The organism is Salinicola sp. LHM (genome assembly GCF_034479735.1).
GTDB classification, from domain to species: Bacteria; Pseudomonadota; Gammaproteobacteria; order Pseudomonadales; family Halomonadaceae; genus Salinicola; species Salinicola salarius.
This window is the reverse complement of record NZ_CP140261.1, coordinates 2,238,733-2,295,625: the sequence shown is the minus strand read 5'-3', so window position 1 is coordinate 2,295,625 and position 56,893 is coordinate 2,238,733. Positions and strand designations below refer to the sequence as shown.

Below are 56,893 nucleotides of genomic sequence, written 5' to 3'. Positions count from 1 at the left end.
CCTGGGGCAGAAGATTTCCATCACCTCGCGACGTCCGCAAACGACACGCCACCAGGTTATGGGCATCAAGACAGTAGATGAAGCGCAATTCATCTACGTCGATACGCCCGGTATCCATCTGCAGACCCGCGATCGCAACAAGGCGATCAATCGCTTCATGAACCAGGCTGCGTCACAGGCGCTCCGCGATGTCGATTGCGTCGTGTTTCTGGTCGATCGCACGCGCTGGACGGAAGAGGATCAGGTCGTTCTCGACAAGCTCACCCACGTCGAGGCGCCGGTGATTCTGGCGGTCAACAAGGTCGACTGGCTCGAGGACAAGACGACGTTGCTGCCGTGGCTGGAGTCACTTTCCGCCAGGCGTGAATTTGCCGCGATCCTGCCGATCTCCGCCAAGCACGGAACCAACGTGCCGGAACTCGAAGGCGAAGTCGGCAAGCGCCTGCCCGAAGGCGTGCACTACTTCCCTGACGATCAGATCACCGACAAGAGCCAGCGCTTCCTGGCTGCCGAGCTGGTCCGCGAAAAGGTCATGCGCCAGTTGGGCGACGAGCTTCCCTACCAGATGACCGTCGAGATCGAGGAGTTTCGCGACGAAGGCAAGGTCATCCATATCAGCGCATTGATGCTGGTCGAGCGCCAGGGCCAGAAGAAGATCCTGATCGGCGACAAGGGAGAGCGGATCAAGAAGATCGGCATCGAGGCGCGCCAGGAGATGGAGCGAGCCTTCGACAGCAAGGTCATGCTCAACCTGTGGGTCAAGGTCAAACGCGGCTGGTCGGACGACGATCGAGCGCTCAAGAGCCTGGGCTACGACCTCGATTGAGCGGCATGCAACCTCAGCCGGCCTATCTGCTGCACAAGCGGGCTTATCGGGAAACCAGCGCGCTGGTCGATGTCATTACGCTGGAACATGGTCACGTGCGGGCGGTGGCACAAGGCGTGCAGCGCGCGGGGAGCAAATCCCGGGCCAAGCTGCAGCCATTCGCGCCCCTGCACCTGACCTGGGTCGGGGATGGCGATCTCAAGCGCCTGCGCATGATGGAAACCACGCAGAGCGCAGTGCTGCTGGCCGGCGAGGGGCTGCTTTGCGGGCTGTATGCCAACGAGCTGCTGACGCGAGCGCTGCCGGTGGGGCTGCCCGCGGCGGACGTGTTCGCCATCTATGCCTGGGCGATCGAGCGGCTGACGCGGCCGGCCGAGCGCGCGACCAGCCTCAGGCGTCTCGAGATCACGCTGCTGGAAACACTGGACGCCGAGCCGGTATTTCTCGACCTCGAGGATCGGCCGCTCGATCCCGCCACGCATTATACCTACCTGCCCGATAATCGCCGATTCATGCCGATCGCGGCCCAGCAGCCCGGCTGGGATGGTCGCAGCCTCAAGCTGCTGGCACGGGGTGACTGGGACGTGCCGGGGCTGGCGGGCTTGAGCAAGGCACTGACCCGTGCCGCCCTGGCGCCGCTGATCGGCAATCAGCCACTGCGTTCCCGGGAGCTGATGCAGCGCCTCAATCAGCGCCGCCGTCAGGGCAGTGATACCTGATACGGCGACGCCGAATTCGCAATCCCGCCGCGACGACGTTTTTACCACGGCTTATTACATCAAGGAGTTCGAGTCCATGATCGCCACTCGTATTCAACTGGGGGTCAATATCGACCATGTCGCGACGCTGCGTCAGGCGCGCGGCACTCGCTATCCCGACCCGGTCCAGGCCGCGCTGCTGGCCGAGGAGGCCGGTGCCGACGGCATTACCCTGCATCTGCGCGAAGATCGGCGCCATATCCAGGAGCGTGACGTCGAGCTGATCGCCGCCGTGCTCAACACGCGCATGAACCTGGAAATGGCGGTCATCGAGGAGATGGTCGCCCTGGCCGAGCGGTTGCAACCCGCCGACGTCTGCCTGGTGCCGGAAAAGCGGGAAGAGTTGACCACTGAAGGCGGGCTTGATGTCGTGGGCGGTCGCGATGCCATCGCCAGCGCCTGTCGTCGGCTCGAGGCGGCAGGGTGTCGGGTTTCGCTGTTCATCGATCCCGAGCCGGCACAGATTCAGGCGGCGTTCGAGGTCGGCGCCCCGGTCGTCGAGCTGCACACCGGTGGCTATGCGGAAGCCAGCGGCGAGGCGCAGCGCCTCGAATACGAACGACTGACCGCGGCGGCGGAATTCGCCGACGAACTGGGCCTGGTGGTGAACGCTGGGCACGGCCTGCACTATCACAACGTCGAGGCGATTGCGGCGATTCCCGGCATCCACGAGCTCAACATTGGCCATGCGATCATAGCGCGAGCGCTGTTCGTCGGGCTCAAGGAGGCCGTGGCGGAAATGAAACGGCTGATGGTGGCCGGCCAGGAGTCGGGGCTCGTCGCCCAGATCGAATCCTTCGAGCATGACCACGACCACGACCACGCATAAGCGGGTCAATGAATGTTCGTGGCCGTCTGGTCGTCGGCCCAGATGACCAGACGGTCGCAAGCGGTCATCACTTCACGAAATGCTTCGCCACACGCGTCCAGCGGATGTCGGCGAGCGCGGCCCTCCAATGTCTCGCAAGCCGCGGCCAGCTGGAGCGCGCCACAGTAGCAGCAACCGCCGCCGAGCTGGTGGGCAATTTCGGCAAGCTGCTCGGTATCGCGGTGCTGCCATGCCGCGTTCAGTTCGCGTCGATATCTGGGCAAGTCTGCCATCAGCAATGCCAGCATTTCTTCGGCGAGCACCTCGCGATCGCCATTGATCCGGCGGGCCTGGGCCTTGTCGACGACCGGCAGGTCGCCTGCGTGCAAGGGGGGCGGCGTTCGGGGGACATCTGTATCTGACGCCGAGAGCATCTGTTGCGAGGGCGAGGGCGAGGGCGAGGGCGGGCGCAGGGGCATCGTCAGGTACCGCGCCAGCACGCTTCTCAGCAGACTTTCTTCCAGCGGCTTGATCAGTATCTCGTCGATATCGTCCGTCGATCGGCCTCGTTGGTGCGCGTTCGGTTCGGCGGTCATGGCGATGACGGGTTTGCGTTTCCATTCCCGATTCAGTCGTCGCAGGCGGTCTATTGCTTCGAAGCCGCTGGCATCGGGCAGGTGCAGATCCACCAGAACCAGATCGATGGTCCGCTTCGAGGCAATGGCAACGGCTTCGGCGGCGCTGCTCGCCACCACGACTTCCGCGCCGATGATGGGAAGCACCGCGTCGAGGTAGTGCTGCGACACCTCGTCATCGTCGATGACGAGCACTCGAGGGCGCGGGGGGAAATCCCGCTGACGATGCTCGGCGAGCATCCTGGCCAGGGCTCGCCCCAGACTGTATCGGGAGATCGGCAACCGGAGGATGGTGCTTCCTTCCGGCAGACGCCAGGTTATCGGCCGCGTCGGGGCGAGGTTGGCCACCAGCAGACAAGGGCGACGCATGGCGTCGAAGCGCTGTTGCCAGAGTCGGTGGCACTCGGGATCGAGGGCCTTTTCATCGATGCCGATGATCGACAACTGACACGTGTCACCCGTCGCGCTCAAGGAATCCGCTTCGCTCAGCGATGTCGGGCGCGCACGCCATCGCTTGAGCGCATAGTCGAGCAGATACGCCAGCCGGGCGTGTGGTTGCCATATCGCGATTTCCGCGCCTTCCAGATCGAATTCCGCAGGTCGAACGTAGGGTTCGCAAGCCTCTAGCCCGATGCTGGCGATGATCGTATTGCCCTTGCCCGAACGGGCCCCCAGGGCCAGCGACCCGTTCATCTCCGCTGCCAGGCGCTGGCAGATAGCAATACCCACACCGGTTTTGGCATCGACTGCTTCGGCTCGTCCTCGTTCGAGCGCTTGCTGCAGGCGCTGACGATTTGATGGATCGCGGCTGCCGCCATCGCTGACACTCAAGCGCAAGCGGACCGCGCTACCTTCGCGGCTCTCCAGGACGACGCGAATGACGATATCGCCTTCCTCGCCGTACTTGATGGCGTTGTTGATCAGATTGGTCAGCAGCTGGCGGATGCCGATGTCGGCACCAACGAGGCGAGGGGGAACGTCATCGTAGACGATAGCCAGCAGGGTCATGCGCTTCGCTTGCGCCAACGGTGTCTGCAGACACAGGATCTCCCAGAGTACCTCGGCGATATCAAAGACGTGATCCGTCCGGCTGCGATTGTCCCCCAACACATGGTCGACGGTATCGAGCAGCCCGGTGGAAGCCAGATGAATGTGGCGGAGCCATTCCCGCTGCTGCGTATCGAGAGGGCTGTTCTCCAGCAGGCGACAGAACCCCAGCACCCCGGACAGCGGCGCGCGTAGCTCATGACTCACGTAGGTCAGATCACTGTCCGGGCTCACTTCCGGTGCGTGAGTCAATGATGACGTCGGGAAAAGCGACGCTTTGGCGCTGGGCGCTGTCCGGTCACGCGTCGTACGGTCAAGAGGTGATCGCCGCCAGACCAACGTCAACGGAATCAATAGCAGCAGTGACAGCAGCGGCAGCCAGAGGTTAAAAGGGCGGTCAGGGATGGAGTTGGCGCGTAGAGGATCGAGACTCAGATCCAGCCAGTAGCGGTGCGGCGACTGTGGGAGAACGAAGGTCTCCAGCGGTTGTATCCATCTCCGAACCCCATCGTGGTTCCAGGTGCGCAATGCCGATGAAAGCGTCTCCAGTGCCGCCGGAGGAGGGGCCGTCCCCGTGAAATCCCGGACTTTGCCGCTTTCATCTCGGAGGGTGGCGTTGACGATAGCCGGGTCGCTGGTCAGGCGGGCCAGCAGCTCATGCACCCGAGCCATGTCCTCGTTCTGCGCGGCCTCGGCCAGCGACGGCGTGAAGACACGATTGATGCTTTGCAGTCGCCGAGACAGCATCTGATCGTTGGCACGGCGCCATTCCCAGGCGTGCCACCCGGCCAAGCCGAGCAGCAGCGAAGAAAATAGTAGGAAAAAAATGACCAGCCAGCGTGAAATCATTAAACCCTGCAGCTATTGCGTTTCCATCAAGTTTATCGGCGAAGGCCCGAAAAACCATAGCCCTGCCAGTGATTCGAACCTGCCGTGCCATGAGGCGATGCCATAAAAAGGATCGCCCATCATTGAATCAGGGCGCGAGACCGGCACACGAGTCGTTGCCGTGTCCTGGATGATCGCTGTCATGTCCCCCGCTGGCTTCGATATACTATTACCATTCCATTTACCGTTCTCGGCCGGCCGTTTTCTTCGTCGGTCTGGCCTTGAACCGTACAAGCTCTGGCTCCAGGAACTTTTCTATGGCATTTCCCACGCTCGCGCAAACCGTTGGCAATACGCCATTGGTGAGACTCGCCCGCATCAATGCCGGGCGCGACAATACGATTCTGGCCAAGCTGGAAGGTAACAATCCGGCAGGCTCGGTCAAGGATCGTCCGGCGCTGTCCATGCTTCGCGAAGCGGAAGCCCGAGGCGATATTTCGCCGGGAGATACGTTGATCGAAGCGACATCCGGCAATACCGGCATTGCGCTCGCCATGGCCGCCGCGGTGATGGGATATCGCATGATCCTGATCATGCCGGACAACGCCTCCAGCGAGCGCAAGCAGGCCATGGCGGCCTACGGCGCCAAGCTGATCGGCGTCAGCAAGGAAGCCGGCATGGAAGGGGCGCGGGATCTGGCCGACGAGATGATCGCCCGGGGCGAAGGCAAACCGCTCAACCAGTTTGCCAATCCCGACAATCCGCTGGCCCACTACCGTACTACCGGCCCCGAACTGTGGGAGCAGACCGCAGGGCGCATCACCCATTTCGTCAGCGCCATGGGAACCACCGGCACCATCATGGGGACCTCGCGCTATCTCAAGGAACGCAATCCGTCGATCCAGATCGTCGGCCTGCAGCCGGCAGACGGCGCGAGCATTGCCGGCATCCGGCGCTGGCCCGAGGCGTATCTGCCCGACATCTTCGAACCGCAGCGGGTCGACAGCGTGCTGGACATCGGCCAGCAGGAAGCCGAGGAGCACATGCGCCGCCTGGCACGGGAAGAGGGGATTCTCGCTGGTGTCTCCTCCGGCGGAGCGCTGGCGGGGGCGCTGAGGGTCGCCGAGCAGGTCGACAATGCCGTGATCGTGTTCATCGTCTGCGACCGTGGCGATCGCTATCTCTCCACCGGCCTCTACGCGCCGGACGCCTGATCATGGCGATGCTGGGAAAAAGACGATCGCCGTCCGTGCGGCGTGAACGCCAGCCGTCGCGGCATGCGCCGGCAGCGAAAGCCGACGACGGCTCGCTGACCATCGAGCGACTGGCGCATGACGGGCGCGGCGTGGCGCGAAACGCCGAAGGCAAGACGGTGTTCGTCGATGCCGCGTTGCCGGGAGAGCGGGTCGATATCGCGATTCATCGTCAGCGCAAGCGCTATGACGAGGCTCATGTCCGTGAGCGCTTCAACGCGGCTGAACAGCGTGTGGAACCGCCCTGTGTCTACGCGGCGCGCTGCGGCGGCTGCGATCTTCAGCACTTGAGCGTCGCGGGCCAGCGCGAGCACAAGCGCCAGGCGCTGGTCGATCTGCTCAAGCGCCAAGCCATCGATTCGCCGGAAGCCATCGCGATGCTGGCTGGCAACGATGCCGGTTATCGTCGTCGCGCCAGGCTGGGCGTCAAGTGCGATGCGCAAGGTCAGGTGCATCTCGGGTTCCGCGCGCGAGGCAGCGAGCAACTGGTCGACATCGACAGCTGCCATGTGCTGGCGCCGCCGCTGGCGGCCCTGCTGCCGCGCCTGCGCGCACAGCTGGAGTCTCTCGAGGCGCCGCGTCATGTCGGGCACCTCGAACTGTTGCTGACCGATGCCGACGTGGTCACCGTGGTGGTGCGGCAGTTGCGCGACGTACCCGGAGACGAGCAGCGTTGGCGAGCGTTCGCCGCCCGCGACGGCTTCGCCTGCGCGCTGCGCCGAGGCCGCGAGTCGACCAGCCTGGTCTGGCTTGGCGACCGCCCGGAGCTGGTCACGACGGTCGACGGCGGTGGTTGCCGGCCGGTGTCGCTTTCGCTGGCGCCGGGGGATTTCCTGCAGGTCAACGCCGAGATCAACCAGCGCCTGGTCGACACGCTGCGAGATTGGCTTGCACCTCGTGGCGAGGAACGGCTGCTCGACCTGTTCGCCGGCATCGGCAACTTCTCGCTGGCGCTGGCCGATGACGTTGCCAGCGTCACGGCTGTCGAAGGTAGCAATGAGATGGTCGAACGGCTGCGAGACAATGCCAGCCGCAACGGCCTGAACGTCTCGGCATTGCAGGCCGATCTCAGCGCGCCGGGCGCGACGATCGATGCCCTGATTGCCGAGCACGACACGGTATTGCTGGATCCGCCGCGAGACGGCGCCGATGCCGTTTGCCGACGGCTGGCGAAAAGCGACGTGGCGCGGGTGGCGTATATCTCCTGCGATCCCGCGTCGCTGGCGCGAGACGCGGCGCATCTGCTGGCGGGCGGCTATTCGCTGTCGCGTCTGGCAATGGCCGACATGTTTCCGCATACCGCCCATCTGGAGTCGCTCGCGTTGTTCGAGCGGCCACGGCGGCGGGTTGGCGGTCTCGAAAGTCCGATTTCGGGAGGCAAGCACTAGCATGGTGAAAGTGCGAGAGAGCGAACCGCTGGTCGATGGCAGCGTCGATCTGGATTTGTGGCTGAAACGACTGCAGCAGGATGTCGAGCTGCGAGCGCCCGAGCGTATACGCCAGGCCTGCGACCTGGCTCTCCGGGCCAGCGAGCGGGATGCCCAGGGCGTGTCCGAAGCGCTCTCTGATCAGACGCTGCTCACTGGCCTGGAAATGGCCGACATTCTCAGCCAGCTCAAGCTGGACCAACCCACGCTGGAAGCCGCGATCCTGTATCGCAGTGTCCGCCGCGGCTTGTTGAGTCTCGATAGTGTCTCCAAGCAGATGGGGGGCGAAGTCGCCAAGCTTATCGAAGGTGTGCTCAGCATGGCTGCGATCAGCCAGCTGCAGGCCCCCAAGCACGGTCTGTCGCAGCACAACCAGCAGGACAACTTGCGCAAGATGCTGGTGACCATGGTCGACGACGTCCGCGTGGCGCTGATCAAGATCGCCGAACGCACCTGCATGCTGCGCCAGGTCAAGGATGCATCGCGTGAGAAGCGGCTACGCGTGGCGCGCGAAGTATTCGATATCTATGCGCCGCTGGCCCATCGGCTGGGCATCGGCCAGATCAAGTGGGAACTGGAGGATCTGGCTTTCCGCTACCTGCACGAAACCGAATACAAATCGATCGCCAAGCAGTTGGCGGAGAAACGGCTGGATCGAGACCGTTATATCCAGGAGGTCGTGCATACTCTGGAAACGCTGCTCGAACGTCAGGGAATACTGCGATATCACCTGGACGGTCGCGCCAAGCATATCTATTCGATCTGGCGCAAGATGCAGCGCAAGCGTATCGATTTCTCCCAGGTCTACGACGTACGCGCAGTCCGCATTCTGGTGCCGGAAATCGCTGACTGCTATACCACCCTCGGTATCGTGCATTCGCGCTGGCACCATGTGCCCAACGAGTTCGACGACTATATCGCCAATCCCAAGAAGAACGGCTACCAGTCGCTGCATACCGCGGTCATCGGCCCCGAGAACAAGGTGCTCGAGATCCAGGTGCGTACCTTCGCCATGCACGAGGAGGCGGAGCTCGGCGTCTGCGCGCACTGGCGCTACAAGGGGATGGACACCAACGCCAAGAGCCGGAGCTACGAAGAGAAGATCGCGTGGCTGCGCCAGGTGCTCGAGTGGCAGGAGGAGGTCGGCGACGTCGGCGATTTCCGCGAAGGGCTGGCGAGCGATGTGGCGCCGGACCGGATCTACGTGTTCACTCCGGACGGCCACGTCATCGACATGCCGCAGGTCGCCACGCCGATCGATTTCGCCTACCGCGTCCATACCGAAATCGGCCACCGCTGCCGCGGGGCCAAGGTGGATGGCCGAATCGTCCCGCTGACCTACCTGCTCAAGACCGGCCAGCAGGTCGAGATCCTGACCGCGACCAAGAGTGCGCCGAGCCGCGACTGGATCAACCCCAACCTGGGCTATGTCCGCACCTCGCGCGCGCGCTCCAAGATCCAGGCCTGGTTCAAGCTGCAGGCGCGGGAGCAGAACCTCGACGAGGGCAAGGCGATCTTCGACCGCGAGTTCCGCCGGCTCGATATCGATGGCGTCGATCTCGAACGCCTGGCAGGGGCGGTCAACTACACCTCGGTGGATGACATGTACGCCGCGATCGGCGCCGGCGATCTTCGCATCGGCCAGGTGCTGCATCAGGCACAGCAGTTGTTCGGCGAGAGCGACGACCAGGAGCAGCTCGACCGCCTGCTGACCAAGCCCAGGCGGCACCAGGGCAAGGAGCCCAGCGACGGCATCACCGTACTCGGCGTCGGCAATCTCAAGACGGCCATGGCCAATTGCTGCCACCCGGTGCCGGGGGACCAGATCATCGGCTACATCACCCAGGGTCGCGGTGTCACCGTTCACCGCCAGGACTGCGCCAACGTGCTGCAGCTGCGCAGCGAGGAGCCACGGCGGATCGTCGATGTCGAATGGGGGCAGAAAGTGCGCGCCCAGTATCCGGTGGATATCGAGATCGAGGCGTGGGATCGCTCCGGGCTGCTGCGCGATGTCACCCACGTGCTCTCCAGCGATCGCGTCAACGTGACCTCGGTCAACACGGTGACGGACAAGCTGGACAACATCGCGCGGATGCGGATCACCCTGGAAATCGAAGGGCTGGAGGCACTGGAGCGCATCTTCTCGCGCATCCAGCAGTTGCCCAACGTGATCGACGTCAAACGGCTGCGCCAAGGCCATGCTCAGGGACAGGCATCGCAATGAAGGATGAGGACACGACACTATCGCCCGAGGCTGGCCGACAGGATTCTCGGCGGCATACGCTCGATGACCTGCTGACCCTGATGGCCGTGTTGAGAGACCCCCGGCACGGCTGCCCGTGGGATATCAAGCAGGAGTGGGACACCATCGTCCCGCATACGCTCGAGGAAGCCTACGAGGTCGCCGATGCCATCGAGCGGCGGGCTTTCGACGAACTCCCCGGCGAGCTGGGCGATCTGCTGTTCCAGGTCGTCTACTACAGCCAGTTCGGTAGTGAAGAAGGGCGCTTCGACTTCGACGATGTCGTCCATACTCTGGTGGCGAAGATGCTGCGCCGCCATCCGCACGTCTTCCCCGACGGCACGCTGGAGTCCCGGCGAGGCGATGACGAGATCGCCGAGAGCCGGGTGAAGGCGCGCTGGGAAGCGCTCAAGGCCGAGGAGCGCGAAGTTCGCCATACTTCGAATCGAGGCAGAGCCTCGGCGCTGGACGACGTTCCGACCGCCTTGCCGGCTCTGAGCCGTGCCGCCAAGCTGAGCAAACGTGCGGCAGGCCAGGGCTTCGACTGGCCGGATGAGCGTGGGGTCATTGACAAGATCCGCGAGGAGCTCTCCGAGGTCGAAGCGGCGCTGGCCGAAGACGATCGAGCCCACGCCCAGGAAGAGGTCGGCGACCTGCTGTTCGCCGTGGTCAACCTGGCGCGCCGTCTGGGGTGTGACCCGGAGCAGCAGCTGCGCCGTACCAATGGCAAGTTCGAGCGCCGCTTTCGTCATGTCGAGCGGGCGCTGGCGGAAGACGGCTTGTTCATCGAGCATGCCTCGCTGGAAGAGATGGAGCGCCACTGGCAGGCGGCGAAGCAGGACGAAAACGCCTGAATCCTTCATTGATGTTGTAAATTTACGACTAATGTCGTTTTCCTGCCGGTCGACTCCGTCCCGCAGATCGTTATGCTGAACCCTAAAGGGCTTTTGACGATATCGGTCTGTCCGGGCAGGGTCGCCACGCGGTGTCCCTGCGCCACCATCTTGGGAGGGATGCCATGAACTCGGAAACGGAAACGTCGCTGCATGAGTCGTTGCGGGACAATGTCAGGCTGCTGGGCGATAGTCTCGGCCGCACTATTGCCAAGGATCTCGGCAGTGAGTTCGTGGACCGCATCGAACGTATCCGCGCCCTGGCCAAGAAAGGGCGGCAGAGCGCGGAGGAGGCGGACCGCCGCGAGCTGATCGACTACCTTCGCGCGCTCCCCGAGCAGGAACTGCTGCCGGTCACCCGCGCGTTCAACCAGTTTCTCAACTTCTCCAATATCGCCGAACAGCACTATCGGGCGCGCTTTCGGCGGGTCGAGGACTACAAGCCCGGCACCCAGCCCGATCTTGGCGAGCTGCTCCATCGGGCGGCGTCGTCGGGACATTCCCCGCGCCAGTTGGTCGATGCCATCGCCGACATGCGAATCGACCTGGTATTGACGGCGCACCCCACCGAAGTCATTCGCCGCACCCTGATCCAGAAATACGACGCCATCGATCACTGCCTGCAGATCATCGAGACCAGCGCCGACCATCCGGAAGTGCTGCAGCGCGCGCACGGCCGCCTGGAAGAACTGATCGCCCAGTCCTGGCACACCGACGAGATCCGGCATGAACGTCCCACGCCCGTCGACGAGGCGAAATGGGGATTTGCGGTGATCGAGAATTCGCTGTGGGAAGCGGTGCCGACGTTCCACCGCGACCTGGACACGCTGCTGATGGAGACCGCCGGCGAGCGCCTGCCGCTGGAAGCTTCGCCTATCCGCTTCGCCTCGTGGATGGGCGGCGACCGGGACGGCAATCCCAATGTCACGGCCAGCGTGACCGAAGAAGTCCTGCTGCTGGGCCGCTGGATGGCGGCCGATCTCTACCTGCGCGATCTCGAACAGCTCAAGGCCGAGCTGTCGATGTGGAAGGCCAGCGATGCGCTGCGGGCCGAGATCGGGGACGATCCCGAGCGCGATTCTCGACAAGCAGCAGAACCTTATCGCGCCCTGCTCAAGCGGCTATCGACCCGGCTGGAGGCAACCCGGGCCTGGTCGCGCGCGCGACTCGACGGTGAACCGCCCGGCGACGCGCCGATCATCGAAACGCGTGAACAGCTCTTCGCGCCGTTGCTGACCTGCTACCGCTCGCTGTGCGACGTGGGGCTGGAAACCATCGCCAACGGCGTGCTGCTCGACACACTGCGACGGGTGGCGGTCTTCGGCGTCAACCTGGCCAAGCTCGACGTACGCCAGGATGGCGCCCGCCACGGGCAGGTGTTCGAGGAGCTGACCCAATATCTTGGCATCGGCCACTATCAGGACTGGGACGAACCGGCTCGGCAGGCGTTTCTGCTCGAGGAACTGGCCTCGCCGCGACCGCTGATTCCCTCGCGCTGGGCGTGCTCGGCCGAGACGCGGGAAGTGCTCGCTACCTTCGGTGTCATCGGCCGCGAACATCGTCAGGCGCTGGGCACCTACGTCATTTCCATGGCGCAGCAACCTTCCGACGTGCTGGCGGTGGCGCTGCTGATGAAGGAAGCCGGCAACGGCGTGCGCCTGCCCATCGCGCCGCTGTTCGAGACGCTGGACGATCTGGATCGAGCCGGCGACGTGATCGAACGCCTGCTGGCGCTGCCGGGCTATCGCGAGGTCGCCGGCGATCACCAGGAAGTGATGATCGGCTACTCGGATTCGGCCAAGGATGCCGGCCAGCTGGCCGCTGCCTGGGCCCAGTATCGGGCCCAGGAGCGGCTGGTCGAGGTGTGTCGTGAAGGCGACGTGTCGTTGACCCTCTTCCACGGCCGTGGCGGCACCGTCGGTCGTGGCGGCGGTCCGGCCCATGCCGCGATCCTGTCGCAGCCGCCCGGCTCGGTGAACGGCAGCCTGCGGGTGACCGAGCAGGGCGAGATGATCCGCTTCAAGTTCGGCCAGCCCGATATCGCCCTGCGCTCGATGGAAATCTACGTCTGCGCGGTGCTGGAAGCGACGTTGCTGCCGCCGCCCGCGCCGCAGCCGGTCTGGCGCGAGGAGATGGACCGCCTGGCCGGCATCGCCCACCGCGCCTACGTTGGCGTCGTGCGCGAGGACCCTGATTTCGTGTCTTATTTCCGGGCGGTAACGCCGGAAGGCGCGCTGGGCCGGCTGCCGCTGGGTTCGCGTCCCGCCAAGCGGCGTCAGGAGGGCGGTATCGAAACGCTGCGTGCCATTCCCTGGATTTTCGCCTGGACGCAGACCCGCCTGATGTTGCCGGCCTGGCTGGGGAGCGGCGAAGCATTCTCGCAGCGGCTGGAAGAAGATGGCGGGCTCGACAGGCTGCGCGAGATGCGCGAGCAGTGGCCGTTCTTCGGCACTTACCTGGACATGCTCGAGATGCTGCTGGCCAAGTCGGATCCGCTCATCGCCGCCTACTACGAAAACCGCCTGGTCGACGATCCCGCCCTGACGCGCCTGGGCGAGTCGCTGCGTCAGCGCCTGGTGGATCTGGAGGCCGTGCTGCTGCGAATACTCGATCAGCGCCAGTTGCTCGAGAATACGCCGCTGATCCATCAGGCCATCGAGGTGCGCAATCCCTACATCGACCCGCTGCATGGCCTTCAGGCCGAACTGCTGCAACGCAACCGCGATGCGGACGGCGACATTACCCCGGAGCTCACGCGGGCGCTGATGGTCACGATGGCGGGCATCGCCGCTGGCCTTCGTAACACCGGCTAGCCACCGAGCTTTGCCAATCCTGCTATAAGGAATCCTGCTATAAGGAATCCTGCTATAAGGATAGTGACTGCGAGACGCGATCGAGGGCGTACCGACGGCTGGTCGGTCGTCCTCCGTCATCCGGGCGCGGTCGCCGTCGGTTCGGTCACGGGGAGTGCGGCATGGAGTTCAAGGATTACTATGCGGTGCTGGGGGTCGAGCGGGATGCCACCCAGGATGAGATCAAGCGGGCCTATCGCAAGCTGGCGCGAAAGTATCATCCGGACGTCAGCAAGGAAGCCGACGCCGATGCCCGCTTCAAGGAGCTGGGCGAGGCGTACGAGGTGCTGAAGGATCCGGAAAAGCGTCTCGCCTATGATCAGGTGGGTCGAGGCCAGCGGGCCGGGCAGGATTTCCGGCCGCCGCCAGACTGGGATACCGGATTCGAGTTCAGAGGCGGTGGCTACACGCAGGAAGGCTATGCTCGGGAAGACAGTGCGGCTTTCAGCGATTTCTTCGAGTCCCTGTTCGGCCAGCGCCGGGGTTATGGCTCGACGGGCTTTGGTTCGACGGGTTTTGATTCGACGGGTTTTGATTCGACGGGCTTTGGTTCGGACGGCTTCGCGCATGGCGAGTCCGACGGTGCCCGGTATCGTACCCGCGGCGCGAATGTGCGCGGCGAGGATCATCACGCCAAGGTCTCGATTGCACTCGAGGATGCCTATCGCGGTGCGACGCGGACGCTGACGCTCCAGAGCGGCGAAATCGACGAGCAGGGCAGGCTGCGGTCCCGTCATCGCACCTTGAAAGTGCGCATTCCCAAGGGTGTGAAGCAGGGCCAGCGGATCCGATTGAGCGGGCAGGGCGAGCCGGGCCTTGGCGGCGGGCCGGCCGGCGATCTCTACCTGGAGATCGAATTCGAGCCGCATCGGCGCTATCAGGTGGAAGGGCGCGACGTCACGGTGAAGCTCCCCGTTGCGCCCTGGGAGGCGGCATTGGGCGCCACGGTTACGGTCCCGATGCCCGAAGGCTCCGTGGAGATGAAGATTCCACCGGACTCCCAGAGCGGGCGGCGCCTGCGACTCAAGGGTCGCGGTATACCCGGTCAGCCGCCGGGGGATTGCTACGTGACCCTGGAGGTCGTCCTGCCTTCGGCGAAGCGTGACGACGTCAAGGCAGCCTATCGCCAGCTGGCGGCGGTGGCAGGTTTCAACCCCAGAGCGGACGCGGAGAACGGATCATGACCATCCACGACCTCACTGAAATGCCGGTCGACAATCTCGACGAAACCCCCGTTCTGACGCTGGGCGAATTATGCCGAGCCTGCACGGTCCACGCGGAGTGGGTCATCGAGCTGGTCGACGAAGGCATCATCGAGCCCAGCGGGCGTCGGCGCGAGCAGTGGCGTTTCTATGGCGCTAGCCTGCACCGCGTGAAGGTCGTAAAGCGACTGCAACGGGATCTCGGTGTCAATCTGGCCGGGGCGGCGCTGGCGCTCGAACTGATGGATGAGGTGGCAAGATTGCGTCAGAAAGTCGGTGAAAACTAGGGGCGGTTTTTCGATATCGTTGCCGCGTCATGAAACGGCTTTGCAGCTGAATAGCCTGAATATCGGCCGGGAGAGTCGCCAAATAGCTCCCGGTCATGGGCCATGTTGGTAAGTTTACGACTATAGTCTTGTCGCAGAAAAACCACTCTCGTCATCAAAATGAGCATGCTACGCTTGTTTTGACTTCCCGCTTTTCTGCGATTCCCCCATGCCAATCACGATAATGGAAACGCGGGCGCTATCGATCGATATCGACCCGCTGATTCTCGATGCCGCCCGTAGCTTAATCGATTCATCAAAGCGTCGAATCCTCGGCCTGGTCGGCGCCCCGGGTTCCGGCAAGAGCACGCTGTCGGAGGCACTGCTCGCTGCGCTGGGGGATCAGGCGCAAGTCGTGCCGATGGATGGCTTCCATCTTTCCAATCGCCAACTGGACGCATTGGGGCGTGCCCAGAGGAAGGGTGCGCCGGACACCTTCGATGCGTTCGGCTACCGCGATCTGCTGCATCGTCTTCGCGCTAGTTATCGCAATCGCGAAACCGTGTATGCCCCCGGCTTCTATCGGGAAATCGAGGAACCCATCGCCGCCAGTATCGCGGTCACGCCGGGATCGCCTCTGATCATTACCGAAGGCAACTATCTGCTGCTCGAGGAGGAACCCTGGCCTCGAGTGCGTGCCATGCTGGACGAAGTTTGGTTTCTCGACGTCGATCGGGAGCTGCGGGAAGAGCGCCTGGTGGCTCGGCATATGCAGTTCGGCCGTACCGAACGGCAGGCACGGGAGTGGGTGCGAACGACCGATGCCCTCAACGCCGAACGCATCGAGGCCATGGCTGCCAGCGCGGATCGCCAGTTGTGGTGGAACGGTTCCAGCATACGGTTCAAATCGGTGTGATCGCCCGCCGGGCGAAGCCAACGCGTCATCCGGCTTGCTCGGTGTTTATGGAAAAACATAAGGAAAGAGGCAAGGAGAGACATGAACGCAAATGCTTCCACCAGTCGCGGCCCGCAGCGCAAGGGGCTGGTCGTCATGGTATCTGTCGTGGCCGCGCTGGGCGGCCTGCTGTTCGGTTACGATACCGGCATCATCGGTGTGGCTCTGCTGGGACTGTCGAAGCAGTTTGCACTCGACGATACCCTCAAGCAGCTCGTCACCGGCGCTATCATCCTGGGCGCCATCTTCGGCTGCGTGGGTACCGGGCGGCTGTCCGATCGTCTCGGCCGCCGCTGGACGATCGTGCTGGTCGGCGCGGTGTTCATCCTCGGCTCGATCCTGTCGGCGGCCTCGACCAGCGTCGGCATGCTGATCGCGGCGCGATTCATTCTCGGGCTCTCCGCCGGTAGCGCCACGCAGATCATTCCGGTCTACATCGCCGAAGTCACGCCGCCGGAGCACCGCGGGAAGCTGGTGGTGATGTTCCAGTTCATGGTGGTATTCGGCATTCTCGTCGCCTATCTCGTGGGCTATGGCCTGGGCGAGCAGTGGCGCTGGATGTTCGGTCTCGGCATCATCCCGGCGGTGATTCTGATGCTGGGCATGCTGGTTCTGCCGGAGAGTCCGCGCTGGCTGGTAGGCAAGGGGCGTGAACCGGAAGCGCTGGCCATTCTCGAACGCGTGCGCGCCAGTCGGGAAGGGGCTCAATCCGAAATGGACGAGATCAAGGAGGTCTCGGCGCGCCCCGAAGGTTCCTGGCGCGATCTGTTCCAGCCCTGGATCCGCCCCGCGCTGGTGGCCGGCGTGGGGATCGCCATGTTTTCGCAGATCACCGGCAACAACGCGCTGATCTACTACGCGCCGACCATCCTGAGCCAGGCCGGCTTCGGTGACAGTGCCTCGGTGCTGGCGGCCATCGGTGGCGCGGTGCTGATCAATCTGGCGACGATCCTGGGCATCTTTCTGGTTGACCGCATTGGCCGCAAGCGGTTCCTGCTGTGGATGGTGCCGGGTTCGGCGGTGGCGCTGTTCCTTATGGGACTACTGTTTATCGGTGGCGCACCCGAGGACGCTTTCAGTCAGTATGCGCTGGTGGCGTGCCTGGCGATCTACATGGCGCTCAACTGCAGTTTCGGTGTCTGCCTGTGGCTGATCAACGCGGAGGTCTATCCGCTGTTCGTGCGGGGAAAAGGCGCCAGCATGGGCGCGCTGAGCCACTGGGTATTCAACTTGCTGGTCACGTTGACCACGCTGTCGCTGATCAGCGCGCTGGGCACTTCCGGCACGTTCTGGCTCTATGCCGTGATCACTGCGATCGCCCTGGTTTTCATCATCCGCTACGTACCCGAGACGATGGGGCGCTCGCTCGAAGAGATCGAGAGCGATCTCAAGAAGGGCATCTTTTTCCCGGCGGACAGGGCCAAGGTCGATTCAAATGAGACTTCTGGAGCGGCCAGCGCTGCAGAATGATCGCCTGACGCGCTCAACGATGAACGATACGGCCGGTCATATTGACCGGCCGTATTCGTTTCCCGCCATCGGTTCGACGCTAGCGCGGCGTCGTTCGATAGAGCGCATCGATCGTGGCGACTTCGAGCCCATGGCGGCGCCCCGCCTCGATCAGCGGCCCCAGGATCGCATCACGCTCCGTGGGGCGTCCGGCGAGCACGTCCTGCAGCATCGAAGACCGATTGGCGGCAGTGGCTTCGATCACGGCGTCGACGAATGCCTGCCAGCCCGCGTCGGGTGGTAAGACGCCTTCGGCCTGCATGATTTGGGCGATCTCCGCTACCAGCGCGACGATTCGAGGCCGGAATCGGGGCGCTGCCAGTTCGCCGTTGCGAACACGATGACTGGCGGTCAGCGGATTGATCACGGCGTTGATCGCGAGCTTCTGCCAGAGTCGCTGGCGGATATCGCGGCATGGCGCGGCCGTGATGCCGGCTCGGGTCAGGCGCTCGGCAACGCTGGCCGCCAGGGCGCGGTGGCGGGCGGCGAGATCGCCGATCCAGGTCTTGCCGGCGGCGGCATGCACCACATCGGGTAGAAGGCTATCCGGGTCGGGTCCGGGACGATAGGCGGCTTCGGTGGTCGAGGCGCAGAGTACCGGTCCGGCCCAGCGTTCGGTGATGTCCGGCTGACTGCGAAAGCCGTTCTGCAACAGCAGCAGTGGCGTGGCCGGCGCGAGACGGGGCGCCAGCGCGTCCAGGGCCGCCTGTGCATCGTGCGATTTGGTCGCCAGCACCACCAGCGCCGGCGCTTCGTTTCCGGCGGGCCGATCCGCCCAATCATTCAGTTGCCCACGTGGCAACGCTATCTGCCGATCCCGGCCTTCCAGCGTGCGCAGCCGGATCGCCGGCGGAGCCGGGCGTCTACCGAGCAGGATCACGGGATGCGTCGGCGCGATGGCGGCGGCAAACAGCTGGCCGAGCGCGCCGGCACCGACGATCAGCCACGGGCCGCCGGCGGCTAACGTCGCGGGTCGGGAGTGTTCGGGGCTGGAGTGTTTGGGTCGAGTCGTCATGAGCCGGGTTTCCTGGCACGGCGGGCGCGTACTGGTTTGGCAGGCGTTTTCGACTGTCCGCTTTTCGATGTCGCGGCCTTTGGTCGAGTTCCCGTCGATCGTCGCCGCGAGCGGCCGACGCTGGTCTTGCGTCCGCCGTGCTTTGCTGCCGGGGCTTCCGGCGCGCTGCCCTGCGCCGCGAGCTTGAGCGCCTGATTGAGCCGGCTGGCGTCTGCCTGGCCCAACAGCGCGCGCAGGTCGCTGACCAGCGCTTCCAGAAAAGGCGTCGGCGCGTCCTGATTGTCGGCAATCGCCGAAAGCCGCTGCTCCCACAGCGCGGTACGTTCCGGCCGGGTCGCCGCGGGCGGGAGCGAGTCGATCAGGGCATGGCCGGTGCGCGTGGCCTTGATGGCTTTTCTGTCGCGAACCAGATAGCCCCGCGTGAGCAGCGTCTCGATGATGCCGGCCCGGGTCGCTTCGGTGCCGAGACCGTCGGACTCGCGCAGCGTACGCTTGACCGCGGGGTCCTCGACGTAGCGGGCGATGTTCATCATCGCCTTGATCAGGCTGGCGTCGGTGAACGGCTCCGGTGGCCGGGTTTCGCGATCCTCGCTGCTCGCATCGGTCGCCGTGGCCGGCTCGCCACGCGTCAGCGGAGGCAGCGCGGGAACGTCGTCGCGAGTGGTGAACAGCGGCTTCCAGCCCGGTTCGAGGATCTCCCGCCCCTGGGCCTTGAAGCGCTCGTCGAGGAGCTCGAAGATCGCCTGGGTCTCGTAGGTCTCGAGCGCCGGATAGAACTGGGCGAGGACGTTGCGCGCGATCAACCGGAACAGGTTGGCCTCGTCGCGGTTCAGCCTGTCCATGTCCGCCGGCCGGCCCGTTGGCGCCAGCGCGTGGTGAGCGCCAACCCTGGCGTCGTCCCAGGCCTTGGAGCGCAGGCCGAAATCTGCCTGCTCGACCCATCCCTGCAGTTGGTCGTCTAGCTGACAGGCGCTGGTCAGGGTCTTGGCCGCTTCCCGATGGTGCGCGGCCGGCAAGTAGCGGCAGTCCGAGCGGGGATAGGTAATCAGCTGATGGCGTTCGTAGAGCGCCTGGCAGACATCGAGCACTCGCTGCGCGGAGAGGCCGTGGCGTCGTGCGGCATCGACCTGTAGCGCGGACAGCGAGTAGGGCAGCGGCGCGGCCTGACGCTTGCGCTTCTGGTCGAGTTCGGCGAGATGGCCGCGGGCGCCGACGAGCCGTTGCGCCAGCGCCTCGGCCGGACGCGGATCGAGCAGGCGGCCCTGCTCATCAAAACACGAGCCATCAAAACACGAGCCATCGAAAGACCGGCCGTTCAGCGGACGGTGTTCGCCGGGCTGCCACCAGGCCCGCAGCGAGCCGCTGGCGACCTGAAGGTCGACCCACAGAACGTAGAAGGGCTTGGGTTCGAACACGGCGATATCACGATCGCGCCGAACCACCAGCCCCAGCACCGGCGTCTGCACGCGACCCACCGACAGCAGCCCGTCGAAGCCGGCCTGACGACCGATCAAGGTCCAGGCGCGAGTCAGGTTGATGCCGTACAGCCAGTCAGCGCGGGAACGGGCCTCGGCGGCAGCATGGAGCGGCTGGTAGCGGCGGTTGTCCTCGAGGCTGGCGAGCGCCTTGACTACGGCAGGCCGATTGAGATCCTGAACCAGCAGCCGCTGGGTCTGCCGACGCCAGCCCAGATGATCCAGCACTTCCTGCACCAGCAACTGGCCCTCGCGATCCGGGTCGCCGGCGTGCACGACGCTGTCGGCGCTCTTGATCAGCTTGCGCAGCACGGCCAGCTGCGATCTTGCCTGGCTTCTCGGAACCAGTTGCCAGCGCTGGGGAATGATCGGCAGATCATCGAGCCTCCACTGCTTGTATCTCGGGTCGTAGCGCTCGGGCGGTGCCTGTTCCAGCAGGTGGCCGAGACACCAGCTCACGACGGTATCGCCGGCCTCGAGATAGCCATCGCGGCGCGTCGCCTTGACCAGCAGGGCATCGGCGATGGCCCGGGCGAGACTCGGCTTTTCGGCGACGATCAAACGCATGGCGCGGGCTCCGGCAGGTGGCGGTGGTCGATCCGTTCGGCAGTCATTTTTCGAGATGGCGACGAGCGCGAACCAGTGCCCGATACCACTGGCGATGCGGCATACCCACGGCGGGCGGCGCCATGCTGAGGTAACTGACGTTGGGGGTTTCGCCACGGTCGAGGTTGACGTTGGTCAGCATCTGCAGCGTGGTTTCCCGCGCGCCGTACTGACGCTGCAAAAACGCCATCGCTTCCGGTTCCAGCGCGACGCGGTAGTGCTTGACCAGGGCCAGGGCCAGCGACTCCGCCGTGCGCGACAGGTCGGTCTCGATCTCGCGGACCATGGCGGATCCCATCGCGGCTTTCGCCGCGATCGACAGGTTGGGTTCGAGCTGGCCGAAATCCGCGGCGTTGGTGCTGTTGATGGCGCGCTGGACGGCCGGGCGCGACAGATGCACGTGGGGCTCCAGCGCCAGGAATATCTCTACCGCGACGCGCTTGGCACTTTCGACCCCCACGCTGAGCTGGGTGTCCCGCTCGGCCTGGCGCAGCCGCTCGCGCAGCGTACCGATATTGGCTTTCTCGAGATGGCGGCCGAGATGCTTGCACACCACTGCCTTGGCCTCGTCGTTGAGGGCGATCTTGCTCTCGCGAATGCGCAGGCCGCGCCGTCCCGGCCCCAGGCGCAGGCGGGTGGTGTCGTCCGAGAGATCGGCGCTCACCGCCTCCCAGCGCTGGGCCATGCGCAGGCGATGGGCGTGGCTGCGCCCGACTTCGTTGTAGGCGCTGGAGACGCTCTTGTAGAGCTTGATCGCGTTGGTCAGCACCTCCGCCTGGTGGCGCAGGGTCTGGCGATCGTCGCTGCGCCCGGTGTGGATGGCATGGGCCAACGTCTGGATCTGCTCGCTCAATTCGTCGATGGCCGCGACGCTGTGGGCCAGCAGGGCATCGGCGCGCTGGCCGGAGACGTTCTCGGCAAGCGGGGTCACCGAATGTTCGATCAGATAGGTGTTCAGCGCCTTGAGGCGGGATAGCCCGGTCGCCTGGGCGATGCGGTGACGAGCACGGGCTTCCTCGAGGCTGTCGAACGCCCGCGCCAGCTTCCAGCGTCCGCGATATTCGAACGACAGCACCGGAATCTCCCGGCCGCTGATCAGCTCGAACGCCAGGATCACCATCTCCTCGACGTCCTGCAGCGTCATCAGCAGGTCGTTGTCGTGCTCGATGGCGGCCATGACACGTTCGATGAAGTGCTCGTCCCGCGGCACGCCGTAGCGCGGGTCCGGGGCGTGCCCCTCGAAGCGCTCGCGCAGCAGGGTGATCGCCACCGGCGCGAGCTCGTACAGTTCGGTGAGGCGGGGTTCGATGTCGTCACGGTAGATTTCGACCAGATCGCTGACGCGCGCGTGCAGGCCCACCCGGCGGTAGACATCGATCTGGCCGATCACGCGAGCGCTCTCGTGATCGTCCAGCAACTCTAGCGCCGCCAGTTCGACGCCTTCCGGCGACAGATCCTGCTTGCGCAGCAGCATGGCGGCCGCTTCACGGCGCCGGGCATCGCCCTCGAGGCTTTCGACGATGAGATTGCGCGTCGCCAGCAGCAGCTCCGGCAGCGTCTTGATGACGCGCTCGATGCGACTCGAGGTTCGTTCCAGCCGTCTCCCGCCCGTCAGGTGATGCAGAAGATTGGCGATGATCCCCGCCGCGCCGGTGATGACCGTGAACGAAATGAAGAAGATGTAGTTCTCGAGCGTCGGCGCCTTGCCGTATCCCAGCAGGTAACCGCCCCAGGCGCCCAGCAGGGTGACCGGCCCGGCGGTCCACAGGATCTGCAGCAGGCTGACGGTCCAGGGGACTTTCTCGACCGCCGCGGTGATGCGCCGAATCTCGTCACGGCCTTCCCGTTCCAGCCTTACCTGTGGTGCATCGCTGGCGGCCGACTGCGAAGGGCGACGAAACGGAATCGGCAAGAGCACGGGCGCTCCTCTCTGGTGACGACGATGGATGGATACGGTGGTCGGCTCGTCACGGCGACCGGCTGACAGCGACGACCGGGTTGGCACCGGCACCCGGGCTGACGGCGACGATGGCCCTGCCGACCCCGACAGGGCAAGCGGCGGCTAAATTATCACCCCATGCCGGCACTCGCCAGCGCTGTTGCCCGGCATGCTAGGATGGAGCGAGCAAATGGAGGAATGCCATGCTGACAGCTTGGGTCGAACAGCTGCTGGGTTTTGCCAGCGGCGCCCTCGAGACGATTCGCGTCAATGAATATTACCCGACGATGATGGCATGGGCCCGAGCCGAGGGGGTCGAGCATTGCGGCGGCAGTCTCGACCTGGCTCAGGCGCTCGCTCCGCTCATCTGGAACCAGACTCCGCTGGTTCGGCGCGACTTCGATACCGAGCCGCTGGCGGAGCCGCAGCGGGACGAACCCTGCTGGTGCGATTCGGGGCGGCTCTATCGCGACTGCTGTGCGCGGGTCGAGATGCCCAGCGTCATTCCCGGACACCTGATGTGGATGCTGTCGCTGCGCGAATGGCGTGGCGAGACGCTGAAGACCGCGCTGGACAGCCGCAAGGCGCCACCGCAGGCGCTGCTGGAAGCCGGCATCGTCTCGGCGGAGAGCGGCAACAACGGCCGCGCCCAGCAGATTCTGGAGTCGCTGTTTGCCGGCGATCGCGACTGGGCGGCGCTGGAAGAGCAGATCGAGCCGGCCTTCGAAATCCTGGTCGATCTCTATCAGGAGCGCGGTTTTCATCGCAAGCGGGCGGCATTGGTCGAGAGAGTGATGGCCGAGGGGCCGGGGTTCCTGCGGGGTGCCGCCCTCGAGCGGTTGTGCCTGATGCATCTGGACAGCGGCGATCTGGCCAGCGCGCGGGACGCCTTCCAGAGCGCCCAGCGAACCCTGCCGGATTCGCCGTCGCTGGCGTATATCGAGGCGATGGTGCTGCTCCACGAGGGCAATGTCGGCAAGGCGCGTCAGCGTGCGGCCTTCTGGTGGCGACGGCTGTCGCGCCAGCATCATCTGGATCCGGATCAGCTCGAATTCATCGCCGAGCTGGCCGACGACCCTCAGGCGGCGCTGGCGGAGCAGGTCATCCACTCCGAGGAGGCGTTGGCCGGCCCGTTGACGGCGCTGCAGGCGCTGCTGCATACCCAGCAGCGTCCGCCCCGTCTCGAACTGGCCCACTCCGAGGAAGGGGCGCTGCTGTATGAACCCAGCTCTCGCGAGGCATCGCTCTATAGTGGCTGGGCCGATGCCTGCGAGGTCGAGATCGACGAAGATGCCGCGCTCGGGTTTCTGGGCGACCCGTGGGTAACGGCGCCGCAGTGGCTGCAGGCACTGTGCGCCAACCCGGAATGGCTGGACGCGCCGCGCGTGATGCAGGCGCTGACCCTGGCGCTGGCGAGTCGCTTCGGCAGCCTGCCCTGGATGGTCGATACCTTCTTCACGCCGCTGGCGGAGCGCTACGGCTTCTGGCTCAACCAGCTCGAGGACGCCGGTGGCAGCTTTTCCTGGCACGATGCGGACAACGCGACGCTGCTGCGAACCGGCCTGGCGCTGGTCATCGGCATGGAGCGTGGCGCGGGGCAGGAGGCGCGGAAGCTGGCGCAGCGGCTGCTGGCGCTGGACGAGGAGGACAGCCTGGGCCTGCGCGAGCTGGTGATCGACCAGTTGCTGCGTGAGGGCAACGACGAACAGGCGCTGGCGGTCAGCGAACAGGGGCCGGAAGGAACCGAGATGCTGGGCGTGCAGATGGGCCGGGTACTGGCGCTCTATCGCCTGTCGCGTCGGGAGGACGCGCTCGCCGTGCTGCGGGAGGTCTATTCGGCCAACCCCTACATATTGCCGATCCTGTGCGAGGACCGCCCGCGGCCGGCACGACTCGGCGACGACATGCCGGAGCCGGGCACGCGCGCGGAGGCGTGGCAGTATCGTCAGTTGATGCGCGACCAGTGGCTCGCTTCGGAGGGCGCCCTGGACTGGCTCGCCCGGCAGCGTCGGGCGCTCTCCTGAGGTTCGCTGGCAACGGCCTCTTCATTTCTTATTTCTGTCCGTACCCGTCAGCGCGTGCTGGCGGGCTCGCCGTCTTCCCGTCCGCTTTCCTGTCCGTTGCCCCGTGCTTGGGTTTTCGAGGCCGCCCCCGCCTCATTGGCCGCTTCGTCGCCTTCACTATTGGTATCGAGCGTCGGCAGCCGGCGGCTCAGCCACCAGGCCAGCGCCACGGCCGGCAGACCGAGCAGACAGACGATCCCGAAGAAGCTGGCATAGCCGACATCGGCCACGACTACGCCGGAGAAGCCGCCGATGAACTTGCCGGGCAGCGTCATCAGCGAGGAAAACAGTGCGTATTGGGTGGCGGTGTAGGTGCGGGAGGTCAGGCTCGACAGGAAAGCGATGAACACCGTGCTGGCGAGGCCATTGGCCAGGTTGTCGCCGGTGATGGCCACGATCAGCAGCGGCAGGCTGTCACCGCCGGTGGCGAGCAGCACGAACAGCAGGTTGGTCAGTGCCACGGCCAGCGCGCCGACGATCAGCATCCGGCCCAGACCATAACGGACCACCAGCAGCCCGCCAAGAACGCCGCCGCCGATGGTCATCAGCACGCCGAAGACCTTGGTGACGCTGGCGATGTCGCTCTTGGTGAAGCCCAGACTCAGGTAGAGCGGATTGGCCATCGCCGCCATCGAGATGTCGCTGATGCGGTAGATGCCGATGAAGACCAGCAGCCACAGCGCCAGGCGGCCATAGCGCTGGAAGAAGTCTCCGATCGGGCAGACGATAGCCGCGATCAGCCAGACACCGGTCTGTCGCTGCCAGCCGGGGCGGTTCGCGCTACGGCGGAGAAAGCGCTTCACCCGAGGATGGAACAGCACTACGGTGAGGCTCTGCGGACGCGGCGGTTCCGGGCGTACCAGCACGGTGACCATGCCGATGCCGACCAGCGCGGCCATGCTCAGATAGGCTACTGCCCAGGACGCGGCGTCGGCGATGTAGAGCGCACCGGCCCCCGCCATGACGATACCGATGCGATAGCCGATGATGTAGGTCGAGGCCATGGCGGCCTGGATTGCCGCTTCGCCGGATTCGATACGGTAGGCGTCGATGACGATGTCTTGGGTCGCCGCGCCGAAGGCGGTGAGCAGGGCGAAGGCCGCCACCAGCGGCAGGTGTCCGGCGGGATCGAGCCCGGACAGCCCCAGCAGGCCGGCGGCGATCAGCGTCTGCCCCAGCAGCATCCAGCTGCGACGCTGGCCCAGCCAGCGCCCGATCAGCGGCAGCCTCACCCGGTCGACGATCGGCGCCCAGAACAGCTTGATCGAATAGAGCAGCCCTACCCAGCTGAAGAAGCCGATGGCAGCGACTTCGACACCGCTATCCTCGAGCCAGGCGGTGAGTGTCGAGAACACCAGCAGATAGGGTAGCCCGGCGGAAAACCCCAGGAACAGCAAGGTCACCACCGGCGCCCGCAGGTAGACGCGCAAGGATGTCAGCCAGTCACGTGGCTTGCGTTGCATGCAACCTCCAAAGGAAACGCTGCCTAAATGTCTGCGCAGGCGAATCGCTGCGTTGCGCGGTGCTGGAGCGCCAGCCCGGTCGGATCCTCACTACACCCCATAGGCTCCGGTTGCTGCGCTCCGTGCGCCTTGCGACGGAATGCCGCCCACTTCATCCTGCTCGACGATTTATTCAGTGTTTCCAATAAACCGGATCGGCACGCCGCGGGCGGACGTGTCGGATCGAAAATGGTACGCTAGATGGCCTGTCGCGTCTGGCCCGAATTCCACGCTGGCGATCTCGCAATAACGCGTGATTCTGCCTCGTCGAAACGGGCGATGACAGGGATTGTCTTTTTTAAAGGTCATGATTAGTAATCATGATCAGAGGTCATGATCAGTGGCGGCGATCAGGGAAGGTATATCGATGACCAGTGAATCGGCGCAGGATGGCGAGTCGTTGCCACGCTGGTATGTGATCCAGTGCAAGGGCGGCGAGTCGTTTCGTGCCAGTGAGCATCTCGACAACCAGGGCTACGAAGTGTTCCACCCGGTGCTCGAGGTGCAGAAGCGCCGGCGTGGCAAGCTGACCTGGGTCGCCGAGCCGCTGTTTCCGCACTACCTGTTCATCCGTCTCGATCGCATTGCCAGCAACTGGCGGCCGATTCGCTCCACGCGGGGGGTTCTGCGACTGGTCGGTTTCGGCCAGGAGCCGGTGTTCGTGCAGGATGCGCTGGTCGATACCCTGCGGGATCGCGTCAATGCCGACGCTAGCCGCGACCGCGCCAACGTCTACTATCGCCAGGGCGATATCGTCGAGATCACCGACGGGCCGTTTCGTGCCCTGCAGGCCGTGTTCGAGGCGCAGAAGGGCGAAGAGCGCGCCATTGTGCTGCTCAACCTGCTGCAGCAGACCCAGCGCCTCGAAGTGCCTGTCGATGCCCTGCGCAAGCACTCCTAGCCGTTAGATTCCTCGAACTTCCGGCAAGCCGCTCCAAGCCGCCATCATCCGTCATCTGCCACGAATTTCTACCGTCACCCTGGAGTCATCATGAGCCAGTTCGCCATCGCACCGTCTCTCGTTGCGTCCCTGCATTATGTTCTCGCGGACGAGCGAGGCCGCACCCTCGACGATTCCCGGGCACGCCAGCAGCCGCTGGAGTATCTCCACGGGCACGACAATCTGTTCCCGGCACTGGAAACGGCACTGGCCGCGCGCCGGGCGGGCGAGCGGCTGCGCGTCACCCTGGCGCCTGCCGATACCTACGGTGAGCGCGACGAAGCGCTGGTCAGCGTCAGTCCGCGGTCGGCTTTTCCGGAAGATCAGCTATTGCAGGCCGGCCAGCGCTTTCAGGCGCAGGGGCCGGACGGCCCACGGACGGTGACGGTGGTCGAGGTCGACGAGGCGCAGGTCACCGTTGACGCCAACCACCCGCTGGCCGGCGAGACGCTGACCTACGAGATCGAGATTCTCGAGGTACGCGAGGCGACGCGGGCCGAGCTGGCCAAGGGGCATCCGCTACCGCCGGGAACCTCGCACACCGAAGTCGAAGATCGCAAACGGTAGTTTTCCGGAGGGACTTGCTCTTTCTGGGGGACTTGCATTTTCTGAGGGGCTTGCTCTTTCTGAGCGGACCAGTTCTTCCTGAAAAGACTGGCCGCCGATAGCGGGGCGGCGCTTCTCAGAGCCTGTTCACAATCTCGCGAGCTAGGATCAAACTAGGCGAAAACGACTGAGGAAAGGACCGGGCTCGCGCACGAGTTTACATAGGGGTAAATGAGTATCCCGAAGTCCTTTGATTCGCTTTGCTCACTCTGCGGGCCAGCCTCCGGCTGTGTCTCCGCAGAGCGCCGACTCAACAACGTTTGGCCGACGCGCAGCAGATTGTGAACGGGCTCTCAGCGATCCACCCACCAGCGCGTGAACCAGGCCTGCATGACCTGCTCCGGATAGACCGTGCGGCCCAGGCTGCCGTTGTAGCGAGCCAGGGCCTGGGTCCAGTCGCCACGCTCGCGTGCCAGATAGTGAGCGAGGATGGTACAGCCGTAGCGCAGATTGGTATCGATATCGTGCAGATCGTCCTGCGGGCGGCCGATCTCGGCTTTCCAGAACGGCATGACCTGCATCAGTCCCACCGCACCCGCCGACGAGACCGCGTTCGGTCGAAAGCGGCTCTCCACATCGATCAGTGCCAGCACCAGCTCGGGCGGTAGCTGGGCACGCCGCGCTTCGGCATGAATGCGCTCCAGCAGCGCCAGGCGATCATGGCGTGACGGATAGGCTTCGGGCTGGCGTCGGGCCAGGCGGGATTGCATGTCCAGCAGCCACACCTGGGCGTCGAAGGCATCCTCGAAGCCGTCCGGTGCCGCCATGACCCGCGACAGCGACTCCAGCAGCGCGGGGGATGGCGGCTCGCTCGGACTGCCGACGGACGGCGCGTTCGTCTGGGCCAGCGTCACGCCAGCCGTGAACAGGCTGGCGACGACGAGCCAGCTCGCCGTCGCCAGTGTCGCGGTGAGTCGCGCCGGCACGATCCCTCCGATCAGGCGAACCGGGCGTCCAGGAATGCGCGAAGTTCGTCCAGCGCCACCATGGTGACCTCGCTGTCACGGCGGCCCTTGTACTCCAGCTCGCCCTTGTCGAGACCGCGGTCGCCGATCACCAGTCGATGGGGAATGCCCATCAACTCCTGATCGGCGAACTTGACGCCGGGGCGCAGGTCGCGATCATCCAGCAGCACGTCGATGCCGGCATCCGTCAGCTCCTGGTAGAGCCTGTCGGCGGTCTCGCGAACCCGGTCCGACTTGTGGGCGTTCATCGGTACGATCGCCAACTGGAACGGGGCAATGGCATCGGGCCAGATGATACCGCCGGTATCGTGGTTCTGCTCGATGGCCGCAGCCACCACGCGGGTGATGCCGATACCGTAACAACCCATCCAGACCGTCGTCGGCTGGCCGTTGTCGTCGAGTACCGTGGCGTTCATCGCTTTGGAGTACTTCTGTCCGAGCTGGAAGACGTGGCCGACTTCGATGCCTCGGGTGATCGAAAGCTGGCCCTGGCCGTCCGGCGACGGGTCGCCCTCGACCACGTTGCGCAGATCGGCGACCTGCGGCAGCGGCAGGTCGCGCTCCCAGTTGATGCCGAACAGATGATGATCGTCGACGTTGGCGCCGGCGCCGAAGTCGCTCATCAGCGCGACGCTGCGATCGATGATCAACGGCAGCGGCAGATTCACCGGACCCAGCGAGCCGGGGCCGGCGCCGATGGCGGCACGAATTTCCTCTTCGCTGGCCATGGTCAACGGCGCTGCGACGGCATCGAGGTTTTCGGCCTTGATCTCGTTGAGCTGATGATCGCCGCGTACCATCAGCGCGATCAGCCCGCCGTCGGCGGCATGCACGATCAGCGTCTTGACGGTCTTCTCGATCGGCAGGTCGAAGCCTTCGACCAGCGCAGCGATGGTGCGCACGCCCGGCGTGGGCACCTGGCGCATGGTTTCCTGCGGCGCGGCACGCTCGGCGCCCTTGGGCGGTAGCGCCTCGGCCTTTTCGATGTTGGCGGCGTAGTCGGAGCCGGTGGAGAAGACCACGGCATCTTCGCCGGAGTCGGCCAGCACGTGGAATTCATGCGAGCCGGTGCCGCCGATGGAGCCGTTGTCGGCGAGTACCGGGCGGAAATCGAGACCCAGTCGGGTGAAGATCCGCACGTAGGCGTCGTACATGCGCTGATAGGACGCCTTGAGGCCGGCCTCGTCGCTGTCGAACGAGTAGGCGTCCTTCATGATGAACTCGCGCGAGCGCATCACGCCGAAGCGGGGGCGGATCTCGTCGCGGAACTTGGTCTGGATCTGATAGAAGTTGGTCGGCAGTTGCTTGTAGCTGCTGATCTCGCGCCGTACCAGGTCGGTGATGACCTCTTCATGGGTAGGGCCGACGCAGTAGTCGCGCTGATGACGATCCTTGAGCCGCAGCAATTCCGGACCGTACTCGTCCCAGCGGCCGGATTCCTGCCACAGCTCGGCGGGCTGTACCGCCGGCATCAGGACTTCCTGCGCGCCGGCGCGATCCATCTCCTCGCGGACGATACGCTCGACCTTGCGCAGCGTCCTCACGCCCACCGGCAGCCAGGTGTAGAGCCCCGATGTCAGACGGCGGATCATGCCGGCACGCAGCATCAGCTGGTGACTGACGATCTCCGCGTCCGCCGGTGTTTCCTTGAGGGTCGAGATCTGTAATTGGCTGGCACGCATTGAGTGTTCTTTCCTGTATTCATCAGCGTAAGCGGAACGCGGCATATCCTCGATATGGCGTGATCTGCAGTCATTCGTAGGGTCGTCAGTATAGAGATGCGAGCAGCGGACGGGGAAGGGCGAGCGGCAAAAACCTCCCGCAAACGAGGTGGTGCAAGGGCCGAGGATGGCAGTTCGCGCCGGGCGTCGCGATTACTCTACCCACTTTGCCGATCTTTCCTATAGTGAGAGTCAGGGTCGCATCCGGCATCGCCGGGAAGGCGAGCGGAACAGGACACCATCGGAAATCCGTCGTTGGCGGCCCGCGCCGGAGGGAGGTGTGTCATGATTCATCACGTCTGGGGACTGCTTACGCATCCCAATCGCGAGTGGCAGCAGATCCGCGGCGAAAACGAAACCGTATCGCACTTTTACGGTTCCCATGTCTTGGTGATGGCAGCCATTCCGGTGGTCTGCGCCTTCATCGGCACTACGGTGGTCGGTTGGCACTTCGGCACGACCAAGGAGGGACTGGCGAAGACCGTGACTGTCTCGCCTGCGACCGCGGTGCTGCTGGCGATCATCTTCTATGCCCTGATCCTGGGCGCCGTCTGGCTGATGGGCAACGTGATTCACTGGCTGGCGCGTCGCTATCCGGAGCGACCGGATCTCAGCCATTGCGTGGTGTTCGCCGGTTACATGGCGACGCCGATGTTCCTGAGCGGCGTGGTCGCGCTCTACCCGCTGATATGGCTGTGCCTGCTGGCCGGCATCGCGGGGCTCTGCTATACGGTCTACCTCGTCTATGCAGGCCTGCCATCCTTTCTGGGTATCGATCAGCACGAGGGCGTACGTGCCTCGAGTGCGGCGCTGGCGATCGGCATTCTCGTGCTCGAGGCGTTGCTGGCGATCACCGTGCTGCTGTGGGGTTACGGCGCCTCGCTAGTCTGACTTCCGACGATTCTTTCGACGCTCGGCGCCCGCCCCTATGGCGGGCGCCGTTTTGGGGCCGACAGCATCTGGACTCGACCCGGGTCGATGGATTAGGTTACTCCGCGTTACCTCTCCGTCACTGGGATTTCGCAATGCAACCTCCGTTTCGACGCCTGATCGCTGGCGCTGTCGTGATCGGCCTGATTCTGCCGCTGACCGGCTGCGGCACGCTCTTCTATCCCGAGCGCAAGGGGCAACTGCAGGGGCGTATCGATCCCGGCGTGGCGATTGCCGACGGGCTGGGCCTTTTGTTGTTCATCGTGCCGGGCGTGATCGCCTATGCCGTGGATTTTTCCAACAACACCATCTATCTCCCGGGCTCCCATGAGGCGTCGATCGATCGCGTCCATTACGAGGGCAATTTGAGCGCCGACTCGCTGGCCTCGATGATCGAGACACGTACCGGTCACGATCTCGCTGCAGAGGCGCAAGCGCCCATCGTCGAGCGGGTCGCGACGCTGGATCAGGCGATGTCGAGAATCGAATTCGGCCCGGCAGTGCCGCCGCCTATCTGAATCGCACCCGCCTATCTGAATCGCACCCGTCTATCTGAATCGCACCCGTCTATCTGAATCGCTCCCGCTTGCCTGAACGGCTTCCGAATCAGGCCGGTCGCGATTTCGGCGCCACGAGCAGCGCCAGCATGCCGGCTACCAGGCCCCAGAAGGCAGCGCCGACCCCGAACAGCGTCACGCCGGAACCGGTAACCAGGAAAGTGATCAGTGCCGGCTCGCGGTGATGAGGCTCCAGCAGGGCGCGATGAAGGCTGCCACCGATGGTCGAGAGCAGCGCCAGCCCGGCGATTGCCAGCACCAGCGCCTGGGGCAGGGCATCGAACAGCGTGCCGATCGAGCCGCCGAAAAGACCCGCCAGTAAATAGAAGCCTCCTGCACAGATCGCCGCCGGATAGCGTCGGTCGGCATCGGGGTCGACATCCGGCCCCATGCAGATCGCCGCGGTAATCGCGGCCAGGCAGACGCTGAAGGCACCGAAAGGCGCCAGGACCAGGGTGGCCAGCCCCGTCCAGATCATCAACGGAGAAATCGGCGCGTCGTAACCCGCGGCACGCAGAGTCGCCACGCCCGGCGCGTTCTGCGAGGCCATCGTCACCACGAACAGCGGGATGCCTACGCCGATCAGGCTCGACAGCGAGAAGGTCGGCCAGATCCAATGGGGTACGCTGACGATCAGTTGTGCCTTCCGTGTATCGATTTCGCCCAGCAGCCCCGCAACGCCAAGCCCTGCCAGCAGCACCAGCACGATGGCGTAGCGCGGTAGCCAGCGCTTGGCGGCGAGATAGATCAGGAACATCGACGACACCAGCACAAAGTCGCCGTTCAGCGAGCCGAAGGCATCCAGGCCGAAGCGCAGAAGCACCCCCGCCAGCATGGCCGCGGCGATGGATTGCGGAATGATCTGCATCAACCTGGCGAACCAGCCGGTAATGCCGCAGATCAGGATCAGCACGGCGCAGAAAACGAAGATGCCGATCGCCTCGCTCAATGGCAGGTCGGGCAGGCTGACGGCCAGGAGCGCGGCCCCCGGCGTCGACCAGGCCGTTAGGATCGGTTGCCGGTAGCGTAGCGACAAGCCGATCGAGGTGACGCCCATGGCCAGTCCCAGCGCACTCAGCCATCCGCCGATCTGGATCGGTGACGCGCCAGCTGCCGCAGCCGCCTGGAAAATGATCGCTGCCGAACTCGTATAGCCGACGAGGACTGCGACGAATCCCGCCGTGACGTGGGAAGCCGTTATCGTCGTGCCGTGCCGACGGTCGGCCGGTAAACGTGCCATGAACACATTCCTGAAAATCGGAAGGAATGTGCGTTATAACGTACATTGCGCGATCTCGGCAACGTGCGCTATAACGCACATGAGCACAAATAAAACCTATAGACGTGAGTGCATACGAGTTTCGTACTGGCGACATCAGGCAGGGCGCAAGCACCAGGCGATGACAGGAAGCGGGCGGAGGAGAGATGGACGCGAATGTCTCGGCGATCGGCCGACACATGAAAAAACGACGCGCCGAGCGTGGCTGGAGCCTATCCCGGACGGCCGATATCTGCGGAGTGAGCAAGGCGATGCTGGGGCAGATCGAGCGGGGAGAGTCGACGCCGACCATCTCCACACTCTGGAAGATCGCCAGTGGCCTGCAGGTGCCGCTGTCGCAATTCCTGGTGCCCGAGGGCCTCGCGCTGCAGCGGATGGAGGCGATGCCTCGCCATCACGATGCCTCGGGGATGATCGTGACTCCACTGTTTGCGTTCGATCCGGTTCTGGGGTTCGAGATGTTCGCGATCGAGCTGCTCCAGGATACCTTGAGCGAGTCCGCGCCCCACGCCGCTGGCGTGGTGGAGCATCTGGTCGTGCTGGAAGGGCGAATGGAGCTCTTCGTCGACGGCGGCTGGCAGGCATTATCCGCCGGCGACGCGGTCCGATTTCCCGCGGATCAGCCCCATGCGTACCGCAATCGCAACCCGGAGCCGGCAAAAATCCACGATCTGATTCACTATCCCTTTAGCGGCTGAGGCGCCGTTTCGGGCGTGAATGGGTCGTCTTCTTCCGGCTTCCTGCAGCCTGCGGGTTCGGCCAGCGTGGTATCCAGCAGCGCTTGCGGTCGATAACGGGCGAGCAGTGCCCAGAGAATCGCTGCCGTCTCGCGATCCGGCTGGCCTGAATAGCTGGCCGGGCGAAAGTGCATCTGGAAGGCGCGCGTCACGTCCCGTGTCTCGCCGTCGATCACCCCCGTCGCCGCCAGCGAATAACCGTACGCGCTCAGCGCTCGTTGATATTGCGTGATCGAGGGCGAGCACTGGGCGAATCGATGACGAAAGCTGGCGATATCCTCGTCTCTCGGCCAGGCGCCGACACCAGCGTCATGCAGGCGTTTCCACGGAAAGCGCGGGCCAGGGTCGATCTTGCGCGACGGCGCGATGTCCGAGTGTCCCAGGATGGCGGTCGGCGGCAGCCGATAGCGGCGAATCACATCCTTCGCCAAGGCGATGACCGCACGGATCTGGTCCTCGGGATAAGGCTCCCATCGCTGACCTTCGAGCGTCTCCTGCGGGCCACGGTTGACGATCTCCACGCCGATGGAGGTGTCGTTGAGCTGGGTGCGGTCTTCCCAGGCGCTGACGCCGGCATGCCAGGCGCGGTCTTTCTCGTCGACCAGTTGCCAGATCTGCGGCAGATCATCCGACAGGGAGGGGGAGCGGGGCACCAGATAGTGTGAGCTGACATCGGGCCCGAGCAGGGTGCGCATCGCTCGGGACGCCTCTGAGTCGGTGTAATGCAGAATCAGATAGCGAATGCGCTGGTTGTAGGCATCGGAGCGGTGCGCGCGGTCGGCGATATAACCGTTTCGGGTCTCCATCGTCGGTGAGCCGGCACAGCCGGCCAGTATCGTCAGTAGCATCCAGCCGGTCAGCAGACTCCTGGTGCCACGCGGATGATCCTGTCGTCGAGACTTCATAGCACACCCAGCAGATAACGGGTCAACAGACCCAGGGTAAGCGTGATCGAGAAACTCAGCATGGTGCCGAGCAGTACGTACTCGGTCAGCTTTCGATCGCGGTCTTCGTAGAGATCGCCGAAGCGAAGCACTGACTTGGCGGTCAGCAGAAAGCCGATAGCGGCCATCTGATGGCTGAGAACGAAGGTCAGAATGAGAAAGCGTTCGAGCATGCCGATCCGGGCACCCGCGTCGGCCAGCGTGCCGCGTGTGTCGACGCCTTCGCTCCAGCGCCGCATGATCAGCGCGATCAGTATCGACGCAGGGCGCAGAACCACCAGATAAGCCAGCGCGACGAGCAGCGTCCGGGGTTGCCACAATAGCGCCAGCTGGACCATCGGCACGGCCATGTCGCCGTCCACGACCCACCACCAGACGAGTCCCAGTATCAGCAGATGCAGAAACTGGTCGAGAAGGAAAAAGCGAACCCGGTGCGCCGGGGCGTAGCTCTTCAACGTATCGATCAGCCAGTGAGATGCGCCGATTCCCGAGGTGGCGATCAGTGCGGCGTGCACGCCGGTACCGAAAGCGAGCAACACGGCGAGGCTCAGCGACATGTGAATGCCGACGTGCCAGTAAAGCGATAGCGTGCGGAAATGGTGCTGCTGCTTCCGAGCCGCCCAGGTATCGCTCTGCAACAGAAAGTCGGCAATGGTGTGCGACAGCAGCAACGCCAACAGCAGCGACAGACTCGTCTCGTTCATGTCAGTGTCTCCAGGCGCTGCCGGTTGAACGCCAGAAAGTCACGGATCAGCGGCCAGCGTGCGGCACTCAGGCGCCGGTTGATCGTCGGTTGAGAACGACCTAGACGCCGGGCAAGTTCGCTTTGCGAATGGTCGGTCGTCAGATTGAAGCGAATCACTTCCGCGGCGTTATGGCTCCAGTGGCTGACGATGTCGTCGGCAAACCGGATCAGCAGGTCCAGTTCGGGTTGCGGGGTCGCCAGAAACAGCCCCAGGCGTCGATCGCCCTGGCTCAACGCATCCAGCCCCTGCCCGGAACGGATGAACGCTTCGCCATCGGCATCGATGAAATTCTCGAGCGTGGGCACCGTGCCCTCGCCGATACCGACCGCGATTCTTGCGTCCCACATCTGCTGTTTGGAAGGGGAGTGCTCGATCAGGCTGGCGCGCATGATCACGGCGGCGGCGAGCGAATCCCGCGACTCGGGAATCGCCACCTGGAACGCATCCCCCCGAAACCGGGTACCCACGGCGCCCAGTGACTGTCCGAGGCGTTCGATACCGGTATCTATTGCCCGCCGAAGCTTGCGCTTGTCGCTGATATCGCGCGACGCGACGATATCCCCGCTGAGCACGCCAATCACTGACATGAGGCTCCTCATCGATAGCCATTCATACGGCCATAACTATAGCCAAAAAAAGCTATTTTTGCGCTTATGCGCAAAAATCACTATAACCGCAATGGCGGTATCGGTAACGTCGATGAGGATAAGGTAAAGAAAGACTGTATTTATATACAGTATTCTGCTGTAAAGATTATTGTCTCAAAGATTGTTGTTTCAAAGATTGTTGTCTCGAACGGGTCATGCCGTGGATTCGATGGACGGCTGAGATCCCTCGAGCGTAGTGTCGGCCCCCATCAGCCTGGATGCCACCTGGTTTCTGCCCCGGGCCTTGCAGTCATAAAGCGCCTCATCGGCATGGGCGATCATGTCGTCGATATCGACCAGCAAGCCATGAGGGCTGGTGGCCACCCCGACGCTGACGGTGACCACGGAAGCCACCGAGGAATATTCGTGAGGAATGCCCAGCGCCTGAATCATGGCGCGCATGGCATCGGCCAGTGCCCAGGCTTCGTCCTTGTCGGCATTGATCAGCAGTACCAGGAACTCTTCGCCACCCAGGCGTACCACCACATCGGTTTCTCGACGGAAGGTGTCTTTCAGCACGCCAGCGATATCCACGAGGCATACATCGCCGGCCGGGTGGCCGTAGTGGTCGTTGAATGCCTTGAAGTGATCGACATCGATCATCATCGCCGACACCGTGCAGCTCAGGCGACGGCTGAGAGGGATGAGCACGTCGAGCTGGCTTTCCAGCATGCGCCGGTTGCCGAGTCCGGTCAGTGGATCGTTCAGCGTCTGTTCCAGCAGAGCGGCGTGGTCACTTCTCGACTCTTCGATCAGCTTCTGCAGGTTCCGCGTCAGCAAGCCCACGGCGTCGGAGCGGCGGGAAAGATCGAAGGGCATCTGCTGCGGCGTGTCGCGCGGCGTGTCGCGGAATTCATGCACAAAGCGCACGTGATCTGCCAGCCGCCTGACCGGGGCCAGCAGTCGAAGATTGAATAGCCAGAAACTGGCAACCAGGCCCGACAGCCCACTGAAGAGGCAGACCAGCACGGCAATCAAGAATGGCCCGCCGGCGCCAACCAGCCAAGCCGCGCCCAGCATCAACAGAGAGGAACCCAGCCAGATGCCAGCCAATTCCACTATCGTACGGGTCGATAAGCGACTTTTCTTTTTTGTCATGTCCTGAACCGATGTCCTGGTCATCGAAAACGCCTGGCGTCGTCAGACAGCCGGAAATCGAATCCATTCGTATGAAGCCTGAAGTGAAGCGAGTCTTCCGTTCAATAGCGACGGCAGGGCGGGAAATTGTAGCTCACTCTCGATACGCATAACCAATTAGATATCATTCATTTAGAGCACACTTATTCACCACTATTTGCTGCGGGGATCTCGGGTTTCGTGCTCCTCGGATAACGTCCCTCAGACTCCATAACGGCGATGGTTCTAATCGGGGCGTTTTCTCCTTGCAAAGCGGGATGGAGATGACGTAAATAACGGGACCGGCAACCGATAAAAGAAACGCCAACTTTGCGATGCCGGAAGGTCGATATTACGCTAAGTCATTAACGAGCCGGGAGTTAAATAAATACTGGTAATCCCTGCGCTTTAAAAAACCTCTCGCTAAGACTTGAAAGTTTTTAAATATCCGCAATAATGCACACGCTTAAACCTACCCGCAACGGACCAACGAATGTCTCTACTTAGCGATTACGTCAAGAAAGAACAGCTCCTGAAGCAGCTTGAAGAAGAGCTGAAGCGAATGGAGGGTGATCAACGTCTGAAGTCCGAGCTCGAGTTCAAGGAGAAACTCGAAGCTCTGATGGCGGAGTATGGCAAGACGACGCGTGACGTCATTGAATTGTTGAACCCGAAAGCTGACAACGCTCAGCCCGCTGCTGCGCAGACCGGATCGGCCGGTAGCCGCCGCAAGCGCAAGCTCAAGATTTACAAGAACCCCAACACCGGGGAAGTCGTCGAGACACGTGGCGGCAATCACAAGACCTTGAAGGCTTGGAAAGACGAACACGGCAGCGATACCGTCGAGTCCTGGGTCGTCAGGACGGAAGACTAAGCGCCTTTTCCTTTTTTCATGCGCTTGGGCGCTTTTTCATGCGCTTGGTCAAAACAAAACCCTCCGCCGAGATACAACGGCGGAGGGTTTCGTATTTAGCGGCTCTCGAACCTCAAGCGAACCTCAAGCCTTGGAGCTGATGCCGCCGAAGCCGTTGTGGCGCGACTCGCCCTTGGGGCCGTAGACGCTGCCCCCGATGGCACGATTCAGAAAATCGATGGCCTGTTGATTGTGCTCCAGCCGTGTGGAGATGATGTGGCCATTGAGGCGATTGGTCCGACGGACCCGCTCTGCCAGTTCTCGAATCCGCTGCCAGGTTTCCTGCCTGTCCAGTGACTGGGCAAACTGCTCCGCACCGCGGCTCCCCATGCCGAATCCTTGCGATTGCTGATGCTCTCGCCGGAGACTCTCGATTTGATCGAGGTCATTCAACTGCTGTTGCTTCAGCGCTGCCAGCTCACCGAGACGTTCCCCGTCGGCCCTGCCAGCGCCGAGACAGCCGGCCTCCGCATCGAGTGTTTCCACGAGCCTTTCCAACAAGGCATGTTGTTCGGCAATCAATTCAGCTGGCGTCATGCAGAATTCCTGGCACTGGGCCTGAAGTCAGGGATTATTGCTCACCCAGCATATGACGAACGCTCTGGATCAGACCGTCGGCAATCTTGCTGGTATCGAGTTCGAGCCGGCCTTCGGAGATCGCCTGGCGGATATCGTTGACACGGGCAGTGTCGATGTCTCCGCTCTCGTCGCCCCGCGGGATCTGGCTCAGCGTCGTCCTGGAACCGGCCGTCGTCTTGGCGGCTCCCAGCGACTCCGCGCTTTTGCGCTGCTCGGCGGCCTCGTTCTGGGTCGGGCGAGTCAGCGGTTGCGTTTGATCGATTTTCAAGGTCATTACCTCATGGCTGGATGCACAATCACGTACTTGCTTACGTTATCGGCAAGGCCAGCGGAAGCTGAACGAAATTCGAACAGAGATTTGTTAAAAAAATTATCTGGACGGCTCACAGGTCGACGCGCAGCCGATCCTGTCCCGTCACTCTTCCCTGTAGAATCTGATCATCCTCCGTCTTGAGGCGAATGGTGCTGCCTAATTCACCGTTATCCAGCGCCTCGACGCTGCGACTGATGCGAAACCCCTGGCCCACGGCGGTCAGTACGACCGTATCACCGCGTTTCACCATCCACGGCTTTCTGATCATGTTGTCGGTCAGCGTCGCTCCGGTCGGGATGCGTCGCGTGGCAACCCTGCCGACCGCCTGGTCGAGATCATCGAGGTAGCCGCGGCGCAGGCGGGAAATATCCGCCTCCTGCCAATCCAGCATCGTCGCATCGATCCGTTGACCGGGATCAATCGGCTGGAGTGCGACCAGGTGGCGAACTATCGCCGAAACCGTGGCCTGCAGATAGCGCGTCCGGCTGCCGTCGCTGTCGCAATGAACACCTACCGTAACCCGGCCCTGAGGCACTCCGGGGCGAGGCAGGAAGGGTTGCGGTGTCGCGCAGTCGCCGAGATCGACGTCGCTTTCCCGAATATCGATCGTCACCTGGTCGCCGAGAGAGGCAGTGCGCTCCTTCAGGAACTGACGCACGCTGGCGACGACGGCGTCGGAGGGTTCATCCGCCGATGCCGCGCGGGCGATCGAGGGAAGCGGCAGCAACGATAGCGCGAAAAGCAGCGCCATCAGCGTGACGGCGCCGGCTCGGAACACGAGCTGGCGGGACGGTCGATGTTTCAACCGGTTTCGCGGAAACGCTTCAGTCGGGTCGGCACGCATGTCACGGAGCTCGGGCTGTTCGCGGGTCTCGGCGGGGCGGTTCTGGAAATCCGAACCAGATCATGGATCCGGGCCGGGGCGTCCCGACATGGCAAGCCGGTGGACGCAATCCCCCACATTGGAAAACGATTGTAGGCGTGCTCGCCATCGAGCATTGATGAAAATGGCGCGCAATTGACGGTCTGTTTACGGGTTTGAATCGCGCCGCCCGCCGCTATTCTCCATCCTGTCAATTTTCCAGCGAACGCCATCCGAGGTGCACGGCATGTTCGACAAGTTGGATAACGCGCTGCGCTTCCAGCAGGAGGCCATCAATCTGCGCGCAGAACGTCAGCAGGTGCTGGCCAACAATATCGCCAATGCCGATACGCCCAACTTCAAGGCGCGGGATTTCGATTTCCGCGCAGAGTTGGATCGGGTCATGGAGCAGGGGCGCAGCGAGGGCTCCGGCGGGCTGTCGCTGGCTCGGACATCCGCTCGACACATTCCGGGGCAGGCGTCAGGCGGGTCGGGTGTTCAGGACCTGCTCTACCGCATTCCCGATCAGCCGAGCCTCGATGGCAATACGGTCGATATGGATCGGGAGCGCTCGGCCTTTGCCGACAACTCGCTCCGCTATCAGGCGGACGTCACTTTCGTCAGCCGCAAGATCCAGGGGCTGAAGAAAGCCATGCAGCCGGAGTAACACGATGTCCATGTTCAGTGTATTCGATATTTCCGGTTCGGCGCTGTCGGCCAATTCGCAGCGCATGAACGTTACCGCGAGCAACCTCGCCAATGCCGATAGCGTCGCCGGGCCGGACGGAGAGCCCTACCACGCCAGGCAGGTCATGTTCCAGGCGCTGAGCCAGCAGGGCGGCGGCACGGGCGGCGTTCGCGTCACCGGCGTGGTCGAGGACGACGTCGCGCCGATGCGCATGGAGTACCGCCCGGGGCATCCGCTGGCCGACGAGCAGGGCTATGTGCAGATGCCCAATGTCGACCCGGTCAACGAGATGGTCGACATGATCGCAGCCTCCCGCTCTTACCAAGCCAACGTCGAGGTCATGAATACCGCCAAGACGCTGATGACCAAAACTCTCACCATCGGCGAAGGCTGATCGGTGTCGGGCCACATCAAGGAGATGTCATGTCCAGTCCGGTGATCGGTAGCAGTACGCTAGCCAATATCAATGACACGGCCGCCAGCAGTGCCACTACGGGAATGGAATCCGGCAGCGAGCTCAATGATCGCTTCATGACGCTGCTGGTTACCCAACTGAAGAATCAGGACCCGACCAGTCCGATGGAAAACTCGGACATGACCGCGCAACTGGCGCAGATCAGTACCGTCAGTGGTATCGAAAAGCTCAATGACAGCCTTACCAGAATCAACGACCAGATCGATGCGGGGCAGGCCCTGCAGGCGACGGCGTTGATCGGGCAGGGCGTCATGGTGCCGGGCAACGAGGTTCTGGTGGGGGCGACCGATGACACGGGAGGTGTTGTCGCGACGCCGATCGGCGTGAATCTGGACAGCGCCGTCGAGGATCTGCAGATCGATATTCGCGGTCCCAGCGGCGAGATCATCGACAGCTTCTCCACCGGTCCGCTCGAGGCCGGCGTGCACAGCTTCAGCTGGGATGGTCAGTTGGCCGATGGTTCCAAGGCCTCCACCGACAGTATCTATACCGCCTCTCTGACGGCGACGGTGGGAGACGAGACATACGCACCGGCAGCCCTGAATTACGCCCTGGTCAATGGCGTGATCCAGGATGCCAGTGGACCGCAACTGGACTTGGGACCTGCTCGGGATCCCGTGGCGCTCTCGGAAGTGCGTCAGATTCTCTGAGCAAAAGCATTGACGACACGAAACCGCTTGAGCGTACGCAACCGATAAACGTAGGGGATGAATCATGGGCTTTTCACAGGCATTGAGCGGCGTCAACGCCGCTTCCCAGCAGCTGGATGTCATCGGCAACAACATTTCCAACTCGCAGACCAAAGGCTTCAAGAGCGGCTCGGTGCAGTTCTCCGACGTCTTCGCCAACAGCGCCGTCGGCCTGGGTACCCGGGTTTCCGGCATTCTGCAGGACTTCAGCAGCGGCAGCCTGGAAGCCACCGGGCGCAACCTGGATATCGCCATCGCCGGTGATGGCTTCCTGCGCTTCCAGCAGGAAGGCCAGGTGGGCTACTCGCGTAACGGCCAGTTGACGATGACCGCGGACGGCTACCTGGAAAATGCCCAGGGTGCGCGGCTGATGGGATACGGGCTGGCCGATGCCACCGACGTCAACTCCGGTGTCGTTACCGGCGGCCAGCCGGGCGTGCTCAACATCCCGGCGGCCGACATGCCGGCCAGCGCGACGGGCGCCACCGGCACCGGCATCAACATCCTGCTCAACCTGGATTCCGCCACGGTCGCCGACGATACCTCGACGGCAACGCTCTACAACAGCCTGACTGCGAAGAACGCCGAAGATACGACTGCGCAGACCCCGATCGCCTACAACTACTCCACCAGTTTCACCGTCTACGATTCCCAGGGCGCGCAGCATAACGCAACGCTCTATTTCCAGAAATCCAGTGTTGACGACAACACCTGGACTGCACGTACGGCGCTCGATGGTGTGCTGACGGCGGATGACCCCGCGCTGACTCTGGAGTTCGACAATTCCGGCAAGCTCGCAACCATTAACGGCGAATTGACAACGGACAATCCGGTCAACTGGCCCGATCTGACGTTCACTGACAATGAGCTAGGCACTGGTGTCCAGGAGATCAACGCCACTTTCAACATGGCGGGCAGCACGCAGTTCGCCGGTGACTCCACCGTCAAGAGCCTGGCACAGGATGGCTATTCCGCCGGTGCGCTGGTCGGCATCAGCTTCGCTGACGACGGCACCATCGTCGGTAACTATTCCAACGAGAAGACCGTCGATCTTGGCCAGATTGCCCTGGCCACCTTCCGTAATCCCGAGGGTTTGACGCCTTCCGGCGACAACCTGTTCGCGGCGACGGCGGCTTCCGGTAACGAACTGCTGGGCATTGCAGGTACCGGCACGCTGGGCTCGATCGAGTCCGAAACGTTGGAGGCCTCCAACGTCGATCTGACGCAGGAGCTGGTCAACCTGATCATTGCGCAGCGCAACTACCAGGCCAACACCAACTCGATCCGTACCCAGTCCGAAGTCATGGATCAGATTGCGCAGCTGCGCTGATAATTCTGTCGCCAACAGCATTGGCGTTGCCGGTCGCGAGTCGGCCGGCAACGATCCCGCTTCGATAGGCCGGGTTCGATAGATACGATTTCGGCAAGCACTGTTTCAATAGCCACGGTTTCGAAAGGCGCCGATATGAAAGGCGCCGATATGAAAGGCATAGGGCATGGATAGAATTCTCTACACCGCCGGCGGTGGCGCGAGCCAGACGATGGCGCAGCAATCGGTGGTCAACAACAATCTGGCCAACGTCAGCACGCCCGGGTTTCGCGGCGAGCTGATGGCGTTTCGTGCCGTGCCGGTGGAAGGCGAGGCGCGCCTGCCGACCCGCGTTGCCTCGATGATGACGACGCCGGGCGCCGATTTCACGCCGGGCACCATCAGTACCACCGGGCGCAGTCTCGATGTTGCGCTGCAGGGCGACGATACCTGGCTGGCGGTGCAGTCGCCGAACGGCGGCGAAGCCTATACTCGCCGTGGCGACCTCCAGGTCGATTCCACCGGCCTGCTGACATCGCTCGGCAACCCGGTGCTCTCCGACAACGGCCAGGCCATCGTCGTACCGTTGGGGGGCGACGTGACGATCGCGCCGGATGGTTCGATCAGCGTGCTCGAGCCGGGCCAGAACCCGGATGCGATCGCGCCGTTGGCGCGTCTCAAGATGGTCGCGCCGGGGAACGACAATCTGGTGCGTGGCGAAGACGGCCTGTTTCGGATGCCACCGGCCCAGGGGCAGGACGTGGCGGCGCCGATCCCGGCCGACGATACCCTGCGTCTGGTTCCCGGGGCGCTCGAAGGCAGCAATGTCACCGCCACCGACGCCATGATTTCGATGATCGACAGCGCTCGACGTTACGACATGCATATGAAGGTGATCGAAAGCGCGGACGAGAACGAACAACGCGCCAACAGCCTGCTTTCTCTGACCAGTTGACCCTGACCAGTTGACCCTGACCAGCTGAGGCTGGCCGCTGGCTGGCTTACCGACAATGAGGTTTTGTCATGATCAAGTCTTTATGGACGGCCAAGACCGGCCTGGAATCGCAGCAGGTCAAGCTGGATGTGATTTCCAACAACCTGGCCAACGTCTCGACCAACGGTTTCAAGCGGTCTCGCGCCGTCTTCGAAGATCTGCTGTACCAGAACGTGCGTCAGCCCGGTGCGCAATCTTCGGTGGTCGATACGCTGCCATCCGGCATGCAGGTCGGTACGGGCGTGCGTCCGGTCGCCACCGAGCGGCTGCACACCCAGGGCGGTCTGCAGAATACCGAGAACTCCCGCGATCTCGCGATCAACGGCAAGGGCTTCTTTGCCGTGCAGATGCCGGACGGCACCACGGGCTACACCCGTGACGGCAGCTTTCAGGTCAACGAGAACGGCCAGCTGGTGACGGCGGGCGGTTATCCGGTCGATCCACCGATCGTGATCCCGCAGAACGCGCTGTCGATCACTGTCAGCCAGGATGGCGTGGTTTCCGTGATGCAGCCGGGGACTTCCCAGAGCAACGAGGTGGGGCAGATCATGCTCTCCACGTTCATCAACCCGACGGGGCTGCAGAGCATCGGCCAGAACCTGTACCTGGAAACCGACGCCTCTGGTCCGCGTAACGATCTCAACCCCGGTCTGGATGGGGCCGGCGTGCTCTATCAGGGATACGTCGAGACTTCCAACGTCAATGTGGTGGAAGAGATGGTCAGCATGATCGAGACGCAGCGCGCCTACGAGATCAACAGCAAGGCCGTCGAAACATCCGATCAGATGCTCCAGCGTCTGACACAGCTATAAACCGGGGAAGGCGCGTGTTGCTGACCGCAGAATTGTCCACGATGTGGCGCAGGGTATTGATGCTGACCGGCCTCTGTCTGGTGCTGATCGTGGCTGGCTGTGCCCAGATTCCGCGCCACTCCGTGGTCGAGAATTCGTCCCCGGTGGAAATACCGTCGACACCGCCGACGCAGGCCAACGGCTCGATCTATCAGGCGCGCTTCGGCTTCCAGCCACTGTTCGAGGACCGCCGTCCGCGTCAGATCGGGGACATCATCACCATCGTGCTCGACGAACAGGTCAGTGCCAGCAAGAGCTCGGCGGCGAATGCGTCACGAGACGGTTCGGCGACGTTCACGCCGACGCTGGTGCCGGACCCTCTCGATAAACTGAGCGACTATGGCATGGACCTCGAAGGCGAGAACATCTTCAACGGTTCGGGGGGCGCCAATGCCAACAACACCTTTACCGGGACGATTACCGTGACCGTCTATGATCTGCTGGCCAACGGCAACCTGAAGGTTCGCGGGGAAAAGCAGATCGCGATCAACCAGGGCACCGAATATATCCGGTTCTCCGGCGTGATCAATCCACGCGCGATCAGCGGTTCCAACACCGTGCAGTCGACGCAGGTCGCCGACGCCCGTATCGAATATGTCGGTGATGGCTATATCAACGAAGCGCAGACCATGGGTTGGCTGCAGCGCTTCTTCCTCAACATTTCGCCGTTCTGATGCCTATGTCCGCTCTGTTTCGTTCATTCCAGTTGCGTCGCTCGCCGTTGGCCAGAGCGCTTCTGTTCCTGGCGATCCTGCTGTTCAGTCTGGGCGCCCAGGCGCAGCGCATTCAGGATCTGGCCAATTTCGCCGGCGTACGTGACAACCAGCTGGTCGGCTATGGCCTGGTGGTCGGTCTCGACGGAACGGGTGACCAGACCACTCAGGCGCCGTTCACGGGGCAGAGCATCACCAACCTGCTATCGCAGCTGGGCGTCACGGTGCCCGCGGGCACCAACATGCAGCTGCGCAACGTGGCGGCCGTCATGGTGACCGCCAGACTGCCGCCGTTCTCCCGCCAGGGGCAGGAGATCGATATCACCGTGTCATCGATGGGCAACGCCGACAGCCTGCGCGGCGGCACGCTGCTGATGACTCCGTTGAAGGGGGCGGACGGTCGCGTCTACGCGCTGGCTCAAGGCAACGTCTACGTCGGCGGCGCCGGGGCGGAAGCGGCGGGCAGCAGTGTTTCCGTCAATCACCTGGCCGCGGGCCGTATTCCCGGAGGCGGTCTCGTCGAGCAGGAAGTGCCGATGCGACTGGGCGACGCCAGTGGCACGCTGGATCTGTTCCTCAAGAATGCCGACTTCGAGAATGCCCGACGCATGGTCGCGGCGATCAATCAGGAGTTCGGCGCGCCGGTCGCCGCCGCGCTCGACGGACGCACGGTGCAGTTGAAGCTGCCGGCCAACGACAATGATCGCGTCACCTTTCTGGCTCGCGTGCAGGGAGTGAACGTCACTACCGAGCGTGGCCCGTCCAAGGTAATCGTCAATGCGCGTACCGGCTCGGTGGTGCTGTCGGACACCGTCACGCTCAATCGTGCCGCGGTGGCCCACGGCAACCTGTCGATCGTCATCGATTCCAATCCCCAGGTCAGTCAGCCCAATGCGCTGGCTGGTGGCAACACGACGGTCGTTCCCAACGCCGACATCACCGTACAGCAGGAGGGCGGTGCGCTGCAGATGGTTCAGACCAGTGCCGATCTGATGGATGTGGTCAACGCGCTGAACGCATTGGGCGCCTCTCCCCAGGATCTGATGTCGATTCTCCAGGCGTTGAAGTCCGCGGGATCGCTCAACGCCGAGCTGGATATCATCTGATGGCGATCACCAACGATCTTTCGGGGCAGTTTGCGCTCGACGTCCAGAGCGTGCAGAAGCTCAAGTACAGTGCGGCCAACTCGCCGCAGGGGAGTCTCAGGGAAGCATCGCGCCAGTTCGAGGCCGTGTTCCTGCAGATGATGCTCAAGAGCATGCGCGATGCCAGCCCCCAGTCCGGTCTACTACATAGCAATCAGATGGACATGATGCGCTCGATGCAGGATCAGCAGTGGGCGCAGCAGCTGGCGGGCAAGGGGCTGGGGCTTGCCGATCAGCTGGTGGCGCAGCTCGAGGGTAGCGGCCTGCCGGGCACCTCGGCACTGCCCGCCGCCTCGGGCGCTACGGGGGACGATGCCTCGGCCCTGATCGCCGGCATTCCGCGGGGTACGCCACGGCTGTTGCATGGTGGCCTTCGCACGCCGGGATTTGCGCCGGATCTGTCACGGCATGAGATTGCCAGCGCTGCCACGGCCAACGGCTCGTCATCGACATCGACATCGACATCGACATCGACATTGATGGGAGACGAGGCCGACGATCGTCCGGCGCACGTCCGCGCCTTCCTCGACAGTCTGGCAGGTCCGGCCAGGCAGGCGGAACAGTCCTCGGGCGTGCCGGCCGAGCTGATTCTGGCCCAGGCCGCGCTCGAGACCGGCTGGGGGCAGCGGGAGATTCCCACCGCCAGCGGCGGCAACAGCCACAATCTCTTCGGTATCAAGGCCGGACAGTCCTGGCAGGGCGACACCACGGCTATCACCACCACCGAGTATGTCGACGGGCGGCCGGTCAAGATGGTCGATCGCTTCCGCGTCTATGACTCCTATACCGATGCCTTCAACGATTACGCCAGGTTGATCGGCGACAACCCTCGCTATCAGGGGGTCGTGGCGGCTTCGACACCCGACCAGGCGGCTCAGGCGTTGCAGCAGGGCGGTTATGCCACGGATCCACGCTATGCCGAGAAGCTTCGCGGCATCATGGCGCAGTTGGGCACGCTAGAAGCCGGGGCAGGTCGCGATCTGCTGGCGACTGCGAGTAATGCCGGCAATCCGTTCGGCCCCGACGATCTGCCCACGGCGATTTTCTGATCGGCGTTAACAATTGGTTGCGAAATCGCTGTCTGAAGGGGTCAAGAAGCGGCTTTCGCGGCCGATAAAAATCATAACCTTGCACGGACATCGCCAGCATCGTCATGGCGTTTCACGGGATAGCGATATGAGCCTGTTTTCGATTGGCCTTAGCGGTTTGAGCGCGGCGCAGAATGCGCTCTCGACGACCAGCAACAACATCAGCAACGTCTACACCGATGGCTATAGCCGACAGTTGACGCTGCTGGGACAGAACAGCAGCGGCGAGGGTGGCGGTTCCGGCGTCAGCGTCGACGGCATCCAGCGCCAGTACAACAGCTATATCAGTTCGCAGCTCAATCAGGTCAATAGCCGCGAGTCGGCCCTGGAAACCTACCAGAGCCAGGTCAACCAGATCGACGATCTGCTGGCGGACAGCGATTCCGGTCTGACCACGTTGATGCAGAATTTCTTCTCCAGCCTCGAGGATCTGACCGGTGCGCCTTCGGACGCAGCCGCGCGCGAAGGGGTATTGGGCAGCGCTCGCAGCATGGTCGCACAGTTCCGTGCTTACGATGGCTATCTCAGCGACATGCGTGAGGGCATCAACGGCCAGATTGGCGACGTGGTCACCCAGGTCAACAATCTCAGCGACCAGATTGCCGATCTCAACAAGCAGGTGACGCTGGCCCGTGCCAGAAGCGGCGAGGAGCCCAACGCACTGCTGGATCAACGCGACAAGCTGGTCAGTGATCTCGGCGAGCTGGTCGACGTCAACGTGCAGGTCCAGGATGGTTCGACCTACCAGGTATCGCTATCCAACGGCACGCCGCTGGTCGCCGGCAACAAGTCCTTCGATCTCGTCGCCGTCAAGAGCGATGAAGATCCTTCCAATATCACGATCGCCTACGAAGATGGTGCCGGCTCGCGTTCGCCACTCAAGGAATCCGTCATTCAAGGCGGTGAACTGGGTGGATTGTTGAGCTTTCGTAGCGAAACCCTCGACAGCGTTCAGAACCAGCTCGGTCAGTTGGCGGTGACCTTGGGGGGAAGCTTCAACGCCTTGCAGGAGCAGGGATTTGATCTTGATGGCTTGGAGGGGGAGGACTTCTTTTCGCTGGGTTCACCTACGGTCTATGCTAGCGGCGATAACGCCGGTACGGCGGAGATGGAAATCCGGTTCACCGGGGACGATCCCGTCGACGTCGATGCGGGTGAGTTACGTGATTACAGTGGCGTCAGCAGCGACGATTACCGTCTCACATACCAGGGAGGAGATGAGTATCTTTTAGAAAATCTTTCCACTGGCGAGGACAGCACCATCGAGCTGAATGATGATGGTGAGTTGGTTTTTGGCGGAGTTACGCTGACACCTTCTTTGGATACTCCTGCCGAAGGGGATACGTTCCTGGTCCAACCGACGCGCAATGCGGCCGCCGGTTTCGATCTCGCGTTGAGCGATACCAGCCAGATCGCCGCTTCGGAAAGCGGTGACTCCGGTGACAACCGCAATGCCTTGGCGTTACTCGACCTGCAGAATCAGAAGCTAGTTGGCGGTAGTGCGACCTTCAGTGGCGGCTACGCTTCGCTGGTCAGCGATGTGGGCAACCGGGCGGCCATCACCGAGGCCAACCTGACGACCCAGCAGGGGCTGAGCGATCAGCTTTACGCTTACCAGCAGGCCGACTCGGGCGTGAACCTGGACGAAGAGTACGCCAACCTGATGCGATATCAGCAGTATTATTCGGCCAATGCCAAGGTCATCGAAGCGGGTTCGGCCATCCTGGATACGATTTTGGGGCTGCGCGCTTGAGAGCTGTCGAAGCGCCGTTTTTGAATAATCATTGAGTGCACCTGATCGGGTGCCTTGGAGGAGAGAGCCGTGCGTGTCAGCACCGTGATGATGTTTGAGCGCAGTGTCAGCTCGATGAACCGCCAGCAGGGCGCTTTCATGGAAGTCGGCGAGCAGATCGCTTCCGGCAAGCGTGTGGTGCGTCCTTCCGACGACCCACAGGCTGCATCGCGGGCGGTCGGGGTATCGCAATCGTTGGCCACCAATGCCCAGCAGAGCGACAGCCGGGTGACGGTGCGCAACTCGCTGAGCCAGGAAGAGAGCGTTCTCGACAGTGTTTCCGATGCTCTGACGAGAGCCAAGGAGCTCATGATCCAGGCCGGCAATGGCACGCTGAGCGACGCCGACCGCCAGTCCCAGGCGTCGGAGCTGCGTGGCGTCTACGAGGCGCTGTTGGGGCAGGCCAACTCTACCGACGGTAACGGAAGCTATCTCTTCGGCGGTTACAAGGATAGTTCCGCGCCCTTCGTCAAGGTCGAGGATAATGACTCTGACCCCAAGAAGGTGTACGTAGAATACGATGGCTCCGGCGCGGTTCGCCAGCAGAAGGTCGACTCTTCTCGAATGATGGACGTCGGCAACACCGGGAAAGAGGTCTTCCAGAGCGTGGCGGCCGGCGCTGGTTACTTGGCCAAGGCTGGCGACGGCAATACTGGCACCTTGACCTTCACTGGCCCCCAGGTGACGGACACGACCGCCGATGGCTACGGCGACGAGTACGCTATTTCGTTCAGCGATAATGGTGACGGCACTTTCGGCTATACGATTAGCGGCCCGAGTGTCAGCAAGACAGGTACCTATGACGGCACCAGTGCCACTCTGGAATTCGGCGGCGTCCGTCTGACGCTGGAAGGAACGCCCGAGCCAAGTGATACGCTCGCGGTGGGCCCGGCTTCTGAGATGAAGCCCGACGTCTTTAGGACGTTGGAGAACATGCTCTCTGCCCTCGAGAACCCGCTGGATTCCGACGCCGACAAGGCGGCCTTCGCCAATACGCTGTCGACCTCCAGCCGGGAGCTGGATAACGCACTGGACAATGTGCTGACCGTGCGCGCGTCCGTCGGTGCTCGACTCAACGAGCTGGACACGCTCGATACCGTAGGGGGCGATCGCAAGATCAGCTACACCCAGACCCAGAGCGATCTGATCGATCTGGATTACACCACCGCCATTTCGGACTATGTGCTGCGGCAGGTGGGGTTGCAGGCGTCGCAGAAAGCCTTCGTCGATTTGCAGGGGACTTCGTTGTTCGACCTGATGTGATGTTTGGTCTGACGCGACGTTCGACCTGACGCGGCGTCGGATTTCAATCGCCAACGGATCGGGCCGTTAACGGCCCGGTTCGAAGTCAAAGGGGCGAATCCTGCAGGATGCGCCCCTTTTGTCTGGGTTTGGGTGAGCCGTCGGTTGGCGATTTCGAATATTGGAAAGGAGTTCGGGGAGAGATTGGCCCCGTTGTGATCTCGGGTCAGGGCGTGCCGGCCATCTGTTCGATCATGCCCTGCATGAAACGAAGCTGTTGTTCGAACAGATCGCTCCAGAAGCCTCCCATATCCGGAATCAGTGCGGTAATCAGCACCAGGCCGGCGGTCAGTGTCATCGGGAAACCCACCGAAAAGATCGACAGCTGTGGCGATGCACGATTGAGAATGCCCAGCGAGAGATTGATCAACAGCAGCGCGGTGACGATGGGAATCGCCATCAGCAGGCCGGAGGAGAAAATGGTGCCGCCCCAGCGGGCCAGCGTTTCGGCAAAGCTGGCATCGATCGAGGTCGAGCCGATGGGCAGCACCTCGAAGGTCCAGGCGAGAATTTCGATCGTGATAAGGTGTCCGTTCATCGCCAGGAACATCAGCAGCGTCAAAATTTCCAGCAGGCGCGACAGCACCATCGTATTGGTGCCGGCATCCGGCTGGAAGAAGGTCGCGAACCCGAGGCCCATCTGCATGCTGATGAACTCGCCGGCAGTCTGCACCACGGCGATCATGATCCGCAGCACCAGGCCCATGGCGATACCGATAAGAATCTGCTGAAGCATGATGCCGAAGCTTTCCAGCGAGAACAGAGGAATCGCCGGCATCGGTGGCAGGGCAGGCGCGATGGCCACAGCGATTGCGGCCCCAAGCAGCGCCTTTACCGGCGTTGGTACGCTCGGCAAGCTCCACAGCGGTGACGCCATGAAGAAGGCAAGAATGCGAACCGTGGGCCAGAAGAAGAGCCGTATCCAGCTTTCCCACTGGGCTGAGGTAATATCGATCATCGATCGCGCTGACGAATCAGCTCACCATCTGGGGAATGTTCTGCAGCAGTTCCCGAGTGAAGTTGACCAGGAGCTGAATGATCCAGGCGCCGGAGAGGATCAGCATGGCGAAGACGCCCAGGATCTTGGGAATGAACGTCAGCGTCATTTCGTTGATCTGGGTCGCCGCCTGGAAAAGGCTGACCAGCAGGCCGACCAGTAGCGCGGTCAGCAGTAGCGGAGCGGCTATCATCAGGGTCACTTTCATGCCCTGGTAGGCCATGCTCATTACCATTTCGGGAGACATTGCTTACCTCCATGCAGTCGCGAAGCGGGGGCTGACGACACGGTTCGTGTCTGTGCGACTCACGAGAAATAGAAACTTTGGGTCAGCGAGCCGATCAGAAGCTGCCAACCATCGACCAGCACGAACAGCATCAGCTTGAACGGCAACGAGATCGTGGCCGGTGGCACCATCATCATCCCCAAAGCCATCAGTACGCTGGCGACGACCAGGTCGATGATCAGAAATGGGATGAAGATCGTGAAGCCGATCTGGAAGGCCGTCTTCAATTCACTGGTGACATAGGCTGGCACCAGGATACGCATCGGCACGTCTTCGGGACCCTGCATCTCGCCGACATCGGCGATGCGGGCGAACATTGCCAGATCGGCCTGCCGGGTCTGGGCGAACATGAACTCGCGGAATGGCTGGCTGCCTCGCTCCAGCGCTTCCTCCATCGAAATTTCTTCGGCCGAGAACGGTTGCCAGGCTTCTTCATAGGCCCGGTCGAGTACCGGCGACATGACGAAATACGTCAGAAACAGCGCGAGCCCGAGCAGAACCTGCGTCGGCGGCGCCGAGGGCGTGCTCATGGCGGTACGCAACAGCCCCAGCACGATGATGATCCGGGTAAAGCAGGTCATCATCAGCAGCATCGCCGGCAGAAAGGCGAGCGAAGACAAAAAGAGCAGCGTCTGCAGGCTCAGCGACCAGCGCTGACCGCCGTCCGCCATCGGCTCGCTGACAATGCCGGGAATCGCCTGCGCCATCGCCCACTGGCTGGCCGTCAACGCCGCCAGGGCACCCAACCCCACGACGACGCCACGCAATCTGGAATTAGCCGCAATAGCCACTAGTTGTCGACCCCGTTGTCCCGCCTGGGCTTTTGGCGCTTGAGCGAGTCACTCGCATTCTGTTTGAGGGCTTGACCCAGGCGACTGGCAAAGGAGCCGCTCAAGGGTGCCGACCCAGAGGTGACGGGCGTATTGGGGGGCGGGGTCATGCTGTCCAGCTTGGTTACCTGACCGCCACCGACGCCCAGAACCAGCCAGCGATCATCGACCTCGACGATGACCACGCGCTCGCGTTGCCCGACCGGCGTACTGGCCACGACACGCAGATGCTGCGTTCCGGCACGGCGGTTAGGACCGATACGCTTCAGCAGCCAGGCGCAGGCCAGGATGATCGCCACGACGATCAGCAACGACATTGCCGTCTTGCCCATCATCAGAAGGCCGATGCTGTCGCCGCTGCCGGCCGTGGTCTGCGCCGCCTGCTGTAGCGTATCGTCGTTCATCGATTCAGTTTCTGGACGCGTTCGGACGGCGTGACGATCTCGGTGATCCGGATGCCGTATTTGTCATCCACGACGACGACTTCGCCCTGGGCGACGAGATAGCCGTTGATCATGATGTCCATCGGTTCACCGGCCAGCCCGTCCAGCTCCACGACCGAGCCCTGGGCCAGTTCGAGCAGTTGCTTGATGGTGATGCGCGTTCGGCCCAGCTCGACCGAGAGCTTGACCGGGATATCCATGACAACGGCCAGATCCCGAGCCTCGCGAGTGTTGCCGCTGCCTTGATCGAAGGACTGGAAAACGCCGGCTTCCGCCGATTGTGCCTCGCCGGAACCCGCCGTGCCGGTGGGCTTGGTCGCTTCCTCGACCGTTTCGGACTCGTCGGCTTCAGGCTCGACACCCTGTTCCGCCATGGCCGCTGCCCAAAGATCGTCGGCATCCTGGTTGTTGTCGCTGGCCGTGTCGGAAGCTCCCTTCTGGGATCCCGGTTTTTGATCATCACTCATTGTCGAAGTCCTTCATGGCGGAGTACGTACCATGGTCAATAAGATGCTTCACCCGTAGCGCGCGTTGACCTTGCCGGGTCCCGTATTCACAGGCCATGACCGGTACACCGTCGACACGCACGTCGATGGCTTTGGGAAGATCGAAGGGGAGAATGTCGCCGACCTTCAGTGCCATCACGTCACCGATGGTCGAAGGTATCTCGGCAAAATCGGCGATCAATTCGACCTGGGTCTGTTTGATCTCGCCGGCCATGCGCGACTCCCACTGGGTATCGTCGCTGTCGAGCGTTCCGATCGGGCTGGACAGAATGTCCCGGATCGGTTCGATCATGGAAAAGGGAATGCAGATGTTGAAGTCGCTGGTCAGGTTGCCGACCTCGAGATGGAACGTACTGTTGACGACGATCTCGTTCGGCGAATTGGTGATGTTGGCAAAGCGCACCTGCATTTCGGAACGCATGTAATCGACGTCCACGGGATAGATCGATTTCCAGGCGTCGCTGTAACCCTCCAGCGCCAGCGACAATAGCCGCTGGATGATTCGCTGTTCGGTGGCGGTGAATTCGCGACCGTCGGATTTGGTCAAAAACCGGCCATCACCGCCGAACAGGTTGTCCACCACCATGAAGACCAGACCCGGCGGGAACACCAGCAGGGCGGTGCCCTTGAGCGGCTTGAGGCTGATCAGGTTCAGGTTGGTCGGTACCGGCAGGTTGCGCGCGAACTCGCTGTAGCTCTGGTAGCGCACGCCGGCGACCGTGATATCGGCGCTGCGTCGAATCAGGTTGAACAGGGCCACCCGGAAGAGACGCGCGAACCGCTCGTTGATGATATCCAGCGCCTGCAGACGCTCACGGATGACCCGGTGCTGGTTGGCCGGGTCGAACGGGCGCGCGTCGCGACGGTTACTCTCGGGCGCTTTGGCGGGCGCGTCGGTATCGCCGCTGACACCGTTGAGAAGGGCGTCGATCTCTTCCTGCGACAGCAAATCGTCTTGGGACATGATTGGCCTGGCGTCCGCTTACTGCACGATGAAATCGGAGAACAGCACGTCGTCGATGGATAACGTGGGCTGCGGCGTGGTGATCGGCTCGTTGAACAAGTCGAGAATCTGCTGCTTCAGCTGGACCTTGCCTTCGGGCTTGATCAACTCTTCGGCGCTCTTGCCGGATAGTAGCATCAGCAGCCGGCTGCGAACCTCGGGCATGTGTTGAGTGAGGAACGTGCTGGTCGCCTCGTCGCCGACGCGCAGCGACAGCCCGACGTAGAGCAGGCGGTCGCCGTAATCGCTCTGCAAATTGACGGTGAAGGGGTTGATGGTCACGAAAATCGGCACCGGCGCTTCGACCGGCTCGTCATCGACGACCTCGGTCGCCTCGCTGCCGTCGCGGGCGTCGAGGAAGAAGTACACGGCGACCGAACTGGCCACCGCCAGCAGGACGATCAGTAGCCCTATCAACAAGAGGGAGCGGCTTTTACGGGATGCGGCCATTGATTCTGCCATTACGGTGATCTCTGAAAGTTGCAGCGGATTATGCGGTGCTAGAGGGTGTCGCGATCGACGGAAAAGACGCCTTCCGGTCTGCTAACTTCCCCTTTCATGCGCCGGGATCGGAAGATGAAGGCGTGCCAATCGCGAACGGCGCCGCATGACTTGATGTCGCGGCGGGAGTGCCCGCCGCTATCCGTGTTATCGGCAGCGCTGGCTAGGCGTAAAGGTTGATATTGCCGTTAGGGGTGAGGGCAACCTGGCGCAGGGTGGCGTCATCGCTCGTATCGACTCCCGATGCGGCAAGCAGCGGGCTGGAGGCGCTCGACGTGCCACGCGGGCGATCGTCGTCTGACGACTGGCCTTGCTGGAACTGCCCCTGATCCCCGACCATCGCTTCACCCAGAGCGATGCCGCTATCGGCGAGCGCCTGGCGGAGCTGAGGCATTGCAGCCTCGACGGCAGCGCGAACCGGCGCGTGGGCAGAAAGGATCTGAAGCTGTGCCTGCTGGTCCTGTACCGTCAGCGATACGCTCAGCGGGCCGAGCTCCTGCGGATGGAGGCGTAGCGACATCTGCTGGTCGCCGCGCTGGTGCATCTGCAGGATTTGCTGGCCGAATGAGGCTGGCCATTGCGGTGACTGAACCGGGGTCGAGATGGCGCCGTTGGTCATCGTTGCTGCCGATGCCAATCCCGTACCGTTCGATAGCGGCGACGTCAGATGCGACAGAGATCCGCCATCGGGCCGCGGGCTCGTGAAGAGGGCGCTATCCAGTCCGTCACGTTTCGCGCCGGCTGCCGATAGGGCGTCCGCGAGCGCTGCACCGTCCGGGTCTCCCGTTGACGAGGATTGGGCCAGAACCTGGCCGGCCGCTGCCAGCAGCCCCGACGACGAGGTCGGATTGCCGTTACGGTTTCCTTCGACTGCCGAAAGCAGCTCGCTGAGCCCAGGCTGTCCGGAAGTCGCATTGACGCGAGTCGAGGAGCCGGGTCGCTCGCCGTCATCCGACATCTTGCCGGACAGCATCGCGGCCACGTTGCGTGCGGCGTCGCCGGCCGTCAGGGTCATCTGCTGCAAGGCGGATTGTCCGGCACCGAGTGCCGCGGCGCCATTGCCGGCGGCAGCCGCCGAAGCGTTACCGGCGGGTTGCGTGCCCGCCGTCAGCGGAAGCGCTGCGAAGATGGCGGCAAGAGCGTCCGCGTCGATCGGCCCTGCGTCGCTATCGCTCGCCTCGGAGCTCGATGGCGCCTTGCCGTCGGTCTTGCCTTCGAGGCTGGCCAGGACGGCGTGAAGCCCTGTCATGTCTCCCTCTTCCAGGGCTTGCAGAATCTCGCGTGCATCCTCGCTCGTCTGTCGAGTGGCATCGGATTCGGCATCC

Annotated in this window: 53 protein-coding genes (1 of these 53 cut by a window edge); 30 read left to right on the top strand and 23 right to left on the bottom strand. The window is 63.1% G+C overall.

Annotation, left to right across the window (positions count from 1 at the left end):
* The 3 genes from era to pdxJ form a co-directional block, all read left to right on the top strand.
* Positions 1 to 826 carry the 3' portion of a GTPase Era gene (era, locus tag R5R73_RS10660; protein WP_071233012.1) on the top strand. 74 nt of this gene lie to the left of the window's left edge, so only the last 826 of its 900 coding nucleotides appear in the window; its start codon lies off the left edge, out of view; it ends in the stop codon at positions 824 to 826.
* Positions 827 to 831: 5 nt separating this feature from the next.
* Positions 832 to 1,545 carry a DNA repair protein RecO gene (recO, locus tag R5R73_RS10655; RefSeq protein WP_071233010.1) on the top strand — a complete coding sequence of 238 codons (714 nt, stop codon included), beginning with the start codon at positions 832 to 834 and terminating at the stop codon, positions 1,543 to 1,545.
* Positions 1,546 to 1,621: 76 nt separating this feature from the next.
* Positions 1,622 to 2,413 (top strand): pyridoxine 5'-phosphate synthase, encoded by a 792-nt coding sequence (pdxJ, locus tag R5R73_RS10650; protein WP_322527494.1) that lies wholly within the window; start codon positions 1,622 to 1,624, stop codon positions 2,411 to 2,413.
* A gap of 5 nt (positions 2,414 to 2,418) precedes the next feature.
* Here pdxJ and R5R73_RS10645 read toward each other — a convergent pair whose 3' ends face one another.
* A complete protein-coding gene (locus R5R73_RS10645; RefSeq protein ID WP_322527493.1) occupies positions 2,419 to 4,923 on the bottom strand; it encodes a response regulator in 2,505 nt (834 codons plus the stop codon).
* Between the two features lie 296 nt (positions 4,924 to 5,219).
* Here R5R73_RS10645 and cysM point away from each other — a divergent pair, with 296 nt between their 5' ends.
* From cysM to R5R73_RS10600, 9 genes are all read left to right on the top strand, one after another.
* Positions 5,220 to 6,116, top strand: coding sequence for a cysteine synthase CysM (cysM, locus tag R5R73_RS10640; RefSeq protein WP_110632501.1), 897 nt, complete (start codon positions 5,220 to 5,222; stop codon positions 6,114 to 6,116).
* 2 nt (positions 6,117 to 6,118) lie between these two features.
* Positions 6,119 to 7,543: a 23S rRNA (uracil(1939)-C(5))-methyltransferase RlmD gene (gene rlmD / locus R5R73_RS10635; RefSeq protein WP_322527492.1), complete on the top strand. Its 1,425-nt coding sequence runs from the start codon at positions 6,119 to 6,121 to the stop codon at positions 7,541 to 7,543.
* A gap of 1 nt (position 7,544) precedes the next feature.
* A complete protein-coding gene (relA, locus tag R5R73_RS10630) occupies positions 7,545 to 9,806 on the top strand; it encodes a GTP diphosphokinase (RefSeq protein ID WP_110632507.1) in 2,262 nt (753 codons plus the stop codon).
* On the top strand, positions 9,803 to 10,678 hold the full coding sequence (gene mazG / locus R5R73_RS10625) for a nucleoside triphosphate pyrophosphohydrolase (RefSeq protein ID WP_071233001.1): 876 nt from the start codon (positions 9,803 to 9,805) through the stop codon (positions 10,676 to 10,678). Before relA ends, mazG begins: the two co-directional genes overlap by 4 nt.
* Positions 10,679 to 10,842: 164 nt before the next feature.
* Positions 10,843 to 13,530 (top strand): phosphoenolpyruvate carboxylase, encoded by a 2,688-nt coding sequence (gene ppc, locus R5R73_RS10620; RefSeq protein WP_322527491.1) that lies wholly within the window; start codon positions 10,843 to 10,845, stop codon positions 13,528 to 13,530.
* A 161-nt stretch (positions 13,531 to 13,691) separates the two neighbouring features.
* A complete protein-coding gene (locus R5R73_RS10615; RefSeq protein ID WP_322527490.1) occupies positions 13,692 to 14,753 on the top strand; it encodes a DnaJ C-terminal domain-containing protein in 1,062 nt (353 codons plus the stop codon).
* Entirely contained in the window at positions 14,750 to 15,058 is a 309-nt protein-coding gene (locus tag R5R73_RS10610) for a chaperone modulator CbpM (RefSeq protein ID WP_071232996.1), read from the top strand. Before R5R73_RS10615 ends, R5R73_RS10610 begins: the two co-directional genes overlap by 4 nt.
* 208 nt (positions 15,059 to 15,266) lie before the next feature.
* Entirely contained in the window at positions 15,267 to 15,953 is a 687-nt protein-coding gene (locus R5R73_RS10605; RefSeq protein ID WP_110632519.1) for a nucleoside/nucleotide kinase family protein, read from the top strand.
* Between the two features lie 81 nt (positions 15,954 to 16,034).
* Positions 16,035 to 17,462, top strand: coding sequence for a sugar porter family MFS transporter (locus tag R5R73_RS10600; RefSeq protein WP_071232992.1), 1,428 nt, complete (start codon positions 16,035 to 16,037; stop codon positions 17,460 to 17,462).
* Positions 17,463 to 17,541: 79 nt separating this feature from the next.
* Here R5R73_RS10600 and R5R73_RS10595 read toward each other — a convergent pair whose 3' ends face one another.
* Genes R5R73_RS10595 through R5R73_RS10585 form a run of 3 tightly spaced genes read right to left on the bottom strand, consistent with a single transcriptional unit; the run spans position 17,542 to position 22,515 of the window.
* Positions 17,542 to 18,516: a ketopantoate reductase family protein gene (locus R5R73_RS10595; RefSeq protein ID WP_083387490.1), complete on the bottom strand. Its 975-nt coding sequence runs from the start codon at positions 18,514 to 18,516 to the stop codon at positions 17,542 to 17,544.
* Complete coding sequence (locus R5R73_RS10590; RefSeq protein WP_322527489.1) at positions 18,513 to 20,558, bottom strand: DNA topoisomerase III; 2,046 nt, start codon at positions 20,556 to 20,558, stop codon at positions 18,513 to 18,515. Before R5R73_RS10590 ends, R5R73_RS10595 begins: the two co-directional genes overlap by 4 nt.
* Positions 20,559 to 20,601: 43 nt before the next feature.
* Positions 20,602 to 22,515, bottom strand: coding sequence for a hypothetical protein (locus R5R73_RS10585; RefSeq protein ID WP_322527488.1), 1,914 nt, complete (start codon positions 22,513 to 22,515; stop codon positions 20,602 to 20,604).
* A 224-nt stretch (positions 22,516 to 22,739) separates the two neighbouring features.
* Between R5R73_RS10585 and R5R73_RS10580 the strand changes: the two genes are divergently transcribed.
* The gene (locus tag R5R73_RS10580; protein WP_322527487.1) at positions 22,740 to 24,560 is read left to right on the top strand and encodes an SEC-C domain-containing protein; all 1,821 of its coding nucleotides are present in this window, start codon (positions 22,740 to 22,742) and stop codon (positions 24,558 to 24,560) included.
* A 47-nt stretch (positions 24,561 to 24,607) separates the two neighbouring features.
* On the opposite strand, the gene R5R73_RS10575 is transcribed toward R5R73_RS10580, so the two are convergent.
* Positions 24,608 to 26,062, bottom strand: a complete 1,455-nt coding sequence (locus R5R73_RS10575) for an AmpG family muropeptide MFS transporter (protein WP_322527486.1) — start codon at positions 26,060 to 26,062, stop codon at positions 24,608 to 24,610.
* Between the two features lie 406 nt (positions 26,063 to 26,468).
* Here R5R73_RS10575 and rfaH point away from each other — a divergent pair, with 406 nt between their 5' ends.
* Positions 26,469 to 27,002: a transcription/translation regulatory transformer protein RfaH gene (rfaH, locus tag R5R73_RS10570; RefSeq protein ID WP_322527485.1), complete on the top strand. Its 534-nt coding sequence runs from the start codon at positions 26,469 to 26,471 to the stop codon at positions 27,000 to 27,002.
* Positions 27,003 to 27,092: 90 nt separating this feature from the next.
* The gene (locus tag R5R73_RS10565; protein WP_322527484.1) at positions 27,093 to 27,608 is read left to right on the top strand and encodes a peptidylprolyl isomerase; all 516 of its coding nucleotides are present in this window, start codon (positions 27,093 to 27,095) and stop codon (positions 27,606 to 27,608) included.
* 332 nt (positions 27,609 to 27,940) lie between these two features.
* On the opposite strand, the gene R5R73_RS10560 is transcribed toward R5R73_RS10565, so the two are convergent.
* Positions 27,941 to 28,573: a lytic transglycosylase domain-containing protein gene (locus R5R73_RS10560; RefSeq protein WP_416221186.1), complete on the bottom strand. Its 633-nt coding sequence runs from the start codon at positions 28,571 to 28,573 to the stop codon at positions 27,941 to 27,943.
* An 11-nt stretch (positions 28,574 to 28,584) separates the two neighbouring features.
* Positions 28,585 to 30,294 carry a proline--tRNA ligase gene (locus tag R5R73_RS10555; RefSeq protein WP_322527483.1) on the bottom strand — a complete coding sequence of 570 codons (1,710 nt, stop codon included), beginning with the start codon at positions 30,292 to 30,294 and terminating at the stop codon, positions 28,585 to 28,587.
* Between the two features lie 324 nt (positions 30,295 to 30,618).
* On the opposite strand from R5R73_RS10555, the gene R5R73_RS10550 reads away from it, so the two are divergent.
* Positions 30,619 to 31,224, top strand: a complete 606-nt coding sequence (locus R5R73_RS10550; protein ID WP_208625334.1) for a Yip1 family protein — start codon at positions 30,619 to 30,621, stop codon at positions 31,222 to 31,224.
* A 134-nt stretch (positions 31,225 to 31,358) separates the two neighbouring features.
* Positions 31,359 to 31,781, top strand: a complete 423-nt coding sequence (locus R5R73_RS10545; RefSeq protein ID WP_322527482.1) for a hypothetical protein — start codon at positions 31,359 to 31,361, stop codon at positions 31,779 to 31,781.
* Positions 31,782 to 31,869: 88 nt separating this feature from the next.
* On the opposite strand, the gene R5R73_RS10540 is transcribed toward R5R73_RS10545, so the two are convergent.
* Positions 31,870 to 33,060: a benzoate/H(+) symporter BenE family transporter gene (locus tag R5R73_RS10540; protein WP_322527481.1), complete on the bottom strand. Its 1,191-nt coding sequence runs from the start codon at positions 33,058 to 33,060 to the stop codon at positions 31,870 to 31,872.
* Between the two features lie 218 nt (positions 33,061 to 33,278).
* Between R5R73_RS10540 and R5R73_RS10535 the strand changes: the two genes are divergently transcribed.
* The gene (locus R5R73_RS10535) at positions 33,279 to 33,797 is read left to right on the top strand and encodes a helix-turn-helix domain-containing protein (protein WP_244179832.1); all 519 of its coding nucleotides are present in this window, start codon (positions 33,279 to 33,281) and stop codon (positions 33,795 to 33,797) included.
* Here R5R73_RS10535 and R5R73_RS10530 read toward each other — a convergent pair.
* The 4 genes from R5R73_RS10530 to R5R73_RS10515 all read right to left on the bottom strand — a co-directional run bounded on the left by R5R73_RS10530 (position 33,779) and on the right by R5R73_RS10515 (position 37,226).
* A complete protein-coding gene (locus R5R73_RS10530) occupies positions 33,779 to 34,741 on the bottom strand; it encodes an N-acetylmuramoyl-L-alanine amidase (protein ID WP_322527480.1) in 963 nt (320 codons plus the stop codon). The genes R5R73_RS10535 and R5R73_RS10530 overlap by 19 nt on opposite strands.
* Entirely contained in the window at positions 34,738 to 35,484 is a 747-nt protein-coding gene (locus tag R5R73_RS10525; protein ID WP_071232980.1) for a DUF3307 domain-containing protein, read from the bottom strand. The genes R5R73_RS10530 and R5R73_RS10525 overlap by 4 nt, the downstream gene beginning before the upstream one ends.
* On the bottom strand, positions 35,481 to 36,113 hold the full coding sequence (locus R5R73_RS10520; protein ID WP_322527479.1) for a hypothetical protein: 633 nt from the start codon (positions 36,111 to 36,113) through the stop codon (positions 35,481 to 35,483). Before R5R73_RS10520 ends, R5R73_RS10525 begins: the two co-directional genes overlap by 4 nt.
* Before the next feature lie 213 nt (positions 36,114 to 36,326).
* Positions 36,327 to 37,226 (bottom strand): sensor domain-containing diguanylate cyclase, encoded by a 900-nt coding sequence (locus tag R5R73_RS10515; RefSeq protein WP_276231550.1) that lies wholly within the window; start codon positions 37,224 to 37,226, stop codon positions 36,327 to 36,329.
* 556 nt (positions 37,227 to 37,782) lie between these two features.
* On the opposite strand from R5R73_RS10515, the gene R5R73_RS10510 reads away from it, so the two are divergent.
* Positions 37,783 to 38,163, top strand: a complete 381-nt coding sequence (locus tag R5R73_RS10510) for a histone-like nucleoid-structuring protein, MvaT/MvaU family (protein WP_322527478.1) — start codon at positions 37,783 to 37,785, stop codon at positions 38,161 to 38,163.
* A 123-nt stretch (positions 38,164 to 38,286) separates the two neighbouring features.
* On the opposite strand, the gene R5R73_RS10505 is transcribed toward R5R73_RS10510, so the two are convergent.
* The 3 genes from R5R73_RS10505 to flgA form a co-directional block, all read right to left on the bottom strand.
* Entirely contained in the window at positions 38,287 to 38,739 is a 453-nt protein-coding gene (locus tag R5R73_RS10505; RefSeq protein WP_110632558.1) for a flagella synthesis protein FlgN, read from the bottom strand.
* Between the two features lie 34 nt (positions 38,740 to 38,773).
* Positions 38,774 to 39,049 carry a flagellar biosynthesis anti-sigma factor FlgM gene (flgM, locus tag R5R73_RS10500; protein ID WP_208625335.1) on the bottom strand — a complete coding sequence of 92 codons (276 nt, stop codon included), beginning with the start codon at positions 39,047 to 39,049 and terminating at the stop codon, positions 38,774 to 38,776.
* 115 nt (positions 39,050 to 39,164) lie between these two features.
* Positions 39,165 to 39,899: a flagellar basal body P-ring formation chaperone FlgA gene (gene flgA / locus R5R73_RS10495; RefSeq protein WP_322527477.1), complete on the bottom strand. Its 735-nt coding sequence runs from the start codon at positions 39,897 to 39,899 to the stop codon at positions 39,165 to 39,167.
* A 304-nt stretch (positions 39,900 to 40,203) separates the two neighbouring features.
* Between flgA and flgB the strand changes: the two genes are divergently transcribed.
* From flgB to flgL, 11 genes are all read left to right on the top strand, one after another.
* Positions 40,204 to 40,623, top strand: coding sequence for a flagellar basal body rod protein FlgB (gene flgB / locus R5R73_RS10490; protein WP_110632567.1), 420 nt, complete (start codon positions 40,204 to 40,206; stop codon positions 40,621 to 40,623).
* Positions 40,624 to 40,627: 4 nt separating this feature from the next.
* On the top strand, positions 40,628 to 41,038 hold the full coding sequence (flgC, locus tag R5R73_RS10485) for a flagellar basal body rod protein FlgC (protein WP_322527476.1): 411 nt from the start codon (positions 40,628 to 40,630) through the stop codon (positions 41,036 to 41,038).
* 29 nt (positions 41,039 to 41,067) lie between these two features.
* Positions 41,068 to 41,769, top strand: coding sequence for a flagellar hook assembly protein FlgD (locus R5R73_RS10480; protein WP_110632569.1), 702 nt, complete (start codon positions 41,068 to 41,070; stop codon positions 41,767 to 41,769).
* A gap of 64 nt (positions 41,770 to 41,833) precedes the next feature.
* Positions 41,834 to 43,138 (top strand): flagellar hook protein FlgE, encoded by a 1,305-nt coding sequence (flgE, locus tag R5R73_RS10475; RefSeq protein WP_322527475.1) that lies wholly within the window; start codon positions 41,834 to 41,836, stop codon positions 43,136 to 43,138.
* Positions 43,139 to 43,304: 166 nt separating this feature from the next.
* Positions 43,305 to 44,072: a flagellar basal body rod protein FlgF gene (locus tag R5R73_RS10470; RefSeq protein ID WP_071231261.1), complete on the top strand. Its 768-nt coding sequence runs from the start codon at positions 43,305 to 43,307 to the stop codon at positions 44,070 to 44,072.
* 68 nt (positions 44,073 to 44,140) lie between these two features.
* Positions 44,141 to 44,923: a flagellar basal-body rod protein FlgG gene (gene flgG, locus R5R73_RS10465; RefSeq protein WP_071231260.1), complete on the top strand. Its 783-nt coding sequence runs from the start codon at positions 44,141 to 44,143 to the stop codon at positions 44,921 to 44,923.
* Between the two features lie 41 nt (positions 44,924 to 44,964).
* Entirely contained in the window at positions 44,965 to 45,636 is a 672-nt protein-coding gene (locus tag R5R73_RS10460; RefSeq protein ID WP_322529581.1) for a flagellar basal body L-ring protein FlgH, read from the top strand.
* A 5-nt stretch (positions 45,637 to 45,641) separates the two neighbouring features.
* Positions 45,642 to 46,781 carry a flagellar basal body P-ring protein FlgI gene (locus R5R73_RS10455; RefSeq protein ID WP_416221185.1) on the top strand — a complete coding sequence of 380 codons (1,140 nt, stop codon included), beginning with the start codon at positions 45,642 to 45,644 and terminating at the stop codon, positions 46,779 to 46,781.
* Positions 46,781 to 47,869: a flagellar assembly peptidoglycan hydrolase FlgJ gene (gene flgJ / locus R5R73_RS10450; RefSeq protein ID WP_322527474.1), complete on the top strand. Its 1,089-nt coding sequence runs from the start codon at positions 46,781 to 46,783 to the stop codon at positions 47,867 to 47,869. Before R5R73_RS10455 ends, flgJ begins: the two co-directional genes overlap by 1 nt.
* Positions 47,870 to 47,996: 127 nt before the next feature.
* On the top strand, positions 47,997 to 49,661 hold the full coding sequence (flgK, locus tag R5R73_RS10445; RefSeq protein ID WP_322527473.1) for a flagellar hook-associated protein FlgK: 1,665 nt from the start codon (positions 47,997 to 47,999) through the stop codon (positions 49,659 to 49,661).
* A gap of 69 nt (positions 49,662 to 49,730) precedes the next feature.
* Entirely contained in the window at positions 49,731 to 50,963 is a 1,233-nt protein-coding gene (flgL, locus tag R5R73_RS10440) for a flagellar hook-associated protein FlgL (RefSeq protein ID WP_071231256.1), read from the top strand.
* 205 nt (positions 50,964 to 51,168) lie between these two features.
* On the opposite strand, the gene fliR is transcribed toward flgL, so the two are convergent.
* From fliR to R5R73_RS10400, 8 genes are all read right to left on the bottom strand, one after another.
* The gene (gene fliR / locus R5R73_RS10435) at positions 51,169 to 51,960 is read right to left on the bottom strand and encodes a flagellar biosynthetic protein FliR (protein WP_071231255.1); all 792 of its coding nucleotides are present in this window, start codon (positions 51,958 to 51,960) and stop codon (positions 51,169 to 51,171) included.
* 16 nt (positions 51,961 to 51,976) lie between these two features.
* Entirely contained in the window at positions 51,977 to 52,246 is a 270-nt protein-coding gene (gene fliQ / locus R5R73_RS10430) for a flagellar biosynthesis protein FliQ (RefSeq protein ID WP_071231254.1), read from the bottom strand.
* 59 nt (positions 52,247 to 52,305) lie between these two features.
* Positions 52,306 to 52,992 (bottom strand): flagellar type III secretion system pore protein FliP, encoded by a 687-nt coding sequence (gene fliP, locus R5R73_RS10425; RefSeq protein WP_083387278.1) that lies wholly within the window; start codon positions 52,990 to 52,992, stop codon positions 52,306 to 52,308.
* Between the two features lie 83 nt (positions 52,993 to 53,075).
* Positions 53,076 to 53,519: a flagellar biosynthetic protein FliO gene (gene fliO / locus R5R73_RS10420; protein ID WP_322527472.1), complete on the bottom strand. Its 444-nt coding sequence runs from the start codon at positions 53,517 to 53,519 to the stop codon at positions 53,076 to 53,078.
* Positions 53,516 to 54,025: a flagellar motor switch protein FliN gene (fliN, locus tag R5R73_RS10415; RefSeq protein ID WP_071231251.1), complete on the bottom strand. Its 510-nt coding sequence runs from the start codon at positions 54,023 to 54,025 to the stop codon at positions 53,516 to 53,518. The genes fliO and fliN overlap by 4 nt, the downstream gene beginning before the upstream one ends.
* Complete coding sequence (fliM, locus tag R5R73_RS10410) at positions 54,018 to 55,028, bottom strand: flagellar motor switch protein FliM (RefSeq protein WP_110632589.1); 1,011 nt, start codon at positions 55,026 to 55,028, stop codon at positions 54,018 to 54,020. The genes fliN and fliM overlap by 8 nt, the downstream gene beginning before the upstream one ends.
* An 18-nt stretch (positions 55,029 to 55,046) precedes the next feature.
* Complete coding sequence (fliL, locus tag R5R73_RS10405) at positions 55,047 to 55,529, bottom strand: flagellar basal body-associated protein FliL (RefSeq protein ID WP_071231249.1); 483 nt, start codon at positions 55,527 to 55,529, stop codon at positions 55,047 to 55,049.
* Positions 55,530 to 55,731: 202 nt separating this feature from the next.
* A complete protein-coding gene (locus tag R5R73_RS10400; protein WP_322527471.1) occupies positions 55,732 to 56,817 on the bottom strand; it encodes a flagellar hook-length control protein FliK in 1,086 nt (361 codons plus the stop codon).
* Between the last annotated feature and the right edge of the window lie 76 nt (positions 56,818 to 56,893).

Coding starts and splice junctions, on each gene's coding strand:
- R5R73_RS10480 (WP_110632569.1), top strand. CDS start 41,068: ATGTCCAGTCCGGTGATCGGTAGCAGTACGCTAGCCAATATCAATGAC.
- R5R73_RS10540 (WP_322527481.1), bottom strand. CDS start 33,060: ATGGCACGTTTACCGGCCGACCGTCGGCACGGCACGACGATAACGGCT.
- R5R73_RS10595 (WP_083387490.1), bottom strand. CDS start 18,516: ATGACGACTCGACCCAAACACTCCAGCCCCGAACACTCCCGACCCGCG.
- R5R73_RS10555 (WP_322527483.1), bottom strand. CDS start 30,294: ATGCGTGCCAGCCAATTACAGATCTCGACCCTCAAGGAAACACCGGCG.
- R5R73_RS10510 (WP_322527478.1), top strand. CDS start 37,783: ATGTCTCTACTTAGCGATTACGTCAAGAAAGAACAGCTCCTGAAGCAG.
- R5R73_RS10455 (WP_416221185.1), top strand. CDS start 45,642: ATGTCCGCTCTGTTTCGTTCATTCCAGTTGCGTCGCTCGCCGTTGGCC.
- recO (WP_071233010.1), top strand. CDS start 832: ATGCAACCTCAGCCGGCCTATCTGCTGCACAAGCGGGCTTATCGGGAA.
- R5R73_RS10470 (WP_071231261.1), top strand. CDS start 43,305: ATGGATAGAATTCTCTACACCGCCGGCGGTGGCGCGAGCCAGACGATG.
- cysM (WP_110632501.1), top strand. CDS start 5,220: ATGGCATTTCCCACGCTCGCGCAAACCGTTGGCAATACGCCATTGGTG.
- R5R73_RS10610 (WP_071232996.1), top strand. CDS start 14,750: ATGACCATCCACGACCTCACTGAAATGCCGGTCGACAATCTCGACGAA.
- flgC (WP_322527476.1), top strand. CDS start 40,628: ATGTCCATGTTCAGTGTATTCGATATTTCCGGTTCGGCGCTGTCGGCC.
- R5R73_RS10460 (WP_322529581.1), top strand. CDS start 44,965: ATGTGGCGCAGGGTATTGATGCTGACCGGCCTCTGTCTGGTGCTGATC.
- flgE (WP_322527475.1), top strand. CDS start 41,834: ATGGGCTTTTCACAGGCATTGAGCGGCGTCAACGCCGCTTCCCAGCAG.
- R5R73_RS10575 (WP_322527486.1), bottom strand. CDS start 26,062: ATGCAACGCAAGCCACGTGACTGGCTGACATCCTTGCGCGTCTACCTG.
- flgK (WP_322527473.1), top strand. CDS start 47,997: ATGAGCCTGTTTTCGATTGGCCTTAGCGGTTTGAGCGCGGCGCAGAAT.
- R5R73_RS10590 (WP_322527489.1), bottom strand. CDS start 20,558: ATGCGTTTGATCGTCGCCGAAAAGCCGAGTCTCGCCCGGGCCATCGCC.
- relA (WP_110632507.1), top strand. CDS start 7,545: ATGGTGAAAGTGCGAGAGAGCGAACCGCTGGTCGATGGCAGCGTCGAT.
- fliL (WP_071231249.1), bottom strand. CDS start 55,529: ATGGCAGAATCAATGGCCGCATCCCGTAAAAGCCGCTCCCTCTTGTTG.
- mazG (WP_071233001.1), top strand. CDS start 9,803: ATGAAGGATGAGGACACGACACTATCGCCCGAGGCTGGCCGACAGGAT.
- pdxJ (WP_322527494.1), top strand. CDS start 1,622: ATGATCGCCACTCGTATTCAACTGGGGGTCAATATCGACCATGTCGCG.
- flgJ (WP_322527474.1), top strand. CDS start 46,781: ATGGCGATCACCAACGATCTTTCGGGGCAGTTTGCGCTCGACGTCCAG.
- flgB (WP_110632567.1), top strand. CDS start 40,204: ATGTTCGACAAGTTGGATAACGCGCTGCGCTTCCAGCAGGAGGCCATC.
- rfaH (WP_322527485.1), top strand. CDS start 26,469: ATGACCAGTGAATCGGCGCAGGATGGCGAGTCGTTGCCACGCTGGTAT.
- R5R73_RS10645 (WP_322527493.1), bottom strand. CDS start 4,923: ATGATTTCACGCTGGCTGGTCATTTTTTTCCTACTATTTTCTTCGCTG.
- R5R73_RS10605 (WP_110632519.1), top strand. CDS start 15,267: ATGCCAATCACGATAATGGAAACGCGGGCGCTATCGATCGATATCGAC.
- ppc (WP_322527491.1), top strand. CDS start 10,843: ATGAACTCGGAAACGGAAACGTCGCTGCATGAGTCGTTGCGGGACAAT.
- R5R73_RS10615 (WP_322527490.1), top strand. CDS start 13,692: ATGGAGTTCAAGGATTACTATGCGGTGCTGGGGGTCGAGCGGGATGCC.
- fliR (WP_071231255.1), bottom strand. CDS start 51,960: ATGATCGATATTACCTCAGCCCAGTGGGAAAGCTGGATACGGCTCTTC.
- R5R73_RS10530 (WP_322527480.1), bottom strand. CDS start 34,741: ATGAAGTCTCGACGACAGGATCATCCGCGTGGCACCAGGAGTCTGCTG.
- R5R73_RS10400 (WP_322527471.1), bottom strand. CDS start 56,817: ATGACAGGGCTTCACGCCGTCCTGGCCAGCCTCGAAGGCAAGACCGAC.
- fliM (WP_110632589.1), bottom strand. CDS start 55,028: ATGTCCCAAGACGATTTGCTGTCGCAGGAAGAGATCGACGCCCTTCTC.
- fliP (WP_083387278.1), bottom strand. CDS start 52,992: ATGGCGCAGGCGATTCCCGGCATTGTCAGCGAGCCGATGGCGGACGGC.
- R5R73_RS10580 (WP_322527487.1), top strand. CDS start 22,740: ATGCTGACAGCTTGGGTCGAACAGCTGCTGGGTTTTGCCAGCGGCGCC.
- fliN (WP_071231251.1), bottom strand. CDS start 54,025: ATGAGTGATGATCAAAAACCGGGATCCCAGAAGGGAGCTTCCGACACG.
- flgG (WP_071231260.1), top strand. CDS start 44,141: ATGATCAAGTCTTTATGGACGGCCAAGACCGGCCTGGAATCGCAGCAG.
- R5R73_RS10550 (WP_208625334.1), top strand. CDS start 30,619: ATGATTCATCACGTCTGGGGACTGCTTACGCATCCCAATCGCGAGTGG.
- R5R73_RS10520 (WP_322527479.1), bottom strand. CDS start 36,113: ATGTCAGTGATTGGCGTGCTCAGCGGGGATATCGTCGCGTCGCGCGAT.
- R5R73_RS10600 (WP_071232992.1), top strand. CDS start 16,035: ATGAACGCAAATGCTTCCACCAGTCGCGGCCCGCAGCGCAAGGGGCTG.
- rlmD (WP_322527492.1), top strand. CDS start 6,119: ATGGCGATGCTGGGAAAAAGACGATCGCCGTCCGTGCGGCGTGAACGC.
- R5R73_RS10545 (WP_322527482.1), top strand. CDS start 31,359: ATGCAACCTCCGTTTCGACGCCTGATCGCTGGCGCTGTCGTGATCGGC.
- R5R73_RS10525 (WP_071232980.1), bottom strand. CDS start 35,484: ATGAACGAGACGAGTCTGTCGCTGCTGTTGGCGTTGCTGCTGTCGCAC.
- fliQ (WP_071231254.1), bottom strand. CDS start 52,246: ATGTCTCCCGAAATGGTAATGAGCATGGCCTACCAGGGCATGAAAGTG.
- fliO (WP_322527472.1), bottom strand. CDS start 53,519: ATGAACGACGATACGCTACAGCAGGCGGCGCAGACCACGGCCGGCAGC.
- R5R73_RS10505 (WP_110632558.1), bottom strand. CDS start 38,739: ATGACGCCAGCTGAATTGATTGCCGAACAACATGCCTTGTTGGAAAGG.
- R5R73_RS10565 (WP_322527484.1), top strand. CDS start 27,093: ATGAGCCAGTTCGCCATCGCACCGTCTCTCGTTGCGTCCCTGCATTAT.
- R5R73_RS10535 (WP_244179832.1), top strand. CDS start 33,279: ATGAAAAAACGACGCGCCGAGCGTGGCTGGAGCCTATCCCGGACGGCC.